59 protein-coding genes and 2 pseudogenes (2 of these 61 running past the window's edge) are annotated in these 57671 nt (G+C 40.0%); 11 read left to right on the plus strand and 50 right to left on the minus strand.

What is annotated here, in order from left to right; translation table 11 throughout:
• The 3 genes and pseudogenes from BK582_RS28285 to BK582_RS28010 form a co-directional block, all read right to left on the minus strand.
• Window positions 1-651: pseudogene (locus tag BK582_RS28285) on the minus strand (ThiF family adenylyltransferase) (its annotated part extends 99 nt beyond the left edge of the window); the annotation flags it as partial.
• 12 nt (window positions 652-663) lie between these two features.
• A complete protein-coding gene (locus BK582_RS04200) occupies window positions 664-1647 on the minus strand; it encodes a ubiquitin-conjugating enzyme family protein (RefSeq protein WP_078593128.1) in 984 nt (327 codons plus the stop codon).
• Window positions 1647-1775, minus strand: a complete 129-nt coding sequence (locus BK582_RS28010) for a hypothetical protein (protein WP_276328190.1) — start codon at window positions 1773-1775, stop codon at window positions 1647-1649. The genes BK582_RS04200 and BK582_RS28010 overlap by 1 nt, the downstream gene beginning before the upstream one ends.
• A 648-nt stretch (window positions 1776-2423) precedes the next feature.
• On the opposite strand from BK582_RS28010, the gene BK582_RS04205 reads away from it, so the two are divergent.
• Window positions 2424-3772, plus strand: a protein-coding gene (locus BK582_RS04205; protein ID WP_139368210.1) for an IS3 family transposase whose coding sequence is annotated in 2 segments (ribosomal slippage) — window positions 2424-2877 and window positions 2877-3772 — 1350 coding nt in all. Because the reading frame shifts where the segments join, the coding sequence is not laid out codon by codon here.
• Between the two features lie 286 nt (window positions 3773-4058).
• Here the strand turns inward: BK582_RS04205 and BK582_RS04210 are convergent.
• On the minus strand, window positions 4059-5465 hold the full coding sequence (locus BK582_RS04210) for a cell wall-binding repeat-containing protein (RefSeq protein ID WP_244895338.1): 1407 nt from the start codon (window positions 5463-5465) through the stop codon (window positions 4059-4061).
• Between the two features lie 21 nt (window positions 5466-5486).
• Window positions 5487-6488: a F510_1955 family glycosylhydrolase gene (locus BK582_RS04215; RefSeq protein WP_078593129.1), complete on the minus strand. Its 1002-nt coding sequence runs from the start codon at window positions 6486-6488 to the stop codon at window positions 5487-5489.
• Between the two features lie 246 nt (window positions 6489-6734).
• Here BK582_RS04215 and BK582_RS04220 point away from each other — a divergent pair, with 246 nt between their 5' ends.
• Window positions 6735-7853, plus strand: a complete 1119-nt coding sequence (locus BK582_RS04220; RefSeq protein ID WP_276328191.1) for an acyltransferase family protein — start codon at window positions 6735-6737, stop codon at window positions 7851-7853.
• Window positions 7854-7953: 100 nt separating this feature from the next.
• On the opposite strand, the gene lgt is transcribed toward BK582_RS04220, so the two are convergent.
• From lgt to BK582_RS04235, 3 genes are all read right to left on the minus strand, one after another.
• Window positions 7954-8808, minus strand: coding sequence for a prolipoprotein diacylglyceryl transferase (gene lgt, locus BK582_RS04225; RefSeq protein WP_078593130.1), 855 nt, complete (start codon window positions 8806-8808; stop codon window positions 7954-7956).
• A 213-nt stretch (window positions 8809-9021) separates the two neighbouring features.
• Window positions 9022-10449 (minus strand): sensor histidine kinase, encoded by a 1428-nt coding sequence (locus BK582_RS04230; protein ID WP_078593131.1) that lies wholly within the window; start codon window positions 10447-10449, stop codon window positions 9022-9024.
• A 229-nt stretch (window positions 10450-10678) separates the two neighbouring features.
• A complete protein-coding gene (locus BK582_RS04235) occupies window positions 10679-11383 on the minus strand; it encodes a C40 family peptidase (RefSeq protein WP_244895340.1) in 705 nt (234 codons plus the stop codon).
• Window positions 11384-12114: 731 nt separating this feature from the next.
• Between BK582_RS04235 and BK582_RS04240 the strand changes: the two genes are divergently transcribed.
• Entirely contained in the window at window positions 12115-13209 is a 1095-nt protein-coding gene (locus BK582_RS04240; RefSeq protein WP_078593132.1) for a metal ABC transporter solute-binding protein, Zn/Mn family, read from the plus strand.
• A gap of 270 nt (window positions 13210-13479) precedes the next feature.
• Here BK582_RS04240 and BK582_RS04245 read toward each other — a convergent pair.
• Window positions 13480-13635, minus strand: a pseudogene (locus tag BK582_RS04245) (heavy-metal-associated domain-containing protein); the annotation flags it as partial.
• A 272-nt stretch (window positions 13636-13907) separates the two neighbouring features.
• A complete protein-coding gene (locus tag BK582_RS04250) occupies window positions 13908-14192 on the minus strand; it encodes a metal-sensitive transcriptional regulator (RefSeq protein ID WP_078593133.1) in 285 nt (94 codons plus the stop codon).
• A gap of 415 nt (window positions 14193-14607) precedes the next feature.
• On the opposite strand from BK582_RS04250, the gene BK582_RS04255 reads away from it, so the two are divergent.
• Window positions 14608-16725: a copper-translocating P-type ATPase gene (locus BK582_RS04255; RefSeq protein WP_078593134.1), complete on the plus strand. Its 2118-nt coding sequence runs from the start codon at window positions 14608-14610 to the stop codon at window positions 16723-16725.
• Between the two features lie 162 nt (window positions 16726-16887).
• Complete coding sequence (locus BK582_RS04260) at window positions 16888-17073, plus strand: hypothetical protein (RefSeq protein WP_078593135.1); 186 nt, start codon at window positions 16888-16890, stop codon at window positions 17071-17073.
• 547 nt (window positions 17074-17620) lie between these two features.
• Here BK582_RS04260 and BK582_RS04265 read toward each other — a convergent pair.
• Window positions 17621-20092 (minus strand): heavy metal translocating P-type ATPase, encoded by a 2472-nt coding sequence (locus tag BK582_RS04265; RefSeq protein WP_078593136.1) that lies wholly within the window; start codon window positions 20090-20092, stop codon window positions 17621-17623.
• Between the two features lie 209 nt (window positions 20093-20301).
• Window positions 20302-21948, minus strand: coding sequence for a multicopper oxidase family protein (locus tag BK582_RS04270; RefSeq protein ID WP_078593137.1), 1647 nt, complete (start codon window positions 21946-21948; stop codon window positions 20302-20304).
• A 329-nt stretch (window positions 21949-22277) separates the two neighbouring features.
• On the opposite strand from BK582_RS04270, the gene BK582_RS04275 reads away from it, so the two are divergent.
• The gene (locus BK582_RS04275) at window positions 22278-23243 is read left to right on the plus strand and encodes a plastocyanin/azurin family copper-binding protein (RefSeq protein ID WP_078593138.1); all 966 of its coding nucleotides are present in this window, start codon (window positions 22278-22280) and stop codon (window positions 23241-23243) included.
• Between the two features lie 52 nt (window positions 23244-23295).
• Here BK582_RS04275 and BK582_RS04280 read toward each other — a convergent pair whose 3' ends face one another.
• The 13 genes from BK582_RS04280 to BK582_RS04340 all read right to left on the minus strand — a co-directional run bounded on the left by BK582_RS04280 (window position 23296) and on the right by BK582_RS04340 (window position 33308).
• On the minus strand, window positions 23296-23922 hold the full coding sequence (locus tag BK582_RS04280) for an NAD(P)/FAD-dependent oxidoreductase (protein WP_078593139.1): 627 nt from the start codon (window positions 23920-23922) through the stop codon (window positions 23296-23298).
• A gap of 269 nt (window positions 23923-24191) precedes the next feature.
• Window positions 24192-24350: a DUF2933 domain-containing protein gene (locus tag BK582_RS28290; RefSeq protein WP_078593140.1), complete on the minus strand. Its 159-nt coding sequence runs from the start codon at window positions 24348-24350 to the stop codon at window positions 24192-24194.
• Window positions 24351-24394: 44 nt separating this feature from the next.
• Entirely contained in the window at window positions 24395-24607 is a 213-nt protein-coding gene (locus BK582_RS04290) for a heavy-metal-associated domain-containing protein (RefSeq protein WP_078593141.1), read from the minus strand.
• A gap of 301 nt (window positions 24608-24908) precedes the next feature.
• The gene (locus BK582_RS04295) at window positions 24909-25883 is read right to left on the minus strand and encodes a C40 family peptidase (protein ID WP_078593142.1); all 975 of its coding nucleotides are present in this window, start codon (window positions 25881-25883) and stop codon (window positions 24909-24911) included.
• Between the two features lie 342 nt (window positions 25884-26225).
• Window positions 26226-27518 (minus strand): cytochrome b family protein, encoded by a 1293-nt coding sequence (locus tag BK582_RS04300; RefSeq protein ID WP_078597784.1) that lies wholly within the window; start codon window positions 27516-27518, stop codon window positions 26226-26228.
• A 120-nt stretch (window positions 27519-27638) separates the two neighbouring features.
• A complete protein-coding gene (locus BK582_RS26805; protein ID WP_078593143.1) occupies window positions 27639-28007 on the minus strand; it encodes an AbrB/MazE/SpoVT family DNA-binding domain-containing protein in 369 nt (122 codons plus the stop codon).
• A 347-nt stretch (window positions 28008-28354) separates the two neighbouring features.
• Window positions 28355-28741 (minus strand): cupredoxin domain-containing protein, encoded by a 387-nt coding sequence (locus tag BK582_RS04315; protein WP_078593145.1) that lies wholly within the window; start codon window positions 28739-28741, stop codon window positions 28355-28357.
• A gap of 176 nt (window positions 28742-28917) precedes the next feature.
• Entirely contained in the window at window positions 28918-29628 is a 711-nt protein-coding gene (locus BK582_RS04320; RefSeq protein WP_078593146.1) for a cytochrome c biogenesis CcdA family protein, read from the minus strand.
• An 11-nt stretch (window positions 29629-29639) separates the two neighbouring features.
• Entirely contained in the window at window positions 29640-30167 is a 528-nt protein-coding gene (gene resA, locus BK582_RS04325; protein WP_078593147.1) for a thiol-disulfide oxidoreductase ResA, read from the minus strand.
• A gap of 87 nt (window positions 30168-30254) precedes the next feature.
• Window positions 30255-30911 (minus strand): TVP38/TMEM64 family protein, encoded by a 657-nt coding sequence (locus tag BK582_RS04330; RefSeq protein ID WP_139368309.1) that lies wholly within the window; start codon window positions 30909-30911, stop codon window positions 30255-30257.
• Window positions 30912-30964: 53 nt separating this feature from the next.
• Window positions 30965-31141 (minus strand): hypothetical protein, encoded by a 177-nt coding sequence (locus BK582_RS26810; protein ID WP_169910841.1) that lies wholly within the window; start codon window positions 31139-31141, stop codon window positions 30965-30967.
• An 83-nt stretch (window positions 31142-31224) separates the two neighbouring features.
• Window positions 31225-31926 carry a response regulator transcription factor gene (locus BK582_RS04335; RefSeq protein WP_078593149.1) on the minus strand — a complete coding sequence of 234 codons (702 nt, stop codon included), beginning with the start codon at window positions 31924-31926 and terminating at the stop codon, window positions 31225-31227.
• Between the two features lie 155 nt (window positions 31927-32081).
• Window positions 32082-33308, minus strand: coding sequence for a YncE family protein (locus BK582_RS04340; protein ID WP_078593150.1), 1227 nt, complete (start codon window positions 33306-33308; stop codon window positions 32082-32084).
• A 332-nt stretch (window positions 33309-33640) separates the two neighbouring features.
• Here BK582_RS04340 and BK582_RS04345 point away from each other — a divergent pair, with 332 nt between their 5' ends.
• Window positions 33641-33973 carry a four-helix bundle copper-binding protein gene (locus BK582_RS04345; protein WP_078593151.1) on the plus strand — a complete coding sequence of 111 codons (333 nt, stop codon included), beginning with the start codon at window positions 33641-33643 and terminating at the stop codon, window positions 33971-33973.
• Between the two features lie 126 nt (window positions 33974-34099).
• Here the strand turns inward: BK582_RS04345 and BK582_RS04350 are convergent, their stop codons facing one another.
• Entirely contained in the window at window positions 34100-34714 is a 615-nt protein-coding gene (locus BK582_RS04350) for a DJ-1/PfpI family protein (RefSeq protein ID WP_078593152.1), read from the minus strand.
• A gap of 959 nt (window positions 34715-35673) precedes the next feature.
• On the opposite strand from BK582_RS04350, the gene BK582_RS04355 reads away from it, so the two are divergent.
• Complete coding sequence (locus tag BK582_RS04355; RefSeq protein ID WP_218190703.1) at window positions 35674-36171, plus strand: hypothetical protein; 498 nt, start codon at window positions 35674-35676, stop codon at window positions 36169-36171.
• 279 nt (window positions 36172-36450) lie between these two features.
• Here BK582_RS04355 and BK582_RS26815 read toward each other — a convergent pair whose 3' ends face one another.
• The 5 genes from BK582_RS26815 to BK582_RS04375 all read right to left on the minus strand — a co-directional run bounded on the left by BK582_RS26815 (window position 36451) and on the right by BK582_RS04375 (window position 42069).
• Entirely contained in the window at window positions 36451-36621 is a 171-nt protein-coding gene (locus BK582_RS26815; protein WP_169910844.1) for a hypothetical protein, read from the minus strand.
• Between the two features lie 1007 nt (window positions 36622-37628).
• Entirely contained in the window at window positions 37629-38741 is a 1113-nt protein-coding gene (locus BK582_RS04360) for an SAVED domain-containing protein (RefSeq protein ID WP_078593154.1), read from the minus strand.
• Complete coding sequence (locus tag BK582_RS04365) at window positions 38738-39214, minus strand: Mov34/MPN/PAD-1 family protein (RefSeq protein WP_276328192.1); 477 nt, start codon at window positions 39212-39214, stop codon at window positions 38738-38740. The genes BK582_RS04360 and BK582_RS04365 overlap by 4 nt, the downstream gene beginning before the upstream one ends.
• Window positions 39211-41022: a ThiF family adenylyltransferase gene (locus BK582_RS04370; RefSeq protein WP_078593155.1), complete on the minus strand. Its 1812-nt coding sequence runs from the start codon at window positions 41020-41022 to the stop codon at window positions 39211-39213. The genes BK582_RS04365 and BK582_RS04370 overlap by 4 nt, the downstream gene beginning before the upstream one ends.
• Window positions 41023-41031: 9 nt before the next feature.
• On the minus strand, window positions 41032-42069 hold the full coding sequence (locus tag BK582_RS04375) for a nucleotidyltransferase domain-containing protein (protein ID WP_078593156.1): 1038 nt from the start codon (window positions 42067-42069) through the stop codon (window positions 41032-41034).
• Between the two features lie 645 nt (window positions 42070-42714).
• Here BK582_RS04375 and BK582_RS04380 point away from each other — a divergent pair.
• Complete coding sequence (locus tag BK582_RS04380) at window positions 42715-43665, plus strand: endonuclease NucS domain-containing protein (protein WP_078593157.1); 951 nt, start codon at window positions 42715-42717, stop codon at window positions 43663-43665.
• Window positions 43666-44474: 809 nt separating this feature from the next.
• On the opposite strand, the gene BK582_RS04385 is transcribed toward BK582_RS04380, so the two are convergent.
• Window positions 44475-44765 carry a hypothetical protein gene (locus tag BK582_RS04385; RefSeq protein ID WP_078593158.1) on the minus strand — a complete coding sequence of 97 codons (291 nt, stop codon included), beginning with the start codon at window positions 44763-44765 and terminating at the stop codon, window positions 44475-44477.
• A 163-nt stretch (window positions 44766-44928) separates the two neighbouring features.
• On the opposite strand from BK582_RS04385, the gene BK582_RS04390 reads away from it, so the two are divergent.
• The gene (locus tag BK582_RS04390; protein WP_078593159.1) at window positions 44929-45444 is read left to right on the plus strand and encodes a helix-turn-helix domain-containing protein; all 516 of its coding nucleotides are present in this window, start codon (window positions 44929-44931) and stop codon (window positions 45442-45444) included.
• Window positions 45445-45496: 52 nt separating this feature from the next.
• Window positions 45497-46672 (plus strand): site-specific integrase, encoded by a 1176-nt coding sequence (locus BK582_RS04395; RefSeq protein WP_078593160.1) that lies wholly within the window; start codon window positions 45497-45499, stop codon window positions 46670-46672.
• 101 nt (window positions 46673-46773) lie between these two features.
• Here the strand turns inward: BK582_RS04395 and rpsI are convergent, their stop codons facing one another.
• From rpsI to rpmD, 18 genes are all read right to left on the minus strand, one after another.
• The gene (rpsI, locus tag BK582_RS04400; RefSeq protein ID WP_078593161.1) at window positions 46774-47166 is read right to left on the minus strand and encodes a 30S ribosomal protein S9; all 393 of its coding nucleotides are present in this window, start codon (window positions 47164-47166) and stop codon (window positions 46774-46776) included.
• A gap of 21 nt (window positions 47167-47187) precedes the next feature.
• A complete protein-coding gene (gene rplM / locus BK582_RS04405) occupies window positions 47188-47625 on the minus strand; it encodes a 50S ribosomal protein L13 (RefSeq protein ID WP_078593162.1) in 438 nt (145 codons plus the stop codon).
• A gap of 154 nt (window positions 47626-47779) precedes the next feature.
• On the minus strand, window positions 47780-48568 hold the full coding sequence (gene truA, locus BK582_RS04410; protein WP_078593163.1) for a tRNA pseudouridine(38-40) synthase TruA: 789 nt from the start codon (window positions 48566-48568) through the stop codon (window positions 47780-47782).
• 21 nt (window positions 48569-48589) lie between these two features.
• Complete coding sequence (locus BK582_RS04415) at window positions 48590-49393, minus strand: energy-coupling factor transporter transmembrane component T family protein (RefSeq protein ID WP_078593164.1); 804 nt, start codon at window positions 49391-49393, stop codon at window positions 48590-48592.
• A 7-nt stretch (window positions 49394-49400) separates the two neighbouring features.
• Window positions 49401-50264 (minus strand): energy-coupling factor transporter ATPase, encoded by an 864-nt coding sequence (locus tag BK582_RS04420; protein ID WP_078593165.1) that lies wholly within the window; start codon window positions 50262-50264, stop codon window positions 49401-49403.
• Complete coding sequence (locus BK582_RS04425) at window positions 50240-51088, minus strand: energy-coupling factor transporter ATPase (RefSeq protein WP_078593166.1); 849 nt, start codon at window positions 51086-51088, stop codon at window positions 50240-50242. Before BK582_RS04425 ends, BK582_RS04420 begins: the two co-directional genes overlap by 25 nt.
• A 148-nt stretch (window positions 51089-51236) precedes the next feature.
• Entirely contained in the window at window positions 51237-51599 is a 363-nt protein-coding gene (gene rplQ, locus BK582_RS04430) for a 50S ribosomal protein L17 (protein WP_078593167.1), read from the minus strand.
• A 69-nt stretch (window positions 51600-51668) separates the two neighbouring features.
• Window positions 51669-52613: a DNA-directed RNA polymerase subunit alpha gene (locus BK582_RS04435; RefSeq protein WP_078593168.1), complete on the minus strand. Its 945-nt coding sequence runs from the start codon at window positions 52611-52613 to the stop codon at window positions 51669-51671.
• A 172-nt stretch (window positions 52614-52785) separates the two neighbouring features.
• Entirely contained in the window at window positions 52786-53178 is a 393-nt protein-coding gene (gene rpsK, locus BK582_RS04440; RefSeq protein WP_078593169.1) for a 30S ribosomal protein S11, read from the minus strand.
• Between the two features lie 23 nt (window positions 53179-53201).
• Complete coding sequence (gene rpsM, locus BK582_RS04445) at window positions 53202-53567, minus strand: 30S ribosomal protein S13 (protein ID WP_078593170.1); 366 nt, start codon at window positions 53565-53567, stop codon at window positions 53202-53204.
• Window positions 53568-53586: 19 nt separating this feature from the next.
• Window positions 53587-53700 (minus strand): 50S ribosomal protein L36, encoded by a 114-nt coding sequence (gene rpmJ / locus BK582_RS04450; RefSeq protein WP_003322638.1) that lies wholly within the window; start codon window positions 53698-53700, stop codon window positions 53587-53589.
• 50 nt (window positions 53701-53750) lie between these two features.
• Window positions 53751-53969 carry a translation initiation factor IF-1 gene (gene infA / locus BK582_RS04455; protein ID WP_010896341.1) on the minus strand — a complete coding sequence of 73 codons (219 nt, stop codon included), beginning with the start codon at window positions 53967-53969 and terminating at the stop codon, window positions 53751-53753.
• Window positions 53970-53973: 4 nt separating this feature from the next.
• On the minus strand, window positions 53974-54276 hold the full coding sequence (locus BK582_RS04460; RefSeq protein ID WP_078593171.1) for a KOW domain-containing RNA-binding protein: 303 nt from the start codon (window positions 54274-54276) through the stop codon (window positions 53974-53976).
• 15 nt (window positions 54277-54291) lie between these two features.
• Entirely contained in the window at window positions 54292-55047 is a 756-nt protein-coding gene (gene map, locus BK582_RS04465) for a type I methionyl aminopeptidase (RefSeq protein WP_078593172.1), read from the minus strand.
• Entirely contained in the window at window positions 55044-55697 is a 654-nt protein-coding gene (locus BK582_RS04470) for an adenylate kinase (RefSeq protein WP_078593173.1), read from the minus strand. The genes map and BK582_RS04470 overlap by 4 nt, the downstream gene beginning before the upstream one ends.
• A gap of 64 nt (window positions 55698-55761) precedes the next feature.
• Window positions 55762-57054: a preprotein translocase subunit SecY gene (gene secY / locus BK582_RS04475; RefSeq protein WP_078593174.1), complete on the minus strand. Its 1293-nt coding sequence runs from the start codon at window positions 57052-57054 to the stop codon at window positions 55762-55764.
• Window positions 57054-57494 (minus strand): 50S ribosomal protein L15, encoded by a 441-nt coding sequence (rplO, locus tag BK582_RS04480; RefSeq protein ID WP_078593175.1) that lies wholly within the window; start codon window positions 57492-57494, stop codon window positions 57054-57056. Before rplO ends, secY begins: the two co-directional genes overlap by 1 nt.
• 29 nt (window positions 57495-57523) lie before the next feature.
• Window positions 57524-57671 carry the 3' portion of a 50S ribosomal protein L30 gene (gene rpmD, locus BK582_RS04485; RefSeq protein WP_078593176.1) on the minus strand. Its footprint extends 41 nt past the window's final position, so the window shows 148 of its 189 coding nt (coding positions 42-189); its start codon lies off the right edge, out of view; the stop codon is at window positions 57524-57526.

A 57671-nucleotide genomic window follows, 5' to 3' on the forward strand; every position in this document is an offset into this window, starting at 1 on the left:
GTCATTTTCAGTTTGTTCATAGGAATCTTTCTCTTCTGAAAGCAAAGTTTGAATACTTAATCGGGTTGTAAAATTAGCAATTATACCTGTATCTATACCACTACCAATAAATGCAGGTGTAGCACAACCGTCATCATATATTTCTTGGTTCTCATTAGGCTCAACTGACTGGAGTTCTTCATCATCACCAATATGTTCTAGGTGACAATAGTAGCAACCTGTTTCTCCTGGTACCACTCTAAAAGCTCTTCCACTCCAAGCACCTGGACCTACGAACGAATAGACAATTGGTATATTATAGTGATAAGCCATGTGGTTTAAATAGTATTCGGTATGATGGTTACCGACTGCACAAACAATTAAATCAAAATCTTTTAAGTGTTCTTGGACAATTTCCTCATCTACTCAATTTCCCCAATGTTCGTTAAAAGCTTGAACATTAGTATAAGGATTATGAGATTTTACTATTAGCTCAATTGATTGCTTCTTAGGCAGTCCCACATAGTGTATACTAGGTTCCTGTCTTATGACATTCCCGACACTTACTGAATCATTATCAATCAAAGTAAGCTTTCCCATACCAGCTTTGGCTAGATCAACAGCAACTGAAGAACCAATAGTTCCTAATCCTAGAACCAAAACATGTTGCTTACTTAAAGACTGCTAGCTTGGGCTTCTTTTAAACAGTTTATTTTGCGAAATCTCCTCCGACTTAAATACAACATAAGGAAAATGTAAAGGTCTTTTATTAGCAACCTTACTACTCTTTAAACCGACTACTAAGAATCGATTTTCATAATTTCCTTTTTGCTCAACTTCATCGTTATATTTAATCCCTAATAGTGCGCCGATCTCAACATTAGGGTTATTTCGTATTACTTTATCCTTAAGGTGTACAGAAGCCTGCTCACATTTTACTTTTACATTTTTATGTCCTTGTTGTTCCAACCACTCTACCAATTCATTCTGGTCTTCAAAATATGGTGGAGCAGTATCTACTTCAAAACATTTACCGCTATATTCACGAGTGTTTTGCTTTAAAAGATCTAACTCTCTCTCATTTAGAAGATCTGTTCTATTACAATGGATTCTAGTCAAAAGACCTTTGAAAAGGAACCTTTCATTTGATTCATCTGAAAGTTTTTGTATGTTAATAGTGAAGTTACCTTCTTTACCTTTCCAATCTGGTTGATAAACACTTTCTGGTGCTATTAATACACCTTTGTGTTTTACAGAAAAAAGTGAATATTGTTTTGGCTCAGGTCCATCAATCTCCTCTGAAGGGGAAAATGAATCCGTTAAAGTTTTCTCAATCCATACTTTTGCTCTCTCTAGAATATCAATCCCTGTTTTGTTTCTATTATCTTCCCAATCTACATATAAGCACAGCTTCCCGGCATTCGGTAGAATATGCTTCTTATTCCAAAAGTCCTTATCCTGACAAAAGCATTCAGGTGGGAAATAAGGGAACCCCTCCGGATATTCTATATCAAGTTTGTAGTCTTTATTGTTAACATTAACTACACCTGTAAAAACTACTCTTTTCTGGTTCTCTAGTATATCACTTTGCAAAGAAAAACCCTGATTATTCAGGGCTTCTCTCTCCCAATCAAACCTATCTTTTAACTCAATGTACCAAGGTTCCATTAGGCAAACTTCTTTTCATCCACTTTTGTTGGTTTATCTTTCCCTAAACCTGGTGGTGAAGGTGGTCCATCTGGTTTACCCTTAGGTGGTTGTCCATGTGGATGTTCTGGCTTATTATCTTTTGACATTACTACCACTCCTTATAATAGTATATAAATAATTTAGGTAACCTAAGACGACAAAAGAAAGTATGTTCGTATCTTCATTTTACCAGTTATTAGTTGTTTGTCAATTCGAAAAATACGATATTTTGTGTTATTTGTTACACTTGGCCAGATAGGCATACTATATACTGAAGTTAGTATACTTGACAAAATATAATTAGATTAAAAAAGAAAATACAACAGTTCCTATTGAAATTGTTATTTATTATGGGAGTAAGTTACTCTAAAATCTGCCCCGTTTATTGAAACCAATCACCTCTAAACAAAAAGCTACTTCTTTACTTTTGAAGTAATTTGTTGCGTAGTATAAGTCTACTACGTTGTAAAACAGATTAATCTAGCCTGTTGCATACTATTGAACAAATTATGGATATAGGTCTAATTAATTCAAAAATACTACATAATCCATAGTTACAAAATAACCGTATCGGATTGTATGGTATAGCAGAGTATCAGAGTATTTAACTTTATTGAGCGCATAAAAGTTAATGAAGAGAGTAGATTAAAATTTATAGTCTTCTCTTTTGAAATAAAATAAAAGCAGCAGGAACCCTTTGAAATGAACTGCACCCCAATTGTTAGACAAAAATAACGATTGGGGTGCATTTATTTATGACTAAATTTACAAATGATACGAAATTACTGCTCGTTCAAGGGTATAATTCGAAAATAATTTCCCAAAAAGAATATGCAAAACAGATAGGTGTAACCAGAGCACAATTCCAATATTGGTTGAAGTTATTTGAATTACATGGAGAAGACGGACTTAGAAATACCTATACAAACTGTTCTGTTAGATTTAAACTAGACGTACTAAACTACATGGTTCAAACCGGTGCCTCATTAATGGATACCGCAGCTCTCTTTAAACTCTCCAGTTTTACAATGGTGTATGATTGGCAGAAAAAGATGGAGGTTGGTGGTATAGAAGCCCTTGAACCGATTCAAAAGGGACGTCCATCTATGAAAAATAAATTTACTAAACAATCAAAGCAAGCACCAGCTGAAGGATCAGTTGAGGCATATGAAGCGCGTATAAAACAACTGGAAATGGAAAATGAGTATTTAAAAAAGTTGAATGCCTTAGTTCAAAAAAAGTCACCAAACAAGACAAAGCGCAAGTAGTCTATGAGTTAAGGCATAAATACCCGGTGAAAGCACTGGTGAAGCTCGCTGGTATTCCACGCAGCACATACTATGATTTAGTTAAGCGAATGAATCGTCCAGATCCGGATGGCGATTTGAAGGCTGAAATTAAAGCCATTTACGAAGAACATGAAGGTCGTTATGGTTACCGCCGCATTCGTGATGAGCTAGCGAATCGCGGGCAAAAAGTGAATCACAAAAAGGTTCAGCGTATCATGAAGGAACTTGGGCTAAAATGCCTGGTACGCCTGAAAAAATATAAATCATACAAAGGCACTGTAGGAAAAATAGCGCCGAATCATTTAGATCGTCAATTTACAGCAGATGCCCCAAATCAGAAGTGGGTAACGGATATAACAGAGTTTAAATTATTTGGTGAGAAGCTTTATTTATCTCCTGTCTTAGATTTATTTAACGGAGAAATTATTACATATACAATCGGCTCAAGACCAACATATTCACTTGTTTCGATGATGTTAGAGAAAGCTCTGGAGGGGCTACCAGAAGAGCATGAACTACTAATGCATTCAGACCAGGGTTGGCATTATCAGATGAAACAGTATTGTCATGCCCTCCAAGAAAGAGGGATTATACAAAGTATGTCTCGTAAAGGGAACTGTTACGATAATTCGGTGATGGAAAACTTCTTTGGAATCATGAAATCAGAATTTCTCTATTATAAGGAATTTGAAAGTATAGAGCATTTTAAGCTAGAACTGGAAAAATATATGAATTACTATAATACGAAACGGATGAAGGCAAAATTCAAAATGAGTCCGGTGCAATACCGGACTCATTTTGAGCAAGCAGCCTGACAAAATAACCGTGTCTAACTTTTAGGGGTCACTTCAAAACCTGCTGCTTCTTTTACAATTCTTTAACGCACTCCGCATGTGTCGAAATGATTGCAGGCACATAATTTATAACAAATATAGTGGCGCTTACTTAAAACAGAATTTATTTCCCCTATAATCAAAACAAAAGAATTAACATCTGTAGCTGCTGCTTAGTGGACAATTATATGACTAAAGGTTACTAGTGGCTATCTCTTTCTAGAGTTCTCAATACAGTTGCTAACGTTTGAATTAACTTAATTATCGTTTAATGCCCACCATGGTCATCGCCTGAGAGAGAAACAATTTCAAGTTTTTCATCAATAACCCCTTGTACCTGGAAGGTGATTGAGTCCGTACTTCCAAAGATATAACCATGATTGTATGGTCCTTCAGTTGGATTATCTTCATATGCTGGCTTTAATTGTGCTAAATAATCAAATACCGCCTGATTTAGTTCTCCTTCTTCCAACCAGATCATAGGAGAATGTTTTCCTAAATGTGCAAGCGGAGCACCAGGAAGTGCCAGTTCAGGGTTAGCCGTTGAAGCGAAAGTCAAGCCATGTCCAGGCTCATCAATTCCCCATCCAAAGCCTGTTTCTTCATCAAAATAATATGCAAAGGCAATAGAAAGTTCTGTTGGTGTATCGCCCCCTATACGGGTCACTGGTCCGTAATCAGCCAGCTCCTCTTCAATGTTTCCTGAAACTTCGTTTTCAGAGCCTACTATATAGATGTTAGCTCCTCCATTCCGCTTTCCCAAGGCTTCAATTGTTGCCTCAGGAATATCAGTTTCAGTTACATATAACAATGGCTCATCCATGTGGGAAATCCAATCTCCAGCCACTGATGTCATTAGCTGGGCATCGTCTGCGGAAGATCCTATAATTACACTTTGCGGAAGGTCCCCAGTAATATCTGCGTAATACTGGTCAACCATTGCAGCAAATTCTGCAGGGTTATCCGCTGTAATTTGTTCCACTTCAAAACCGGACAGCTTGTCCAGTTCATTTTCCGGAAGGTCATCCATAACCATCACTTGGGTGCCCTCGGAATTTCCTAATGGCTGAAGCCTTTCTATCTCTTGAAGAACATCTTCGGAGATGGAGCCATCTGTATAGAGGAGCGGGCCATCGTTCGGATGATGAACAAGCGTCAATGCTGCTAGGGAGTGCTGCCATGAATCAGCGGGACCAAGGATAACAGTTCCTGGTTGGTTTCCTTCGTGAGTTGCCGGCCAAATGGTCTGTGAAGCCAGAATTGAAAATGTAACTGGATCATCGTTATTGATTCTAGTAACATTTTTCGTATTTTCTATTTGAAGTCCGTCAAGAGCATTATCATTAAACGATTGAGGGCCTTCTGATGCTTCAGCCTCTATTTCCTCTCTTCCACCTGCTCCATGCCCTTCATGCTCCTCATTTACCTCGTTGTTATTATCGCCATGGTCACCATGACCGCCATGGTCGTTATTATCAATTTCATTATCATTATGCATATCGTTATTTTCTCCGTGCCCGGCATGCTCGTCGTCGTTATTCATTTCCACATTATTCATCTCGTTGTTATTGTTAGCGCCGTCATTTGTTGTTGTGTCGTTTGCATCATTATTACAAGCTGCAAGGAAAATACTTGAAGCCGCAAGTACTGATAAAATACTGGATTTCTTCATCATAATCATCCTCTCTTTGTTGTATTAAGCTGGTTCTCCATTCTCCACAATCAGTTGCCATGTCTTTCCCTGATCATCAGACCAGTATATAGAATCTGAAGCAGTACCTATCGCCAGAGTATCCGTATTGTTATGGTCAACTGCAATAGCCAGTACAGGTGCAGCCTCCTCAGGCAGCTCACCAACAACTTCCCATGTCTCACCGAAATCAGTGCTCTTCATTAACCCCTCTATTCGGCCTATTCCGTTAGCGAATAAGATTCCATCAGGCCCCTGGCTCACACTTGTCATAGTAAGTTCATTGTTAAATAAATTAAAATTTTCTCCGCCATCAAGAGACTCGTAAATTCCATTAGCCATACCTGCTAGTACTCGTTCAGAATCCTCAGGATCAGATATAATTGAATAAAGTTCATGAAACCGGTCATTTATGCCTTCTGCACTGACTTCCGACCAATCCTCTCCGCCATCTTGAGACTTAAACATTCTTCCACCATAGGCATCAAAACCGTAAAGGTATTCAGAGTCTCCCTCATTTGCATCCATTAGGTGAAAATCTACCTCACTATATAAGGCCCCTGTTTCCCATGTGCCGCCATGGTCTTCACTTTTCATAACTCCGAGTGGGTTTTCCAATTCAGAACCATGCCCCGGGTGCCCACTGCTCATGAAGATATTTTCAGCTGTGATGAGGAAACCCATAAAGTCATGCCGGTCTTCCTCCGTCCCCTGCCAATAAAACTCACCGCTGTTTAAGTCTGCATGCATCAGGCCGTAATGGGTTCCTACATATAAGATGCCTTCTTCCTCTCTATCAAAAGCCATATCATGGATATGTTCAATCTCCTCTACAGCCTCCCTGACCTGTTGTTCATTATCCTCATTCGGCTGTTCAGCTTCTTCACTAAGATCCCGCTCCGGTCCGTCCACAACTGCAGGAGGCTCTTCCTCACCTGTTGTACAGCCTGTGAGTATTATTAGAATAGCACTAAAAAATGCAAACATCTTCGCCTCTTTATTATCCAACTAGCAACTCTCCCTTTCACTTTTGTCTTTAAATTATGCATTAAAAATATGAAGAAAATTTGAAGAAAAATAAAATATTATCTCAAGTTCACCACGCCGTGGGCCTTTCTTAGGTTGAAATATTATTCCCCATATTAAATTGTTTAACAATATTCTATAACTTTGTAAAGAAAAGACCTCCACAAATAAATTGCTATTTAAGTTGCCTTCAAACTTTCTTCATAAAGTTTTGTTTAGATTAAAACGATGTATTATGAGAACCGAAAAAAGGAGCTGCCTTCAATTAGCAAAAAAATAATTTACGAAGCATACTGGCTGAGAGCAATAGCTTGTATGGCTGTAGTTATTACTCATGCTGTTAATACAACCCTCATTAATAATGATAGCTCTGACAGCCAATTTCAAGAATATTTATTAATAATGCTTAGATTTATGGCTTTTTTTGGAACACCTGCTTTTGTTTTTATATCAGAGTTATTAATTTCCCGCGCTTATCCAACAAAGATTCCACAAGGTTTTCTTATAAAGCGAGTTAAATACTTACTTTTTCCTTATGTGTTTATGGGAGCAGTATTTGCAGTTATAGAAAGTAATTCACAAAGGGAATTCTTTCAGAAAACTTTTTTCAATCTCCTTTTAGGGGGATATACCGGGTATTTCATTTTAATAATTTTTCAATTTTATATTCTGCATATTTTGTTTTCCCGTTTCTTGAAGACCTTGCCTGTAAAGCCTGTTATCTTTATTTCATTTATTATTAATTTGCTTTACTTAGCGTTATTTAATTTTACAGAGCCATTTCCTGGGGCGTTAGGGGAATATTTATGGGCAAGGGGGTACTGGATGCCATTTATTGGCTGGATATTTTACTTTATCTTAGGATATTACAGCGGCCTACATTTTGACCTTTTAAAAGAAAAAATCAAGCAGTACAGAGCTCTTATTTTTACTGTTCCCCCCTTGGCTCTGCTCCTGTTAATATTATTAGTCAGAGCAGATATAGTAACTGTAGTTTCCTCCAAAAGACTGGATATGCCCATTTATACTGCGGGAGTTATAATGGTCATTTTATATTTAACCTCAAAGTACAGAAAGACACCAGAGTTTATTTTGGTTATTAGTAAATATTCCTTCAATATTTATTTACTTCATAAAATCTTTCTGTTTTATCTTCCGCCTATTGAAGGAACAAGTCCTTTTATTTATTTTGTAATTTCTTTTCTGTCATCGCTTATGTTTTCAGTTTTACTAGCAAAATTATTATCTTTCTTTAAATTCAGCCATTACCTTATCGGTAAGCCGCTTCCCGATCCAAGAAGTATACAAGAAGATAAATTTAGCACTAAATTAAATGGAACAAACTGAAACAACACCTCCTGAAAATATTTTCAGGAGGTGTTGTGGTATAAACTAATCAGTTAATGTGGTTCTTTTCCCTCAAGCAGTTTTGTATAGTAAATTAATGTTAGCTGATCCTATGTTTCTTTTTCCGGTCACTCTGTATTTTAGTGTTATTTAAATACCGTTCTTCCGCCAATCCTGCTCTTCTCCTGTAAAAAAGTATGATTACTCCTCCGATTAGTGTAAGAATAGAAACTGCTTGAGCAGTCTTAACTACTCCAAATACAAGGAGGTAATCCGTCCGGATTCCTTCTATTATAAATCTTGCGATGGAATACCAGATAGCATACGAGATAAACATTTCCCCTCTTCGTAGGTTTGCCCTCCGAAGCAGCAATAGTATTGCAACTCCAAGCAGGTTCCATAAAGATTCATAAAGGAAAGTAGGATGGTGGTAAGCCCCATTTATATACATTTGATTTATAACTAAATCAGGTAGCATCAAACTTTCTAAAAAGCTTCGGGAAACTTCCCCTCCATATACTTCCTGATTCATAAAGTTGCCCCAACGTCCCACAGCCTGTCCCAAAAGAATGCTTGGTGCCGCTATATCTGCAATCTTCCAGAAAGACAGGTTTCTCTTTCTCGCAAAAACTAAAGCTGTTATTGCGCCTGCAATTAATCCTCCATGAATCGCAAGCCCGCCTTCCCAGATTGCAAATATTTTTGCAGGATTATCGGCAAAGTGCTCCCATCTGAAAAATACGTAATAGATTCGCGCACCAATAATGGAAATTGGCAGTGCAAAAAGTAATAAATCAGCAAAAGTGTCTTTAGGCAGCCCCCGCCTTTTCGCTTCCGAATTAGCTAATAAGTATCCAAGGAGCGCTCCGAGACCAATTAAAATACCATACCAATATACTGTCACAGGTCCTAACTCAAATGCAACCGGGTTCAGTGGCTGTATTGTATTCATCATCACTACACCTCATTTTTCCAGTACCAGTCTTTTCAGCTTCTAACCATTGGCACCTTGTATACCTTTATTATCTGTCACAGATATGAAGAAACCTTGAAGTTATTGCTCGCATATTTGACGAGTTTGTTAATAACGTTCTGCTGTCATGAAGTCATTTTATTAACATGAAAAAGTTAATACCATCTGGTTTCATAACTAACTCTAATTGGTCATTTATTCAACTGGGAGGTATAGAAAAAATTCCGCCCCTTCTCCTTTAACACTGTCAACTGAAACCGAGCCATCATGCAGTTCAACTATCTCTTTGACTATCGCTAATCCAAGTCCTGTAGCACTATTTTCATTTTGTTTTCTGGATTTATCCGCCTTATAGAATCTGTCCCAAATATTTAAAATGTCTTCTTCAGCAATACCTTCGCCAGTGTCCTTCAATGATAAAACAATATGGCCATGCTTTTTTGAAAGAGAAATATTGATTTCTCCATTTATTGGCGTATGACGAATAGCGTTTTCCATGAGATTCACCAAAGCCTGTTCCATTCTATTAGGATCAAATATAACCTTTAAGCCTTTGCATTCCCCAGAAATATTCAGACTATGTTTAATCAGTTTTTGTTCAAAAAGTAGAATTCTGCTTTGGTAAATATGTTTAAGCCAAGCATCAATTGGAATTAGTTCTTTTTCCAATACCATTTTCCCTTCATCCAGTTTTGTCAGTAAGAAAAGATCGCTTACTAACTTTTCCATCCTTCTCGCCTCATGATAGATTACATTTATATTTCTCTTCCATTCTTCATGGTTTATTTGTTCACTTTCCTTCATTACTGCAGAATAACCTTTGATATACGTAATTGGCGTACGAAGGTCATGAGAGATGTGGGAAATAAATTGCCTTCTTGAATCACGATACACTTTTAATTGACGTGTCATTGACTGAATACTGTCTGCCAAATGACTGACTTCATCTTTCCCGCTAACATTTAGTTTAATTTCAAAGTTACCTTCCGCAATCTTTTCTGTCATTTTACTAATTTCATTTAATGGACGTGAAACTTTCCTTGTCAAATATTTAGTTAAAATCAAACCGACCCCAACTGCAGCAATACTCATCAACAATAGTAATATTACAAGCTTGATCCTTGCTTGATTGATATCCCCCGTATCTTGGTCCAGAAAAATATATCCCCTTACTTCATCTGTTGCAGAATCGGATATTGGCATGATTGCCCAAACATGGGGAATGTGATGGACAATATAAGTATCTACATGATCGATAAATGGTTCGTTTTCCAAGCGCTCAATCGACTCTCTGTTTTCAATTAGCCAATCCGTTATTAAATTCCAGAGTTCCCCTGACACATTTGCTGATTGGCTGATAGCTGATAGATCACTGTCCAAAATAATAAAAACGCTATTTTTCCCTTCCTCAATTTCTTCTATGTAATCGATTGCTAAATCATCCGAGTGCTGCTCAATGAAATTAGCATGGGCTGCAGCCCTTACAGAAATCTCCCTCTCCACATGGTCCTGGTAGTGTGTTTTTGTAATCCAGTTTGCCCCGCTAATCAGAATAACAACAAGGGAGAGGAGAATCACCATTACTACCACAGTAATTTTTGTTGCAAGTTTTTTTTGCAGCATACGTTTCCTTCTTTCATTATTTACTCTTGAAAATGTATCGATCCACTGTTAAGTGTCAATTAGTATTAAATTGGTACTCATATATTTTATTATAATAAATTGAATTATTTATGAAGTTTTCAAAAACTTGTGTCCTGTTTTATATAATTTAGTATAAAAAATAAAATTCACAGAAGTATAAAAGCACTACGGTAAGAAAACCGTAGTGCTTCGTATATGTCAGTGACTATTATAATCTTTTAGCACCAATATAAGCATTGCTCCAGTAAGAACTGTTCATATCAGAGATAGTTACTCCTGTAGAAGCTCCGGAGTGGATGAACTGGTTGTTTCCAAGGTAGATACCTGCGTGGGAAGGACCAGTTCTTGTTTCAAAAAATACTATATCACCAGGTTGTGGGTTTGAAACTGAAGTCCCAGCACTCCACATTTGTGCTACTGTACGGGGGATGCTTTTACCATTTTGGGCGAATGAATACTGTATGAAGCCGCTGCAGTCAAAACCGCTTGGGGTCGTTCCTCCCCATACATAAGAGCTTCCTATTAAGCCTCTAGCTGTTGAAATAACAGCGCTGGAACTGCTGCTTGCTGTTGATGCTGAGCTGCTCGCTGTTTGTGTATTCCTTGTGGCTCTTGATGTTCCGTCAGAGCTGTTCGAGAGACCTAATGAACCAAGGGTTGCTGGTCCTGCTGTTCCATAAAAATTTCCCGCAGGGCTGGAGATGCTGTTTGCCAGCTGATATGCCTTAACTGCACCAAGTGTCTGTGGGCCAAAGATTCCATCCACTGCGATATTTTTACCATTCTCGTTTAATGATGATTGAAGTTGCCTTACGTCGTCTCCTCTGTCACCGATGTTTAAAGAAGCTTCTGATAAAGAAGGTACAGCGAAAAGTGCTCCTGCTAAAGTTATACTCATGATGAATTTTTTCATTTTTTCTCTCCCACTTTCTCATTTAAAATATTTATATATACTCTATGAAGTTTTGAAAATAAGCTTTGTTTTTTGCTGCATCTATGCTTGTCCCGCTTGCAGATTTAATATTACATGCAAACATGTATAAAAAAAACTCTTTTTTGAGATTGTCAATGAACTTAAAAGACTCTGTTACTATACTGAAATATTTTCCAATCATATTGGAATAGATTACCGTTTTAAAGTAACGAAGGTCCTGTAAAATAAAGACAAAATATGACTACATTTGCATCCTTTTTGCTTTTTTAAGTACACAGTAACAAAATTTGTGGGGAAACTGTGAAGTTTAGATAATCTAAACTACCTGGCAATCATGCAAAAGCCTTATTACTGAGAATTTCCATTGAAAATTAATATGGAATTAAGTTGGTTTCCGGGACTTTGAATCTTCTAGCCCTTTTGTTACCAGGAAAGGTGGAAATAATCCAGATATGAAACATTAGTATGTATAATTTAACCTGGTAGATATCATCGTGATAAAGCTTAGTCCACCCCGACATTCTAATCCTCAATGCTTTCTTTACTATAACTGTGCAGTTATCTCCTTCATAAGCGAGACCCACTCGGTTCCAGAAGATCTTCCCGTCTGAAAAACAAATTATAATGATTACTATTTACAAATCGTAATCATTACGATACACTACCTTTTATAATTATATATATTTTTCACTTGAAAGGTGGCATGGACATTGAAACACCCAATCTTACTTTTTACCTTGCTATTCACAACTTTTTTGTTAGTAGCATGTGGAGGAAATGAACCAGAAACAAGCGCAGATAATAACTCTTCCACAATTGGCTCTGAGGAAAACAACGCGCCTGAAAACTCACAACAAACAGATGAAGAAAGCATCCCCTTGCAGGTATACACAACACTTTATCCGTTAGAAGAATTCACGAGTCGGATTGGTGGTGATTTAGTTAATGTAGTAAACATTATCCCTCCTAATTCAGATGCTCATTCTTTTGAACCTACTGCCAATCAAATGATTGACATTGCTGAGTCTGATCTTTTTATTATTAATGGTGCTGGTTTTGAAGGATTTGCAGAACGTATTCAAGAAACTTTGGAGAACGAAAAAGCCAGAATGGTCACGGTTTCTGAAGGTATCCAATTAATTGATGCCGATGAAAATGATATACATGATGACCACGGAGAAAATAATCATAATGAGAATGACCATAACGAAGATCATCATAATGAGGATAATCATGCAAATAATGAAATTGCTGAGGATCTCCATAACGAAGACAAACATATTGATGGCGACCCCCATATATGGATTGATCCTATTCGTTCAATACAAATAGCTGAGAATATTAAAGAAGAATTGATCGACTTAATGCCAGAAGCTGAAGAAGAATTCACAGCTAATTTTAAATCTCTTAAAGATGACTTGGAGAGCCTTGATCAACAATTTAAAGATATGCGAGAAGAAGTGACTAAAGATGTCTTTGTTGTTTCTCATGCAGCCTATGGTTATTGGGAAGATCGTTATGAGATTCACCAGGTTGCAATTTCTGGTCTTTCTCCATCTAACGAACCCTCTATTAAACAAATTGAGGAGGTTATTAATTTTGTAGAAGAAAATGAAATTAATTTTATAGTATTCGAACAAAATATTCCTGCAAATATAGCGGAAACTGTACGCGAACAGGTGGGAGCAGATGCATTATGGCTCCATAACCTGGAGTCACTTACTAATGAGGAAATCGAGTCAGGTGAAGACTATTTCAGCCTGATGAAAAATAACATTAAAACTTTAAGAATAGCTTTGCAGTAAAATATCGGAGTATATTATAACCTTGATAGTATACTCTTTTTTATTAGAACAATAATCAACTTTTTTTAACATAAAAACTCTACGATGTCTGAACATTCCGTAAAGCTTTTTTCAAACTCTTTAAGATCGGATAACCTTATAACTTGGGCAGACAAGCTTTGCCTTTCCCTATCTCTATACCTTGCTAGGGTATTATTTAATTCAAAAAATCATCGTGCGTTATATGCACGATGATTTTAATCTTAGTGTTAAAACTTTTTTTAAGGTCCCTCAAGACTTCACTTCATATCCTTGCTTTTCAATCACTTCATTAATTTGGTTTAATGCAACCTGTTCAGAATCATATTCCACGATTACTTTTTCATTATCCAATTGTACTCTAACCGATTTTACTCCTTGTAGATTACCTAAACTCCCCTCAATTGTGTTAACACAATGTCAACAGGACATTCCTTTTACTGTAATCGATTCCTGTTTCATTAGTTATACCTCCCTCAAAATAATACCAGTTGGCGTATATTTATATTACCCTGTACCGTATTTCAAGGTTAACACTCGTGATTGCAGTCAGACAACTTTCGGGATAAGTTTTCTAATTCTGAAAAGTAAAGGTTATCTGCCGGTTTGTAAGTTCGTTTATGGTCAGCCTCCTACGTACCAAAAAAGAATAACAAACAACTGTGACCCTTCCAGTTATACTATTTAACCATTTTTTTCATAACATCCGTGAGCTCTTTAATAGCTACTTCCCCATCATTGTTTTTAATAGCATTTGCTACACAATGATGGGTATGGTCTTCCATAAGACCGATAGATACCTTGTTTACTGCAGCCTGTACAGCAGCAATCTGGTTTAGAATATCCACGCAATACCGGTCATCTTCGACCATTTTATGTATACCTCTTACCTGGCCTTCAATTCTCTTTAACCTGTTTAAGATTTGTTGCTTATTTGGCTGAACCGTGCTCCTGTTTTTTTCCATTTTTGCCCCCTCGTATATCGTTCCTTAAGAAGTTATTAATATCGTATCACATACAGTATTTTATTGGAATAAGGGGCAAAGCCTAATGCCTTAAGATATATAGAATAACTTCTTATCTTATCACTCTTTCCAAATAATCAGCATTTCGGTCTTTACTTTTTAATCTAAATCCGAATGCGGTTCCACCATTTACAGCTTGCCTTTGTATTTCTGAAAAATAATTGATACCATACATCGGCATAGTATAAAAGTATTTTATTTTCAGTACGATTTTTTGAGATATTCTAACAGTCTAAATAATTTAACAGGACTATTTTATATTTTTTTCAATTCCTGTTTATAATAATTAATACGAGGTAAATACCTATACAGGGTATTTTTGTATTTATGGAGTTAATATGTGGAGGTGCTATTTATGAGTAAGAAATTACGCGATAATCATAAACACAAAAATGAAGATATACATCAAGAAAAAAAATATAAGCCTAACCATCAAAGGTCGGGTGAGCATAACGAACATACTCACCATCACAATTATAATAATCATGAAGAACACGACCGACATGATAATCATGACCACCATGATAAGCACGGCGGCCACCACGGCCATATCAGCGACTTTAAAAAAAGGTTTTTTGTGTCACTCATTCTTATGGTTCCAATTTTATTACTCTCTCCTATGATTCAGGGTTTTCTGGGCGTTGACTGGAGATTTGACGGAGATATGTATCTGCTCTTCGGTATTTCAACAGTAGTATATATATACGGCGGGTGGCCATTTCTAACTGGAGTAGTTGACGAACTTAAAGCAAAAACTCCCGGAATGATGACATTAATTGCCTTAGCTATAACAGTGGCTTATGTATACAGCACGGCAGTTGTTTTCGGGGTAGACGGACACGAGATGTACTGGGAGTTATCCACTCTTATAGTGATCATGCTACTTGGCCACTGGATTGAAATGAAATCCATTATGGGAGCATCAAAAGCATTGGAAGAACTGGTAAAGTACATGCCTTCTGAAGCCCACCTTGTTCAGAATGATGGGAGCTTGAAAGATGTGCCGGTTTCTGATATTCAGGCAGGGCAGCATGTATTAGTCAAACCTGGTGAAAAAGTACCTGTGGATGGACAAATCATAAAAGGGAGTTCTGCAATCGATGAATCAAACCTTACCGGGGAGTCTATTCCTGTAAATAAAAATATTGATGATCAGGTGATCGGAGGCTCTGTTAATGGGGAAGGCTCTTTAACCGTTAAAGTTGAAAAAACCGGGGAAGAAAGCTATCTTTCTCAGGTTATTAATATGGTAAAAGAAGCACAGGAGTCAAAGTCCCGCACACAGAACCTCGCTAACCGGGCTGCTAAATTCCTGTTTTATGTAGCTTTACTGGCTGGTGGCACCACTTTGCTCATCTGGCTTTTGCTCGGGTTTAACGCAGACTTTGCCATTGAACGAATGGTCACCGTTATGGTTATTGCCTGTCCACATGCCCTAGGACTGGCTGCCCCCCTTGTAGTTTCTGTTTCTACTTCACTTTCTGCTCAAAAGGGGTTGCTTATAAGAAACCGTACAAATTTTGAAGAGGGAAGAAGAATAAATGCAGTAGTTTTTGATAAGACAGGAACGTTAACAAAGGGAGAGTTCGGGATAACGAACTTTGTAGTTGAGCGGGGAGAGGAAGAGGAAATTCTTCGCATGGCAGCTTCCTTAGAATCAGAATCAGAACATCCTATCGCAAGAGGAATAGTGGAAGCGGCTAAAAACAAAAATATCCCTGTAACCTCTCCGGAATCTTTTTCCTCAATGGCTGGAAAGGGGCTTAAAGGCAAAGTCGATGGTACTGATATTGAAATAGTCAGCCCTGGGTATATCCAGGAGAAGAATATTGACTATAATACAGATAAATATAAAGACCTTTCAAAACAAGGAAAGACAGTTGTATTTGTTTTGTTAGATGGGCAGCTTTCCGCGATGATAGCATTGGCAGACCAGGTAAGGGAAAATTCAAAAAGGGCCATTGCTGCTCTAAAAAGCAAAGGAATTGAATCAATAATGCTTACGGGGGACAATCAGCAAGTAGCAAATTGGGTAGCAGAACAGCTGGAACTGGACCAGGTATATGCGGAAGTCCTCCCCCACGAAAAGGCAGACAAAATTAAGGAAATACAAAAACAAGGGTTTCGAGTTGCTATGACAGGTGATGGAGTAAATGACGCCCCAGCTCTGGCAACTGCCGATTTAGGAATTGCAGTTGGAGCCGGAACGGATGTGGCTATTGAAACAGCGGATGCAATATTAGTTAAGAGTGATCCTGAAGATGTTGTCTCTCTCTTAGAGCTCTCAAAGGCCACATACAGAAAAATGGTACAAAATCTCTGGTGGGCTACTGGATACAATATAGTGGCTATTCCTTTGGCAGCCGGAGTACTCTATACAATGGGTGTACTCCTGACTCCTGCTGCTGGAGCTGTGTTGATGTCATTAAGTACGATTATTGTAGCGATTAACGCTAAACTTTTGAGGATTTAGCACTAAATGGCCAAAAGGACCCACCTGGTTCTTTTGGCCATTGTGTTTTGAAATAACCTCCTTCTGCCTGCTTTTAGTCACAATATCTTCAAACCATCTTCACGGTTTCCACAAACTCAAGAGATAAAATGAAAGTGAATAAAATATAAGGAGCTGATAGAAATGAAAAAACTTTTAGCAGGGTTGTTGTCTTTGACGCTTGTAGCAGGAATCGGAACAACAGTTGCAGCACACAGCGACAACTTTTCAAGTTTTCAGGAAATGCTCCCTTTTATGCAGAATATGCATCCTGATATGTCTGAAGAAGAATTGGAAACAATGTATAACAACTGCCACGGAAAAAACTGAAGCGATGATTTCAGCAGGTTGATGTACGAAGCAAGGACTGACCAGGATAGAGGCTGATGGGAGAGGTGTAGAGAACTGATTTCCAGAAGATAGCCTTATGGCTGTCTTCTTTGTCTTAGCTAGACATGAAATTGTTTCAATTACTTCCTTGTCAACCGTATAGCTTGTCAGTACACTTTGTCGTCAAGCTTCATAGATACTTCTAAAATGAACCTGCGAAAAATGTTACTGCTTATGCCTTGTTCATGAGAAATTATTTTATTCTCATTACCTCGGCTCTAGTAAGATAATTTTTCCAAATGAAAATGCTGTAATTTATAAATACACAGTAACAAAATCAAAAAAAATGAAATTAAGAGGACTCAACCAACAACAATGAGACCGGTCCTTAATTTTGTATGAAAATAATAGAGTCATTGAGTTTCATTCTCTCCCCAATATATTCCCCGTTATTCTAGCCCTCATTTCTTTCCTATACACTGTAGGCTCAGCAGTAAAAAGGAATGTTCAGCATCTGAACATTCCTTTAAAAAATCGCAGAGCAAAATTAAATTGTTTTAAATCTTCTTAAGCGCAGCGTATTTAATACTACCGACACAGAACTAAAGGCCATCGCTGCTCCGGCAAGCATCGGATTTAGCAGAATCCCGAAGAACGGGTAGAGCATGCCTGCTGCCACAGGAATCAACACAATATTGTAGCCAAACGCCCAGCCAAGGTTCTGCCAGAGCATCCTCATCGTTGATTTGGACAAGCGAAGTGCGGTAACCACACTCATAATATCGCCGCGCATTAACGTAATATTGGCGGTTTCCATCGCCACATCTGTCCCTGTTCCAATCGCAATACCAACGTCAGCCTGCGCCAGAGCCGGGGCATCGTTAATTCCGTCGCCAACCATCGCGACAATCTTTCCTTCTTCCTGAAGTTGTTTAATTTCATTCGCTTTATCTTCCGGCATTACTTCAGCTATAAAACGGTCGACACCGGTTTCCCTCGCAATCGCCGCCGCTGTTTTATAGTGGTCGCCAGTGAGCATTACAACCTCCAGCCCCATCTTCTTCATTTCCTTAATAGCTCTAACAGAGTCCTTCTTAACTGTATCGGCAACAGCGATTACCCCTGCACATTCGCCGTCTATGGCGATATACATCGGTGTTTTCCCATCATCAGCGAGCTGATCTGCCTGACGTACAGCTTCCAAAGTCTCAATGCCGTTTTCCTTCATCAGTTTCATGTTGCCAATCAATACTTCTTTATCCTCAACTATCGCTTTAATGCCCTGTCCTGTTACGGAATTAAATTCCCCTGGCTCGCTTAGTGAAAGGTTTCTGTCTTTTGCAGCCTGGACGATCGCTTCTCCAAGTGGATGCTCGGATACGGTTTCAACCGAAGCCGCTATTCTTAACAGTTCTTCTTCCTTCCAGCCGGACAGCACATTGACATCTGTCAGCTGCGGCTTTCCTTCTGTTATTGTCCCTGTTTTATCAAGGACCACAATATTTGTTTTGTGTGCTTTCTCAAGGCTTTCAGCATCTTTTATTAATACTCCGTTCTCCGCGCCTTTTTCCGTACCGACCATAATCGCTGTCGGTGTCGCCAGTCCTAAAGCACACGGGCAGGCGATGATCAGAACTGCGATAAAGGTGGTTAATGAAAAAATAAGAGCCGGGTCTGGTCCGATAAAGTACCATACTACTGCAGCGATTAAGGCAATTATTACTACTGCAGGAACAAAGTAAGCCGATATTACGTCCACGATTCTCTGAATCGGAGCTTTTGAGCCCTGTGCTTCGTTAACCATCCTGATAATCTGCGCTAAAGCTGTTTCTTTTCCTACCTTTGTTGCCTTAAAAGTAAAGCTTCCCGTTTTATTAATCGTAGATCCGATGACCTCATCGTCAGCGGTTTTTTCTACAGGTATAGACTCTCCGGTAAGCATTGATTCATCTACAGATGACTTTCCTTTAAGAACGACACCGTCTACCGGAATCCTTTCTCCAGGCCTTACAATAATTTCGTCGCCTTCTTTCACCTGGTCTATTGGAATATCCATTTCCGTATTGTCACGGACAACCCGCGCTGTTTTTGCCTGCAGGCTCATCAGCTTCTTAATTGCTCCGGATGTCTGGCCTTTCGCTTTCGCTTCAAAGTAGCGCCCTAAAAGAATAAGGGTAGTAATTACCGTCGTTACATCATAATACAGCTGGTACGGGAATCCCATCGTTGTCAGCGTTTCCGGAAACAATGTCAATGCCCCGCTGTATACCCATGCGGAAGTAGTACCCATTGCCACAAGGACGTTCATATCTGCTGATTTGTTTTTCAGGACTTTGTAGCTGCTCTTATAAAAGCGCCAGCCTGGTACGAGCTGCACGTACGAAGTGAGCAGAAGCAGGAAGTACGGGTTGGCAAGAAAATCCGGCACCCATTCTCCCCAGCCAGGCATCATATGGGGGATACTGCCAATCAGGACGATACTTGTCACAACCGCACTGAAAGTAAAGTCTTTTTTCAATTTTGCCGTTTCCTTTTCCTGTTCGTCTTCCTGTTCGTCTTCCTGGTCGTCCGGCCCGCTTTCTTCCATTATCGATGCATCGTAGCCAATCTTTTTTATCCTGTCTATAACCGCCTGAGGGTCAAGGGTGCTGTTTCCTTTCACCTGCGCCTGGTTTGCGGCTAAGTTTACGTTCACGCTTTCTGTCCCTTCCACTTTCTGAATTGCTTTTTCGACCCTATTCACACAGGAAGCACAAGTCATTCCTTTAACAGAAAAAAGATATTTATTCGCTGAATCATCATTCTGTACTTTCGCCTCGTAGCCGGTGTTGCTGATGGCCTCAACAATCTCATCCTTATTAGTGGCTGAAGGATCATACTCCACCTGTGCCTGGTTGGCCGCCAGGTTCACATTGACAGACCGTACGCCATCCACTTTTTCAATCCCTTTCTCTACCCTTCTTACGCAGGAAGCGCAGGTCATTCCCTTTACCGAAAAAATCTGTTTATTTGATTCCATCTTATACCCCTCCTTTTCGTGTCATTTATCAACTGAATATCTTTGTATTTACTGACTTCATTATACTATACCCCCACAGGGTATGTAAAATTAAATAGTGTATATTTCATGAACTTATAAAATCAGCATTTTTCTTCCTTGAAAAAGAGTGAAAGAAGACTGCCTGATTACAGGCAGCCGTTCGTATTATTCCAGTTTTCCGTTTTAGGTTATTCTGGTTTATTTGGAATATCAGGGTCTGGAGTGAAAAAAGGTTCATAATCTTTATACTTTATTTCAGCCACCATACCTCCGCTGGCATGGTGAAACTCGTGGCAGTGAAACAGCCAGTTCCCCGAATTTTCAGCTTTAAAGACAATTTCATACTCCTCTCCTGGTCGCACATTTAACGTATCTTTTACAATTGGAGAGCCTTCGACAGGATTGCCATCCTTTGCGGTCACAGTGAAAAATTCGCCATGTAAATGCATTGGGTGGTCATCATCCGTATCATTGGTGATGGTAAACTTTACGACATCCCCTTCTTCTACTTCATAAATTTCATGGTCCGGGAACTGCTTTCCGTTAATGGTAAATGTTTCTCCGCCGTCATCTGTCCCAAGAAGCATATCAAATTCCTTAGTTGGCTCGCCAATGTCCGTGTTAAGTTTTTCTCCATATACCGTAAAGTCAAAGAAGTTTGTGAAACTACCGCCAAGCTGTACTTCTTCCTCTTCATGTCCTTCATAAATTACCGGAATTACTGTATTAAGCCCTTCCTTATTTTCCTCAGCATATACTTCAATCCCCCACGCACCAGGGTTATCCATTTCAATTTCCACTTCGTAACGTTCTGCCGGCGCGATGCGGAATGCCATTTCACTTATCCATTCCGGTTCATTCACCGGCTGTCCATCGTAATGGGTAACTTTAAAAGAATGGCCTGGTATCTCTACAACTTGTGTAAACAGCCCTGCGTTCAAAAATCTTAATTTAACTTTATTTCCTTCTTCAACGTTGATTGCTTCAATCTCAGGTGAAGTTTTTCCATTAATAATCATCGTATCGTACATCAGGTTCATCATTTCTGTATGGCTTAAGTCGTCCATATCCATATCCCCGTGGTCCATGCCATTCATGTCTTCTTCGTTCATATTATCGTGATCCATATCTCCATGGTCTATACCATTCATGTCTTCTTCGTTGATATTATCGTGATCCATATCTCCATGGTCCATCCCATTCATGTCTTCTTCGTTCATATTACCGTGATCCATATTCCCATGGTCCATGTCATCCATATCCATCGAGGAAATTTCATGAATCACTATTGTTTCGTCTGTATCGTAGTTTTCCTCCTCTGCAGGCTCTACAATAAAGACTCCGTAAAGCCCTTCGCCAACCTGGGTCGCCCCATCCTGATGGGAATGATACCAGTATGTACCCGGTACATCTGCTTCATATTCATAAGTAAATTCCTCACCTGGCATAATAGCGTTTTGTGTGACCCCTGGCACCCCATCCATTTCATTGGGAACAGGGAAACCATGCAAGTGTATAGCAGTCGGTATATCAAGGGAGTTTTTAACATTTAATACTACTGTGTCCCCTTCACTGACTCTTATTTCCTCCCCTGGCAAAGTGCCGTTATAAGTCCAGGCATTTCTTACAAGGTCTTCATTATAGGACCACTCCGTTTCCTGAACTTCAAGATTGAAGACTTGTTCCGATCCTTCCATTTGTTCTTCCTGGTTATTATTATTCTCCTGATCCGGCTGATTTTCTCCGGCAGTCTCCTCCGCTGTTTCAGCTGAACATCCGGCTGTAAATAATCCTAAAGCCAATCCAGCAGTAATAAATGCTTTCTTTTTATTCATAACTATACCTCTCCTTATCTTAATAGTGGAAATCTAAGTACATTATGAACCCTGCTTATGAAGAAACAATGAAGTAACTATGGAGTTCAAAAAGTTGTAATATTTGGATGAAAGGTGATTTAGCAGACATGTAAGGATAATTTCCAAAGTCTCTGAAAAAGAGCAGCATCTTTTATTACCTTTTATCTGCTTTCTAATAAAGACACCAATACTCATTTTCTAAAGAAACATTTCACCCTTATCGTACAAGCTTATTGATTTTGTTAAAATCATTTAGTCATGGTCAGTCCTTCTTTTACATATTCTTGTTATAGAAAGGGGGGATAAATTTGACACTTTTTATTTTCGTTATTTCAATTATCCTGGGGGTGTTGGTTGCCGCTTCCTTTTTTATATCTTATTCTAATAGAAAAGTTATACCAGCAATGACTGGTATGATGGGGGCTATGATAATTGGTATGGGTGTTGGATTAACAACAGGGGTTCTGTTTGGAGTTCTTTATCAGAATGATTTAATGTTAGCTACTATTCTTTCTATGTTCATTGGGATGACCACAGGAATTTTTGCCGGCCTGCCGAAAGGGCCCTTAGCCATACTTGATGGACTATTAGCTGGGTTAATGGGTGGCATGATGGGTGCCATGCTTGGAGTTATGGTTTCAGGCGCTGAAGGAATTTTACTTGTCAAAGTTCTTCTCCTGATCACTGCCTGCTCCACTTTTATCATTTTAATCCTCTTACATAGTAATTCTTCTAAAGAACGGCCGGTTACTACCAGCTGGATGTTAAAGCCTGTACTAACCTTCTGCTTGTTTCTCTTAGTATTTATAGGTGTGGGTTTAATTGATGTTTCCAATGACGATAAAGGCATGGTCCTCGGAGGGGATTCTGGCCATAACGAACAAAGCCAGAATGATGAGGAGGATGGACACAGAGCTGGGAAACAAACAAATCATATTGTCAAGGTGGTTATCCCAGGGTTAAGTTATAATCCTGAAATCCTCGAAATAGATAAAGCCCAGTCTGTAGAGTTACAGCTTATTAACCACGATAATGTGGAACATGATTTAGAAGTACGTTATTTTCCTTTTAAATTGCTGAAGGAACCAGAGCATGTTAACGCTGAACATCACAACCCTGGTTTAGATAATAATTCACTACTACATCTCCACGCTCAGCCCCAAAGTACGGCTTCAATCAGCTTCATTCCTTTAAAAGAAGGGGTATACGAATTCTTTTGTACTCTTCCTGGCCACAGGGAAGCTGGCATGTCTGGTAAAATTAAAGTAAATTAATTTGATTGAATGAGAACAACCAGCCACCAGGCTGGTTGTTCCTTGTCTTGTATTATATTTCTAACTCTTGCTTAATCTTATCAAAGCCATACCTTGATACAAATTTCGCCATTCTTTCACGCTTTCTCCCATTCTTCCTGTACACTTCCAGTACATTATCCACCAGCTCATATAACTCCTCCGGTTCAAGGCCATCTTTTAAAAGGACGCCTGTTTGAGCGTCTTCTCCCACAGCTTTTCCTCCAATGTATAATTCATAATGTTCGTCCCTTTTAATAACTCCGATGTCATTTATTAATGGCTCACCGCAGGCGTTAGGACATCCGGTATACGCCGGACGCAGAGTAAAAGGGACTTCCTGTCCTGCGATTCTATCATTAAGTTCCTTCGCAACAGGCATTCCTTCAACTTCTGCTCCTTTACAGAAATTACACGTTCGCAGGCTTTTCACAACATTTCCGACCTTGTAGACTGAGAATCCGGCTTTTTTTATTTCTTCCACTGTATTTTCAACTTTCTCTTCTTCAACCTTTATAATCAGCTGCTGGAAAGTTGTTAATTCCACTTCCGTATCCTCTTTTAAATATGATCCGAGGGTTATCAGCTGTTGAGGAGTCAATTTAGCGCCAAATCCTATACCCCCGTTTACTGCTAATGGCACCATTTTTGGACTGTTCATATTCTCCCTCCAATTTCTTAGTATTTATTTGTTCTTCCGCTCATCTTACTATACCCCCGCTAGGTATTCAACACACGTCTGCTGCAACATTACTGAATAATTTAAAAAGAACTTTGCGAACTAAAGATAATTCGCAAGTTCTTTTTTCACCTATTGCAGCTTTTATTGAACGGGTTATTCTCACCAGCTATTTTGTGGAAATTAGCTGCTTTAACAGCAGGACTCTAAAACAGGATAATGGTATTATTTTAACAAGGAATCCACGGTATTTAATGCGAATGTCCTCGGTGCATAAACAAATGTAACAATGGGCAGATAAGTAATATCAATAATATCGGGCTTAAACTGCCGGCAATGACAAAGTACAATATTCCTACAACCAGGATTATACCTATGCAGTAAACTAAAAAACGTTTAGAGCCTCCCATGATAATCCCCCATTTTCTTTGTAATAAACTGGTGCTCAGCCTGTTTAGGGACTAACTATCTCATACCCCAGGTCTTTAATTTTTCTACTCAGTGTTTCCACGTGAATTACTCCCTCTTCATAGTCAACAGTTACCTCTTTACCAGCTAAATCAACGTTTGCCCTCATCACACCTTCAAGCTTCATTAATCCACCTTCTATTGAGGAAGCACAATGTCCACAGCTCATACCTTTAACCCTGATGTGAATCGTACTCATATTTATCTCACCTCTCGTCTTTTTCAGCTAACGTTCCTAATTTGAATATAGCAGCAATATCTGAAGAAAGTATGTAGGATGGCCGATCAGCGCAAAGTACACAGAATGTTAACAAATTAATAAAATCAATGAGTCAACTTCCAAATAATGGATTAAGTATAGGTTTGTATACGGCAAAGCGTGGTTTTGAATCAAACAAACGCACAATAAAAAGGAGGTGTTCCCCTCCTTTTTTAGTTATTTTTAAGTTGTCTGTTGTTAATCTTCATCTCGCGTCTGCAAATTAACTCCACATTTAAAATTAATATCTTTTAGCTCCAATATAACGGGGGCTCCAATAAGAATTATCCATTCTCGTAATGGTTACTCCCTGAGATGAGCTATTATGGATGAATGTTCCGTCTCCTAAATATATTCCAGCATGCGATGGACCTGCTTTATAGGTTTCAAAAAATACGACATCTCCTCTTTGTGGAGTCTGAACAGTAGTTCCTAACGGGTAATACTGACTGTGGGTTCTTGGAAGAGAAACCCCGTTTTGTCTGAATACATAGGTGATAAACCCGCTGCTGTCCATACCTGAAGGGGTGGTACCTCCCCATACGTACGGAGTACCGAGTAAATTTCTTGCATCTCTTATAAGCTTCTCAACATCATATGATCTGGATGAGGAAGCTTGTCCAGAAGAAATTGAAGTAGTTCGGCTTGATGTCTGAGCATTGCCGCCACTTCCTCTTAAGGCTCCGAATGTCTGCGGGCCTGCTATACCGTCTACAGAAATTCCGGCACTTCTTTGAAATGAACGTACTGCGTCAGCTGTAATGGAACCATAATACCCTGTTGATGTGTGGAAGGTAAAATGCCCTTTTTCTCTTAATGCTTCCTGAAGAGAAACAACATCATTTCCCCGGTCCCCGACTCTTAACGTTCGCGAAAAGTCACTTGCTGATGATGAATTCTGGCTGCTTGTTTGTACCTTTGACGTACTGCTGCCTGCCCCAAGCGCGCCTACTGTTTGTGGTCCCACAATACCATCAACGGTTATACCGGCACTCCGCTGGAACGATCGTACTGCATCTGCTGTGATGGAACCGAAAAATCCAGTGGAAGTATGAAAGGTGAAATGTCCTTTTTCCCGCAGTGCTTCCTGAAGTTCCACCACATCGCTGTGCCTCATCCCCTCCCGTAATGTCTGGTCTCCTAAAGCAGCATCAGTCACTTCAGGCAAAGCCAATAATGTACCCGCTAAAACAACACTCAAAACAGTTTTTTTCATTTTTAAACTCTCCCTCTTTATCTATTAATTTTTTATTACTTTCTCATATTAAAAGCATGCTTTTTCCTAGTGCTAACCTACTACTATTTTATAAGATTATTTCTGTGTAAACTCTATAGTAGTCAATTAGTTAATAAACGATAAAGTTTATGTAAATTTTGCAATTATATCGAAATATTTTTCTCCCTTGACATTGTTCGACAGTTACTCTTTTTTACTTCCTCTCTCTCTTTAGGGGAAATACATAAAGAAGTACAATGCATGAATAGAGGCTGCATTATACTTCCTTTAATTAGTGCATATGTTATTTTTTCAAGACATGCCATTTTATTCTGAAGCACATCAGCGTCCTCCGGAATCCAGTTCAGCTTCTGGAGGAATTTCAAACACTTTTTCTGAAATAGCTTCACCTTCACTGATAATAGTGACCTGCAGCTCTCCTTCGGGCAGCTGAATTTGATGCTCTCCTGGCCCATATTGCGCTGCCCAAACCCCTGGTCCGTTTGAAATTTCTAAAATTCCGATATCCTCAGGCGCTATATTTTCGATGGCGGACCAGACAATCTCAGAATTATCGTCAAGTTCCCCCACATACAAGGTCCGCTCGCTGTATCGGTATATCTCATCTAAAATCGTTTCACCATCCATCTCCATCATTTGGCGAAAGTAAGGTTCACTATCGAGATTATCGGCCCAAAAGTAGATATCCCGCCCATCAGAATGAAGAATCATCTCAAAGGATTCTGCAGAATCTTCGGGCACCACATGTTCCTGTTCAGCTGCAAAAGGAGGTTCTTTTAATGCTCTGCTGTCGAAATAGGCAACTATTCCCGTCAACAGAACCATAGGCATGATATACATGATAGCTGTAATGACTACAGCTGAATTCTTAAGGATACCTGCCTTTTGTTTCCGATTAATTCGTCGAAGTACAATTTTAGCGAAAGCCGCGGACTGTAGTAGGACAACAATAATACCCATCCAGAGAAAGACAAATAAGAACCATATTGGAGGGTACACCCTCCAGTCCGGAGGAGTAACCTGAAAGAAATAGAACAGATAAAGTACACCGCGAAGCATAACAATATAGAAAATCACATGAATAAGTGTCCCATGCAGCCATTTCCACGAGGAGGGACCGAGAATCTTTACAGCTCTGTCAAAGGAAGTTACAGCAAGCAGGGTGATCATCGGTGCCATCACCAGCCCCATCATATTCATAATACCGACTTCCGGCCTAAGCAGGACATAACTACCTGCCTCTTCAAAATATTCAAACCCGAACAGTGTCGCTATATCCCACCTCGCCCAGCGGTCCCAGATAGCATAGCCATGTCCAAAAGACAGAACAGCAAACCATATGCCTAGCTCTCTCCGCCATGACCTAAAACGCTTCACGGACTCCCAGAGAATAGCCATGGGAGATAGTATAAGTGCGAGAAATAAAAGAACAAAAGCGGCATGAGCCCAGGCACGCCAGAAGGGATGGTCAGCTCTCCAGTCAGGCCATAATGCAGGTTGAACCCCCCATGCTGAATAGGAAAGGTAAAACAAGTAGACCAAAAAAGCAGAAAATACTCCTACAATAAGATGGCGAAGTAAAGTTTTTCTTGTATTTTTATTCTCATGTGCCATTTTAACCTCCATTTAAGAAGCTTCCTTCCGATACTTGATTTCCCCTGGTTGGTCAACAACATAAAAAATGTAGACCCTTCTTATCTGCTGGAATTACAGAAACGTACATACATTACTCGGCTAATTACCATAATCGTCTTCTTTTCTCAGAAAAAAAGCATTCTTGCAGGTCATCTGATATACAGTGAAACTGTCTCCTTTTTTAATCTGTAAGTTTTTTCTTAATTCAGCTGGTATAATAATTCTGTTTTTTTGACCGATAATAACTTTGTTGTCAACCGAATCTTCAAGAGCTGCAGGTTTACTAATTATTAATCCTCTTCCCTCCTCAGAAAAACCAACATTAACTAAGTCACCTACAGAAAGACCGCATTCCTGTCTTATTTTTTTCGGCAAAGTCATCGTAAAATTCCGGGAAACGATACATTTTATTTCCAGGCCAATTAGTTTATTAATTTGAACAGAAATGCTATATTTGGCTTTTTGCACTGCTTTTTCCTCCTTAACATACTTTAGTACAGGAATAATAAGGTTTAACTTAAGATTTATAAGAATTTAAATACTAAAAACACCATTCCAGCAATGAAAAGTAAATAAAACGGTAATACGTATTTTGGGTTCATATCCTTCTCTCCCATTTCTCTGACAGATTTATAAATAATTATATTTTCATTTAACCCGTCAAATTTCTTCCAGGTTCCAAGTACGAATTTCACTATACAGGCAACATATGATAAAAGTATGAAGTTTCTCACTTTAAAAAACTTAGCATGCGTAATTAAGCCAATAAAAAAGGAACAATGCTCCAAACTTAAGCACTGTTCCTTCTATTCTTCTTATTCCACGATCAAAGTTGCTACCATATCATCGTGGCCCTCACCACACGGTATATTACAATAAATCGTGTACTCCCCAGGTTCAAGGGATGCAGTAGCAGACCCGTCACCTTCGATTTCTATATCAGTTCCCTCTACGGCTATTCCATGGTATCCTTCTTCGTTGCTAAGATTTATTGTAACTTCGCCAGCCGATACCACATAAGTGTCCTGATCAAAATCCCAGTTATCCGCTTTCAGATCCACTGTCTCTGATACGGAGTTAGCTTCACTATTACCTGCATTGCCTGTTTGAATATCTGTTGAATTTATATCTTCTTCTCCCCCACAAGCAGCAAGCAGTAATACTAAACCCATGGAAATGATAGTAATAATCCTTTTCTTCATTAATAAAACCTCCATAATAATATTTTTTAAATCATTTGATTAAATGAAAGGCCTGAATAGTTTCTACCACCTTCTTTCCAGCCCCACCTAACCCATATTATAATTACGCCAATAATTGAAATTGTGAAGAATAGAGTTTGTTCAAAAAGTGTTCAAATTTAGTTTTATGAGAAGCATTAAAATCCCATAAACCCGTCAAAAACATTATTTACAAGGAAGGAAGTAATAAGTGTCAGCAGATCGAAATACAGCATTACACCAAAAATAACCATTATAATTCCGCCTGATTTCATGACAACGTTCATATATTTTTTTATCCAATTCAATTTTCCTATGAAAAAGGCCATTAAAAAAAAGGGGATAGAGAATCCTATACTAAAAACTCCCATGTATACCATCCCAGAACCGGGATTACTAAGACTGAGAGAAATTACTGAGGCAAGTATCGGACCAATACAAGGAGTCCACCCCGCTGCAAATGCCAGTCCAATAGCATAAGAACCCAGAAAACCACCTGGCCTTTTTGAAAACTGATACTGACGGGTCTTCATCAAAAATCCTGGTTTAAACCACCCTGCTATAAAAAGTCCAAATAATATAATAAAAATCGCCCCGAGCTGCCTGATAAGATCACTGTACCTTATAAAAAACTGCCCCAAAAAGGACGTAGACATGCCCAGAGCAATAAAAATAGTGGAAAAGCCTAAAATAAAAATAAACGTATGAATCATTGCGCTTGGTGATGCCTTATATCTCTTATTCTTTAGTTCCTCCTGCGACAACCCTGTTATGTAGGAGATGAAAGCAGGATATAAAGGAATGTTACAGGGAGAGACAAAGGACAAAACGCCTGCTCCAAATGCAAAAAATATAGTTAAGTTATCCATTTAATTCTCCTTTAAAACGAATCAGGAACTAACATTTCAAGGGCCTCCAGAACCTGTTCTTCTGTTTTTCCACCTACTGTCCTCTCAATAACTGCTCCATTCTCATTAATCAGCAAAGTATACGGCAGCGCAGTGACACCGTACGCATTACCTACAAGAAGACCTCGGTCTATAGCAGTAGTATATGGTACAGGGCGCCGTTCAAGGAAACGCTCTACCTGAATTGTAGCCTCGTCCACATTCACACCTACTATTTCCACGCCCTTTTCTTTATAGTCCTGATAATGTTCGACTAAATATTCCATCTTATCCCGGCAGAAACTGCAGTAAGTTGCCCAGAACGTTAAGTAAATACCTTTTCCCCGCATTTCTTCCAAATGGACAATATTCCCATTCATATCCTCCAGAATAAAGTCAGGTGCGACATCCCCTTTATCTACAAGACCTCGCTCTTCGGAAATGCTGGAAAATATTGTATAACCAATGACAAGAGCCATTATACTGAGGATGGCTGTTCTGTAAATTAATCTTTTCCTCATATCTTTCCCTCCATGTTTGCTGAAAGGGTTATGTACCCATTTTAAAAGCTATCATTATATTATTTAAGTTTTCTACTCTTTCGTTCGTTACTTCTTCTCTTCCCTTCCCTGTAAGTTGGACTTTCTCTTTTTTATATTTACTATAAAAACAGCCAATAGAAATAGAGAAATAAATATATAAAGAGTGTATTGATGTTGCAGAGCAATCACTCCTGCCGAAAATAATGAAAGGATAAACACGAATACTGTGTTCCCAATAAAGGTTGCAAAAATGTAATCTCTAGCACTTATTTTGCTTAACCCGCTGCCTATATTAACAATGCTTGCCGGCATAAATGGAAAAAGCCTAAGAAAAAGGACTACCTTAAATCCGTTTTTTTCAACCTTACGTTTAAACTCCAGATGATTGTATTTTTCAGCCCAGTTTTGAAAACCGTACCTTGCCAGGTAAAATACCAGAACCGATCCTAAAAAGTTACCTGTTAAACTCCATAGATAGCCATAAGAAAAGCCAAACAACCAAATATTAAACATAGTAAGCAGCAGGAATGGAGTTAAAGAAAAAATATTCTGCATGAGCATAAAAACAAAGGTGATAACTAATATTGTACCTCTCTGATTGCCCATTTCCTCTGCCAAGGAAGCCCAATCTCCGGTTTTAAAGTATCCAATCCATTCTTGCTGTGTTACAAGTCCTAACGCTATAAACAAAATAACTGCTGCCAAAATAAGTAGCTTCAACATTGCTCTCCTTTTCAAACCTTGATTACCCCTCTGAAGTACACTAGATGTTAAAGTCACTTAATTTCATCGTCCTTACGCTTTTCTCTTCCTTCGAGCTTTTTGTTCTCCCTTTTTAAAAGGCTGACAAGAACCTGAGCTGCAATGAAGATAAATAACATTAATGTAAAGGTGTAAATGTACCCTCCATCTTCCCAGCTCGGAAGATGTACTATAGATTCTGCAACACTCATAAAACCATCCCTTCGATAGAACCCTTCAGATGAAGTTATAATTTGGTATATGGATAACTTATAAAAAGTTCCATTCGGCCGCTTTATGTGTCTGAGTCGGGGATTTTATAGCCAATTCCCCAGACAGTTTCAATTACTGGCTTGTTATAATTCATGCTCTTTAGCTTTTCCCGTATATTCTTCACATGGGTATCGACTGTTCTATTATCACCTTCGTAGGCAAGACCCCACTCCAGTTCCAGAAGATCTTCCCGGCTAAACACTCTCCCCGGATTGTTCGCAAGCCGGTAAAAGATTTGAAATTCTTTTTTTGTTAGTGGTAGTACCTTGTTCTCATATATCACTCGATAACTATCCGGCTGAAAATGCAGATCCATCACTGTAAACCCTTCCTTCTCTGCAGTATTCCATTTGTTCCTTGATCTGCGAAGCACAGCCTCTACCCTTGCCAATAGCTCCTTTGGCTCAAATGGTTTAACGATATAATCATCTGCACCTAACTTAAGACCCTCCACTACTCTGTCTGAGTCCCCAAGTGCGGTTAATAGTATAACAGGAATATGTTTCTCCAAATTTAATCTTAAAGTTTTCAACAGTTCAAATCCGTCTTTGACCGGCATCATAATATCCAGGATGACTAACTGGTAATCAAACTGCTTTATCTTTTCCAGTGCTTCCTCCCCATTACTGGCTTCATCTATCTGATAATGGCTTGGTCTCAGACATATTGACAGCAGCTTTCTCATTTCCTTCTCATCATCCACAATCAAAATTTGTTCACCCATAGAACCAAACCTCCCGAATGTGTCTATCAGTTCCTTTTATATTATATAGTAAACCAAACAAGTGAATTTTTTATGAAGATTAATTTTTTACAAGCTCACCCGCTCAAAAAGCTAAAAAATTATTCCCTCACTATGCGGTGAGGGAATTTTACCACTTAATTTATTGAAATTCCATTTGGGTACTTTCCTACGTTTATACGCTCTTCTTCTTCAAGTGTCTCGAGGTTAACTACCGAGATAGTTTCCTCAAACATATTTGTTACAAATGCATAGAGGCTGTCTTCGGAAACCACTACTCCATGGGCACCTTTGCCAAGTTGCAGCTCCTTCACCACTTCCATCTCTTCCAAGCTAATAATTGAAATGGTGTCAGATGGGTTTTCTTCACTGCCCTGATTAGCGACAATTACATATTTATTATCGTAAGTGGCATACATTTGTACAGGACCAGTACCTACATCAATTGTCTTCACAAGCTCCTGGCTCGCTGTATCAATAACTGCAAGCTGATCAGCAAGATGTAATCCAGCAAATGCATATTTACCGTCATGGGAAAAACCTGTCTGTACTGCTCCATCTCCTACATGCAACCTCTTTACTTCAGTTTTTTCCTCAAGGTCTATAATACTTACATCGCCACTCTGCATGTTTGCAACATAAACTGAACTCTGATCCGGAGAAACTCGGAGACCATGTGGATAGTTCCCAACCTCTATTATAGTAGCTTCCTCGGTAGCACGGTCTACAATAGTTACAGTGTCTTCACCTGAATTGGAGAAAACTACAGTATTCCCGTCCTCTGTGATTGATACGTGTGCAGGATGGCTCCCTGCAGGATACTCCGCTACCTTTTCCAAAGTGTTAATGTCATAGGCTGTAACGAGTTCACCATTTCCTTCGTCTTCATTTGATCCATAGGCATGATTATTTTCATTATCTTCATTATTTCCATGACTGTGACCGTCTTCGTCGTCATCATCACCATGACCATGAGGTGGGTTGATCGTTACCCATATTAATCCTGTTCCTTTATTAACCTCCACATTATGTGCCTGCCCATCCAGTTCGATCAATTCCTGTCTGCCATCCGGATAATAAATTACCGATAAAGTTTCGTCCTTTTCATTCGCTACAGCAATGATGTATTCTTCTTCGTTACCATTGTTTACGGCTGTTTCTTCTGATTCCTCTTCATCCCCATTTGCCCCATCGCCATTTTCTTCGTTTGCACCATTTACATTTGTTTCATTTGTCTCATTTCCCTCTAGAACTTCATTAGAATTACTCTCCGTCTCCGCTGAATTGGCTTCTCCACTGCATGCCGACAACAAGAGAGCTCCGGCAAGGATACTGGTTAAAAACAAAGTAGATTTTCTTTTCATGATGATAAAGTCCTCCTTAAGTTTTATAAGTTTATATTAAAGGAGCACACATTAACTTAGAGTGAGGTATATCACCATACAAAATTATATTTCTTTCCTGTTCAAACTATTGTCTCTCTTTCTTCACACATTCTTTATAACTACCTGGGAGGAGCGTGACGTATTATAGCCTCGAATATTGAAATTTGTATGAAGTTCAGTTTTCTCTTTAACAACAAATTATTAACAGAAGATTAAACCTTTCGAAGTTTTCCTTAAGCCTCCGAAAGGCTGTTTAACATTTTTTTAAAGTGGAAAATGTTTATTAGAAACCTGAAAAGGAGGAATAATATATGCCACATGAAAAGTACCAATCATTAATCGAAACCTTACATGAATGTATGGAAGCGTGCAACCACTGTTATGATGCTTGTTTAAAGGAAGAAAATGTGAAGATGCTGGCAGAGTGTATCCGCCTTAACAGAGAATGTGCAGATATTTGCTCATACTTAGAACAGGCTTTAGGGAGAGGCACACCATTTGCTTCTCAACTGGCTTCTGTATGCGCCGAGATCTGTGAAGCATGTGGAGAAGAATGCAAAAAACATGACCACCATGAACACTGCCAGAAATGTGCAGAAGCATGCTTTAAGTGTGCGGAAGAATGCCGAAAACTTGCTGCATAATGTACTAAAAGACGGCCAGCCTCTTGAGTTGAAGGTTTGGCCGTCTTTTTAAATGCTACTTAATCATTTGCATTACTAAAATGAAAGGATCACACTGAGCAGAGATGCTTAAAGGCGGAATATAATTTAATCTAATTCAATTGTATGAGCAGTTCGTTTAGCTGTCTCTTCGTCAAATAATTTGCTAACAACATGTAAGGCCATCTGAATTCCTGCGGATATACCTGCTGAAGTAATAACATTTCCTTCATCCACATACTTAACTCCTCTAATAACTTCTACTTCTGGGAAACTTCTCTCTAACAGATTTAAGGCTACCCGATTTGTAGTCGCTTTTTTCCCGTTAAGAATTCCCGCTTGGGCTAAGAAAAATGCTCCAGTACATACAGATGCTACTATCTTATCCTTATAGTTCTCAATCCAAGATATTATTTCTTTATTACTCCCTACTAACTTTAATGCTTTTAATGGACCTCCAGGAACAATAATAATGTCAAATTTCGGTGCATTGAAAAAACTGTAATCAGGCTTTACTTGCAGACCGTTATGTACTGTTATTTGCTTCCCATCTTGAGAAACTGTATTTACCATAAACGGTTTATCCTCTAAATTGCTAGAGAAGAGTTTTTTTACATCGTTATTACTATAAGTAGTTAAGTTAAAAACTTCATAGGGGCCAGCAAAATCTAAAGCATCAACACAATCAAATAGCAGTATACCTACATGATATTTCCTGAGCATTTTATTAACCTCCTTTTAAATATACACCCCCCTAGGGTATAAAAAGCAAGCGATTATATATTTGTTATCAAAGTCCCCGTTTTTTTAGTCACATATTCAGTTTATTCCATCAATCAATTTTTAACATAAATAACCAAATCATTTTTATTCTTTTTAAATACACACGGTAAATGACCATAAATTCACAAGGATAGAAACGGTTATTTCCAACCGATGGAATAGGGGAGTGAATCACTATAAATTTTACGACTTTTTAGTAGCAAAGGATTAATATAGCAATAAAAGACCTATGTGATTTCCTGTCTGAAAATCCATGCGTTTTCCTTTGTGATTTGATTGTTTGCACCTTGGAGTAAACCCATACCAATACTCACGGTATGGGTTTTTTTTTTGGCATCAGATACGTAGATCATGCTGACAACAGAAGCATCCCATGCATAACTCGTTCCGCACGGCATGTCACACGGTATGCGTACAGCATGACGCATAATTTGCTTATTTTATGGACCATGCGGTGAATACCGGGGTGGTTTTACGGGATGACACACGGTATGCGTACACGGTGCGACATCTCGTACTGAATTTATACGTACGGAGTACCGCACCAGATGGTGATGCGTATGGGATGACATATACCGTACGTATCTCATGCCATATCTCGTACGCATTTGATGATTAACAGGGTGTGCGTATGGTATGCGGTATTGTGTGCGTATCTGGTGCGAGATGCGGTGCAGGATGTTCGGATGGTTATACGGTGCGGTATGTCATGCGTATCTTGTTTTGCATGACGTGCGTATGAAATACGCATCGCATGTTAGTGCATATAACGTACGGAAATTATCGGTAATTGATGTCGCACCGGATGTGATACGGCGTACGGCACGGTATGCGTTTCGGGTTGCATCCGCAACCGGTTAACAATTCGAGATCAAAATTCGTAAATAAAAGGAGCGATTATGATGGCAGATTACAAATATAAAGGATTAACCGCATATATCAAACAAAACGAGGCGAATGCCGATCGATTTATGGTGCTCAGAAACGCCGTAGAAAGCCTTCAGAGCAGCGTGGAGGAGCGTTCTGTAGATATGAGTGCTTATGGAAGCATTGTCGGCTCAGAGGCTTACAAGCACCTTTATGACAACGATTCTATGACATTCGCAGAGGACTTCGAACTCCCGAATGAAACGCCACCGGAGTACGCCCGCGCAGTGGTAGAGCGGGTGACGGTAAAAGGCGTTATGCTTCACCGCGTGTACATCCCGGCGGTGTCAAAACGCGAAGAAAGCGCTCATGATTTTATCTATAACGCTCTGCGTCCAGTGCTTTTAGAGCTATTCGGCGAAGACCTGATTCACATGGTGATGAAAGAATCTGTGGAGTACGAGAACTTCAAAGACGGAAAAGAAACGATTTTAGTCTCTGTGGAGGACCGCGAGGCGGTTACCGCCTAAAATCACGGAACCGACAGCCTTTTCAGGGCCGTCGGTTCTTTTTTTTATGACACCAGAGTGGATCTCTCTTTGGAACTACCAGACCGTCTCTCCCGACCCGTAAACCCTGGAACCAAGCGCTTTAGAGCGGGTCCCGCGTCGGTCGGTGGTCCTTCTCGACTCTCTCGCTGCGCTCGTATAACCGCTCCCTCCTTCCCCCTCTAAATCGCTTAAAAGCCCTTCTTACAAACAGCGTGGGTCCCGCCTGACCTACGGTGGTTCTTCCTGACTTTTTCCACTTCACACTTCGTGTGTACAAACCCTCTTTTTTGTCATACAACCGCCTCGGTCAGCCCCCGCTGTTTGACGAATGTCTCTTTCTTGCTTTCTCTTTTTCTGACGTTTCGCTCCGATGACTCTCCGCTTCTCTATCACCTTTTTGACAGCTTCCCCTACCTCCTTTTCTGGCAACTCCCCGCTCTCCCTGATCGAATACCTGGCCGTCCTCCCGGCTCGATTATCAGCTCGTAGACACGCCCCATATGCCGCTCTGATCCGCCTCTATCGGAGTGCCTTCCGGGGCGGAATACGCGCCGGAATCCGCTGACGGACTCGTCATACGCCAATCTCGTCAGATGGAGCTTGACGGATTTTGCGATTCCCATAACGGCGCGGTTTACCGGCGCTTGAATCCGTGACGGATTTTACTATGGTGTCTCGCGCATGGGGCGTATCTGTTGGCGCGCCTGGTTTGTTGGAGGGTGTGGTATTTGCGGCGTGGTATCGGTACGGGTAGGGGAAAGAGCATAAGGGGGACGTATGACAAGCCTCGCTTCGCTCATTTGTCAGTCAGCATAGCTGACCGTCCCCCTTACTGCGAACAGGAACGCTTGCGCCTCCCTGTTCTTGGTCCTACGGACTGCTCATTCGAAAGCTCCTGTTCGTCGCTTTCTATTGGAAGACATTCTCCTTCACTCCCACGGCGATCATTCGTGATCCCCAAGTCCGTTCCGGTAGAAACCCCTATTGAACGAACCGTGTGTACAAAACAAAGCTCACCGCTTCGTTCGTACATACACTAAAGAATTATCGGACGTACACCTTTCTTAAATACCTGACCGATGAGGGAGGACTTGCTCCATAATAGACTGACTATCCTTTGAATTATCACCTTATTTTTTCATAACGGGTTCACTTGTGAGGTGCAAAATGCAATAACACAGACCAAATCACAAGGTAAATCACATAATATTTGTTTATGATTCACAGTATAATTCACATTTAAAGGCTTAGAGGAGAATCTCCTCAAAGCCTATTTCTTTATATTGCTTATTCAATTAAAGCCCCAAAATCTTGAAAGACTCAGTTTCAAGATAATTTAACAAGATACAGAATTCCACTGTTGAATTATTTTTATGAAAAAGAATAGATACTGTAACATAATCTAATGTAGCTTCTTAGATTTCTTTTAAAACCCATTAAATAGTGATGGCGCTATGATATTTTTTTTCATCCCTAATTTTGTACTCATACAAATGAATCACTGGTAGCATATTTTGATTAATGCAGCGGCCAAGTTCCACAGCCAATCCTGCAGGACCAAAATAGAACAAGTGAATTTCTGAATACTGATTTTCACCTTGTAATCTGTATACCTCTTTTCGGAAGGCACTTTTCAGAACTTCAACATCATTCTTGTATAAAACAGCATTTAATTCCGGCTTGTCAATTTTGATATCCAAGCTTTGGAATGAACCATCAACCGCATCTTTTATATCCTGTTCATGAATATTCCCGCTCACTTGTACGGTGACTACCAACTTATCATGAACGTATTCCGATATCTTTACTTCTGGAAGCCCGACATTTTTATCAAGGTTCGCATTTTCATGACACCACATTTGTGTGTCCCTATCAAATTGATGAACGACAGCAGCAGTTGTATCGGAAATCAGACTTCCCAAATGAATTAATAACGGAATCGGAGACAGTGGGAAAACAAAAAGGTAGGTACCCTCATTTTCTCTCTTTGAATTCACCACTTTACGGAAGAAATCCTCATTATCATTCTTCGCAGTTTTCCAACCCTCTTCTGTGAAATCAGTAAATTCCTCTTGCAAAGAAACCGCGTCTAACAATAAACAGTTCGTCTCCTTTGATAAAAGGATGGAATCGACGGGCATTGGGTTTTTTCGTTTATGAACCACCACGATAGCCTTATTTTTCTTAGAAAGCTGTTCTCTCACCCAGCTTTCATGTTCTTCTTTCATATAAAACAAATCAGTAGGAGGGTACGCTTTAATATTGGTGTCAATGGTATGGTGACACTGACTACACATAAGCATAATGTTATTAAGAGAATCAATATTTTCATCAGTAATGTCAAATTCTTCAGCAAATTCTCGTCTCGGTCCGCCCTGCTTCCCTTTTCCCTTTGCCTTCCCAATAATATGAGCTCTCTCTCCTATATTTACTTTTGCATCAACATCATCCAAAATTAAGGCCGTCTTACACTTGGCACACATTCCACCTGAACTTACCCATAAAGATCGGTCTTCTGCCGTGGATAATTTAAAAGGGTCCCTGCTCATTTATTCCACACCTCTAACTTATTTATTTTTACATTTCTCCGATTACCCACCCACGCTCCGATAGATTCAGTACCGATAATGAAGAAAAAAAGAAGTGATGATTCACACTGTGTCTTTCTCAACACTTTCTTCCACTCCCTTCTATCGTGGAAAGAAGGGGAAGGATGTTTCTCTGGATGAGTGTGCCATTCTCCCAAATAATTAAAGGTGCCATCACTTTCTTCCCAAATTTCATCAACTAGGTCCTGATGGGTTTCCAGGTGCTTTTTAAAGAAACACCTTTTTCGTATGTCTTTTTCCGTTGGTTCAGTTATTAAATCAATGATAATGTCATCAGAGTCTTCTATGAACCGTCCCATTAAAACTCCTCCCGCTTCTGTAGCAGTGCTTTCTAGTTGACGATACACACGGAACCTCTCTATAACCTCATCGTTTATCTTTAATTTAGAGGTTGGACCTAAGATGAAAATCATGGTGTTTCACCCGCCTGACATATTGCACAATTTACATTCTTATATAGGTAACGAGTATCAAACAGTCTGTCAGAAGAAAATTCATACCTCTGACTTAAGTGATATCCTTGGCTGAGGAGTTCCGAGGAATCACCCTTCCAAGACATAAGCGGGTTGTCTGTTTCTTCTCCTGTCAAAACCCGTAAAGCCAATCTGGTCGCCATAACGGCTGTCTGAAGGGCATCTATTGAACCATAGGGAGTGAATACAGATTGACACCCTGCTAACGATTTGCGGAAATTCTGACCAGGAGCTGCAAATGACGCCTGGTTTGCAACTAATCGTTTTGGGTCATCAGGTCGAGAGAATAAACACTGAAAGCAGCCCTTTGTTCCTTTTTTGGTTGATAAGGTATGCCCACCTATACCAAGGGGGTCCAGCCATGTGAAAATGATAGGTGGCGCGCCGTCCATTTGACGTATCACTTCATTTAAGTATAGCTCTTCCGTCGGGGAACCGAGAGCGATGATAATTAAGTCAGATTCAAGCAACAGTTGAGGTTCTTCATTGAAGATTTCCAAAATATCCGAGGTTTCATATTCAACCTCGATAAACGGAAATTTATTCTTCATAGCTCTTTTTATCGCCTCTGTCTTAGGAAAATGATAATATCTATCGGTACCTTTAAAATAAAGATCACTTATTCCTAATTCATGCCGATAAACGTTATCGATATCTAGGGTGTCTTTGTCTACCAAAGTAAACCTGCCAACCCCCGCTCGTGCTAATTCAAAGCATATCCTGCTTCCTAATGAGCCTAGCCCAACGACCGTCACTCTCTTACCTGAGATTCTGTTATGCCCCTGGGTTCTATTTAGTAAGTAGCCCTTATCATGTCGTTTGATCTCCAATGGAGTCATTTCAAATACCGCTTGTTTTTTTCTCAAAGGGTGGAGAAAAGGAAAATGCTTTCCTTTTCCCTGTTGAGCACGGAAATCAAAAAGCTTTAACCCTATAAGAGCTCTTTGCTCTTTTAGAATAGGGATTCCAAGTACGATATACTCTTCATCCCCCTTTTGTATTAATTTCTTCTTCAAATATTGCTTGAGCCTTCTCTTGGTTGAAGCCGTAATATTGTTGTTGATAAGCTTTCGATAGTCCTTGATATCCCACTTCTCCCAAAATGCAGGTGGTCTCAAGGAAGATGACTTTCTTAAAGGGATATATATTCCTTTGCTCTCTTTAAACTCATCTAACACTCTGCTGCTATATAAATTGTTCATATATTGAACTGTATTTTCATTGATTCTATCTAATAAAATTGACTTTTTTCGCTTCTCATCGTGATAAACCACTATATTTTTAAAACGCTCTTCTGGAGTAATAATAGCATCCACACGGCATATCCCTTCTTGCCTTGACCAAAGCGCTTCAAACTCAACCAAGAAGTCCTCTGAGTTCAACTTAAGAACGCCCTCTTCCAGCGTTCTTTTTGCACGTTGAAAGGATTCATGTATAATCCCCCTCGGATTGTTCCTATCGAGCAGTACCCCTTCATCATGCGAATAGCAGATAAATCCATCTGGCTCTATATGAGGAATAAATCCAGCTTCTTGACGATTCTTCAAGAAATACATTGGCTTTTTCAACGGAAAGTGAGAAGGAAGAGCAAGCTGAATCGTAATTTGCTCTTCCGACACACTAATCTTCCCCTCGAATGCATAGATAAACTGACTCCGTTCACTTTTTACTTGGTGTACATCTACTGCCTGAACTTCGGTAAAAAGCTCGCCTAAATCCAGATTTTCAATAGTAAAAACATCCGACATAAACACACCTCATGCAGAAGAATTGTCTACCATGATGGCTGGTCCTCTCTGCTGAGCAGATTCCTTTTTGGTCGGAACAGGGAAGTCTTGTCCGAACACTTTTTGTAAAATTTCGCATGCCTTTACTGGGTCGGCTTCATCTCTTGCCTCTTTCAAACTATCACGCAAGGATTCCAGTTTTAACTTGAAATTTTTCATTTGGCTGCCTGTCATCTTCTCATAAATATCATTATATGGAGGGGTAGGTAGATTTACCTCTAACCGATCTTCCCATTCACCGTCATCGTTAATCCTACAACTAAAAGAGTTAATCATATTTTGAACAAACGATTCCAATGCGTCCAAGTCATCGTATATTTTTGTAAATGCGTTATAAGAAAAATGCGGATAAAAATGAGTCAAGCCTGCTACCGTTAACCCTATCCCTGAAGGTCGGTTCACGACACTCTTAAACTTTAAATCTTTCCATCGCTTTAAATATCGGATAACCCTTCTGAATTGCTTGCGGTCTTCTGAATCAGTAAGGTTTTCTTTAATGGTTCTCACCAACTCTTTTGGGTCAGAATGCTCCCAGGTCCTGTTATCACTTCCGCTGCCGAGCTTCCCTTTGGCCAGATAAGTTTGACCATCAATATTTTCGTTTGAATAGATGGTAAAGTCTACATGGTAATTGCGGTCGTCCTCATCATCTTCACCTTCGAACTTTACAGTCACACAAGGATACTTCATCTCGGTGTTTTCATAATCATCCTTCAAAGCATTATATACAAGCTTCTTTGTTGTAACTGGATTTGGATAATCTACTGTTGAGATGTTAAACAATAGGCCGACATCGATATCATAGTCACCATCCTCAAATGGCTTAACTCCAGTGTGCATCGTATAGCTACCTTGATGAAAAATATCATACTTGCCTTCTTCAAAGTCGATGTTTTCTTTTAAGACATCAAGCAACTCCTCACGTTTTTCTCTCAAGACTTTGTTATCATCGATTTCTAACTTGATTGCATCATGAAAACTAAGGAAATAAGATTGCAGGTTCCCCATCCCTTTGTACCTCCTAATAAAAATTTTTATAGTCTGATGCTTTTGCTTTGGTGTAGGCTTTCCAAAAAGCTAAGTGAGAAGAGAAATTCATCTAGATAAAAAAGCACTAACGCATACATTCGTGTTGTTGAGATATTAACATTATACCTTTATACTATGAAACTTCTTTACGATTACAAAGTCGTTAAAGTTTCAATATTATGTTAATTCATTTTAATTATAAGTAATTTTTCACGAAAATGTAGTAGTAGCCCCCCTATCCTTCCTACATATTATCTTGCAACTGAGTCTTCAACTATCCTGCCCGTGAATTGAATAGCGGCAATTATTATCCTTATTTTAATATTTTTCATTCGATCTTCGTTAATCCCCCGGAAAAAACAAACGTCAATCGCATTAAATTCACATGCCCTACAATAATTATTTCCACCCTTAATAATTGGGGTGTGATTTCGTATTAAGATTTAACGACCAAAATGTGTTCGACACCTGATATATCCACACTTATAGTACTGTGAATTTCAATGTGAAATACAATCGTTTTACTTAGGCATTTTCTTGTTTGCATCTCTGAATTAACCCGTTATTCTTTTTCTTAATGGATTTTTTCTGTTTATTTGGAAAATATATTGATGAGGTGATTAGATGGAATTCAATTTAGAGATTTTAAAACAATCATATGGTGTTTTTAAAGTGGATTACCGACAAGACCAAGGAAAAAGGTATTTCGTATACGGGTATCAGCATGATGAGGAAGAATGGGATTTTGATAATGGAGACCTTTTAATGGTACTTGATGAAAAGGAGCAAATAAATGAGCTGAAAAGAAACTTTACAATTTTCTATAACAATGAATGGCTTTGTAAAACCTGTTTTAAACATAAAAAAGTAGAAAGATTAAAAGTAGAAAAAATAAAACATTGGGGATGGACAGCTTGGGAAGGGTTACCAAGTAATTTGATGAAGAAATTGCAAAATAAGATTCTTGTTGGAATACCTGAGTTTTCTTGGAAAAATGTTAAGAGGCTTGATGATCATAATTCAAATTGTTTTATTGATTTTAACATTTGTACTGAATGCATGAGTGAGGATGAATATGATAGTAAGTTTTCGGATATTATCAAACAGCTTGAGCTTTGGGAGCTTGAATTGGCTACTGAGGCCATTTTAGAAGGTAACGAAAAAGTGCTAGAAGGCTATATTGCACACAACATTGAAATAGTCGAAACCGATATGAAATTGATTGATACGCAAGTAAAGGTGAAAGAAGGCGTAATTGATATATTGGCTGAAGATAAAAATGGTACCACCTGTATTATTGAATTAAAGGTTAGAACGAATGATAAAAATTTAATTTGGCAGTCTGCGTATTATCAATCAGAAATAGAAGAAGACGTAAGAGTGATTACTATAGCACCTTCTTATGAGGACGTAATTAGTAAAGCATTACTGAACGTTAAAAATATTGAGATGAAAATATTTAATCGGGATGACAAAGGACTACTTCAGATTGAAAATTTTGAGCCAAACCAAACAGTAAAACTATCCGACAAACTAAGACTATTAGCTAATGAAGAGAAAGATAAAGCAATTTAACCTTTCAAGTTTTTTAGTTATAACATCACTCTAGCTTCGTTCGTTTAATAAAGCATATTATCTTATATTTATTGATGTTTTTTTGTTCCTGCTTTGTTCCTTTTTGGGGTCAAAATGTTCCTTTTTCGGCCTAAATGTTCCTATTTTGCGGTCATTTTTGCATGCGTGCAAGTATTATTTAATATGTAAGCGGTTTCAGTTTTGCATCGTAATTATGCCGTTTTTGCATGCATGCAAGTAATTTAGACTGATTTGTTCCTTTTTTCCTTCAAATGTCCCTGCGATGTCCCTGGAGTCACAGGCAAAAAAGGAACAGCTAAATCCTTTCGTATCAAGGGGTCACGCAATTATGTTCCTTTGTTCCTCTTTTTTTTAATGAAAGACTATATAAAAAAAATATAATATATACGTATGTTACGCATATAAAGTTTTCTCGAAAAAACCAGGAACGGAGGAACATTTTCGAGTTCGAGGTATGTCTAAAAGGGAAAAGCTTCCTCAAACGACCGCGACTTTGTTCTGTGACTGAGTTAAAATTTAATATAAAAATCTAATGACTTCGGAAAGCTTTAAGTTGCAGTTGAATATCACTAGGCTCCCTTCCCAAAATTTTTAGCGGGATTTCATCAATAGAAAAAAGCCGATTATCTTCCAACAATTTGGAAGATAATCGGCTATTTCTTCTGTTATGTCTAATTGTGACCGAACAAATGCTGTTGTACTTAGTTCTTCATTTATCCTTCGATACATTAGCCTCATTCAGCCATAGTTTCCTTGTTTACGTATCGCCTGCCAGCGATTTACTTATTTTATATCAGGTTTTCAATTTTTTTATATTTACTCACGAATTTAATAACATCCTCACGATCGACAAGCACCTTACCTTCTAACTCAATAATTGGTAAGCCAAGTTTTTCCAATTTTTGCAAATGCCCAAAAGAAATGCCAATAAACTCACAACATTGCTTTTTCGTCATAAACCTCCCCGCTCCACTTTCTTTTTTAGCAGCTTCAAAAGCTTCTTTGCTGAGTTCATAAAATAACTCATAATAATTACTCTTAAACTCATCTGAGACTTGCAATGGTATAAAACCCTTCATTAGCTTCGTCCTCCCCCTTTGTTTACTTAGTAAGTATATTATCACTCACTTAATTGTAAATTATTTCCATATTAATTTCAACTTTTAGTTAGAAAAAACTTTACTTAGTAAAGTAAACATGTGATAATAATGTTAATTAAACTAAAAAAAGGAGGGGATTCTATTGGATGCTAAAGAATTCGGGACCAAACTCAAAGAGATTCGGAAAAAGAAAAAATTAACTTTACTCGACTTAAAAGAACGAACGGGCTACTCTGATTCTTATTTATCTCAAATAGAAAACGGTTATAAAGATTTACCTAAACCCGCCTTACTAAGAAAGCTTGCTATAGGGTTAGACATTTCACCTGTTTATCTAATGAAATTAGCCGGCTACTCTGAGTCTTATATTGATGTTGAGAATGGTCTTGTTATATATGAGGGGAATGAGCCGGTTAAGGATGAAAAATTCCTAAATAAAACAAGAACTATAGATGTCAACCTTCCATGTATTGAAGAAGTGAAAACAGAAAACAGAGAGCAATCTATTAGAGAATTATCCGATGACGAATTAAGAAGAAGATTATTTGACCTTCATGATCTTCTTAGTATGAAGATTGACTTGTACTATAAGAACGAATCTTTAACAGACGAAAAACGTAAAAAAGTTAGAACCATACTTGAATTAATTTTTGAATAAGCATTTCCCTTTCCTGTATATAGCCTGCCAGCGTATTGGAAAGGAGACTATTATGGCAAACATTAAAAAGTACACAAAGAATGACGGTACCACCGCTTATATGTTTAATGCGTATCTCGGTAAGGATCCCCGTACTGGAAAAAAGAAACGAACGACACGACGGGGCTTCAAAACAAAAAAAGAAGCAAAAGTTGCACTATCTAAATTATTGGTGGAAGTCGATGAACACGGGCTCCGGCAAAATGAACAGATTACCTTTCAGGAAGTTTTTGAGGAATGGTTTAAGCAGCATCGTAGAGAAGTAAAACCTACTACAGTGTATGCGCTGGAGAGTAAATTCCGCAGGATTCTCCCGTTCTTCGGTCCTTACAAAATGAAAAACATATCCCGCTCGCATTGTCAAAAAGCTATCAACGCATGGGCCCAGGAGCTTAAAACTTTCAAGGATTATAAGATACAAGCAAACCAGGTCTTCCGATATGCCATGAAAATGGACATTATTAAGCGCAATCCGATGGATTATGTTACGCTGCCGAAACTAAAACATGAGATGGAATATAATGCGGAGCTGGAAGAAAAAAAGTATTACTACACGCGAGAAGAGCTCAGGAGCTTCCTAGAGGCGATTAAGGAGGACGACATGGGTTACACCATGTTTCGGCTACTCGCCTTCACAGGAGCACGTAAGGGGGAACTGTACGCCCTCCATTGGTCAGACGTGGACTTCCACCATAAGACGATCAGCTTGAAAAAGACTTTGATTCACACGAGTGGCAAAAAGCAGCTCCAGACATCCAAAACAAGGGCATCTCGGCGTGTGGTTAGCGTAGACGATGAAACTCTGGCGATCTTAAAGAAATGGCGTAGCAAGCAAATACAGCGCTATCTGACGTTAGAACTTTCCTCTTCTTTTCAATCTGATGATAAGCAGCCCGTCTTTACGGCCTTTAATCAGTTGAAACATGATATGGATTATTGCCGACTGGCTTACTTGAATGAAAAGTTGGAGGGAATATATAAAAAGAATCCAGAGCTCCCGAAAATTAATGTTCACGCCTTTAGGCATACACATGCCAGTTTGTTGTTTGCAGCTGGTGCTTCCATCAAAGATGTACAAGCTCGGCTTGGCCATACAGATATTCAAACCACAATGGATATCTATACTCATGTGACCGATGAGGCGAAGGAGAAAACAGCGGAGATGTTCCAGAAGTACATGACATTTTAGCGCGGGGTATTCAAGGGGTATTCAATTCCAAATCTGGACATGAAAAAGCCCTCCCTGCTCCATAAGAGCAAAGAGGGCAAACCCTTGGTATATAAGGTTTATTAACGCTTCGAGAACTGAGGTGCACGACGAGCAGCTTTAAGACCGTATTTCTTACGCTCTTTCATACGAGCGTCACGAGTCAGGAAGCCTGCTTTCTTAAGAGATCCACGGTACTCAGGATCTGCGCCAAGAAGTGCACGAGCAACTCCATGACGGATAGCTCCCGCTTGTCCTGTGTATCCTCCGCCGCTTACATTTACTAATACATCGTAGCTGCCTTCAGTTTGAGTTTCCACTAATGGCTGCTTAACAATTAACTTTAAAGTTTCAAGGTCAAAGTAGTCGTTGATGTCACGGTTGTTGATCACGATGCGTCCGTCACCTGGTACGAGACGTACACGTGCAACAGAGTTCTTACGACGACCTGTTCCATAATATTGAACCTGTGCCAAGAAAATTCCCTCCTTCTATAATTAACCGCGCAGTTCGTATGCTTCCGGCTTTTGTGCTTGATGTGGGTGCTCACTGCCTGCATAAACGTGAAGCTTCATGCCTTGCTTGCGTCCTAAAGAATTCTTTGGAAGCATTCCTTTGATCGCTAACTCAAGCATTCTTTCAGGCTTCTTGTCAAGCATCTCCTGAGCTGTAGTAGTCTTAAGACCACCATTGTACTGACTGTGGCGATAGTACTTCTTGTCAGCTAATTTGTTACCTGTTAAATGAATTTTCTCCGCATTGATAATGATTACGTGGTCTCCAGTATCGATATGCGGTGTATATGTTGGCTTGTTCTTTCCGCGAAGGATGCTCGCTACCTCACTTGAAAGGCGACCGAGAGTTTGTCCTTCAGCGTCAACAACATACCACTTACGCTCAACTTCGCTTGGCTTTGCCATATATGTTGTACGCATTATTTTCCCTCCTAAACATGCTTTGCTTTATCATTTTAATCTGAGTCAAACCGTCATAGATTCCGTACCCGGGGCTAGTGGGCTTAGAATACCATATAACATCATATAACATATAAAGAGCCATGTCAATAGAATGTTACACCAGGATTCGTTGTCATTGAAATTTTTTTTGTACTTCAGCTACCCGCTTTTCTAATGAGCTTTTTTCATAGAAGACTTCTGCCAGATACAGACCGTGACCCGGGACAGTCGGGCCGGCAAGCAGCCTGTCTTTCCCCTTAATTATTCCGCTGACTGCTTCAGGGTCGGTCTTACCCCTGCCAGCGTTTATAAGTGTTCCTGTTAAAATTCTTACCATTTGGTAAAGGAAACCGCTCCCTATATACCGAAAAACAAACTCCTGCCCTTCCTGCTCAACAGTCGCGGAAAAAATCGTCCTTACCTTATCCTCTACAGAAGTTTTCGGAGAAGAAAAGCTCGTAAAGTCATGCGTCCCTTCCAGCTGAAGGGCGGCTGTCCGCATCGATTCTGGATCAAGCCTCCCGGGAAGGTGATAGATATAGTTTCTTTGAAAGACATTTTTTACTTCAGAAGTATTAACACGGTAGTAGTATTCCTTGCCTGCTGTGTTATAGCGGGCGTGAAAGCTGTCCTCCATGTATTCTGCAGATTTTACAATAATGTCTTCAGGCATCAGGCTGTTCAGGGCTCTGGGCCACTTATCTTCCGGTAGAGAAAGCGGGGTGTCGAAGTGCACTGTCTGGCCGATACTGTGCACACCTGCATCTGTTCTGCCAGAGCCTGTGACGTTCCAGTAATCCTTTTTATGAAGCTTTCCCAGCGCTTTTCCCATTTCACCCTGTACCGTCCTTGCTGAAGGCTGTACCTGATAACCGGAAAAATGAGTACCGTCATAGGAAACTATTGCTTTAACCCGTCTCACTTTTCTCCACCCCGCTCCCGCTTAAATAAACAATCTTGTATACACTCCAAATGCTCCGTATACAGCAAATAAAGTAACAGCTGCTGTATCTATTGGCTTCCATTGCAAAATCCGGAACTTCGTCCTTCCATGGCCACCTGCATAGCCTCTCGCTTCCATAGCGACTGCCAGATCCTCCGCCCTTTTAAAAGACTGTACAAATAGAGGGATAAGGACAGGTACAAACGCTTTAATTCTCCTCCAGAGGGACCCATGTGTAAAGTTTGCTCCTCTGGCCATCTGCGCTTTTATAATTTTGGCTGTTTCTTCAAGCAATGTTGGAATAAACCGCAATGCAATTGCCATCATAAAAGCAAGCTCGTGGGTCGGGACTCCCAGTTTACCGAATGGCTTCATTAACTTTTCAAGGCCATCAGTAAGGTCCACCGGAGTAGTCGTAAGAGTAATTAAAGAGGCCATAATAACGATTATTAGAAGCCTTAGAGCAATGAAGGCTCCTTCTGTGACACCCCCGGTATATATAGTGAAAAGAGGTGTTTCCAGTAAAGGCGGTCCTTCTCTTGTTACAAACAAATGGAGTATAAATGTAAAAGATATAATAAGGGCTATAATTCGAATTCCTTTTAAATAAAACCGGAATGGAATTCCTGCCGCAATAAAAGTCAAGACAGTCAGGCTGATGGCCAGTATGAAAAATGCAGGATGTCTGCTGACAAATAAAAATACTATAAATAATAACAGACAGAGAAGCTTTGCACGGGGGTCCATCTTATGTATTAAAGATTTCCCCGGGATGTACTGCCCTATAATTACATTATCCAGCATCTTATACTTAATCCTTTCCCAGAAATGAAACTATCTCGTTTACCGTATCCTGGAGCCTGAATCTTTCTATGGTAATTTCTCTGCCGCTTTTTGCACCCAGCTTTGAAAGAAAACGCATGGATTCCGGAACGCTGAGGCCCAGTTTCATAAGTTCTTCCTGTCTGGAAAAAACGTCTCCAGGTGTGCCGTAAAATTGAAGTCTCCCTGAATCCATTACCAGTATTTGATCACTGTACGCAGCAGCATCCTCCATATTATGGGTAACTAAAATAACAGAGCGCTGTTTGTCTGAATGAAACCATTCATTAAACATCTTCATTATATCTTCTTGACCCTGAGGGTCCAGGCCTGCAGTTGGTTCATCAAGTATTAAAACCTGAGGTTCGAGAGCGAGCACTCCTGCGATTGCTGCTCTTCTCATCTGCCCGCCGCTTAATTCAAAAGGTGACCTTTCGAATAAATTTTCCCCAATGCCTGTGACAGCAAGCTGCTCTCTTGCTGTTTTTTCAGCCTCTGCAGCAGTCATTCCGTAGTTTTCCGGCCCGAAAGCCACATCTCTTAAGATGGTCTCCTCAAACAGCTGATGCTCCGGATACTGGAAAACCATACCTGCTTTCCTGCGAAGCTCATACAATTCCCTCTGTTTCGTATGCTTAGTAATCGTAAAGTCTCCAACTGTGAGAGAACCTTCCACCGGTTTCAGGAGCCCGTTAATGAGCTGGACAAAAGTTGATTTGCCTGAACCTGTCCTGCCGATTACAGAGGTAAAAGTATGCGGCGGAAGAGTAACATTTACATTGCTTATTGCGGCTTTTTCAAAAGGGGTGCCTGGCATATATACGTGGCTTACATTGTTTGCTTTAATCTGCATAAATGATTCACCAGCTCTTCCTCGGTAGTTACCTCTTCCGGTATATCAACTTCCTTTTCCCGGAGGGACGCAATTAGCTCTATGATAAACGGCTTTTTGAGGCTGGCTTCCTTAAGCAAATCTTCCTGCCGAAAAATTTGCGCAGGAGTGCCATCCCCAATAATTTCACCTTCCCTCATTACTACAATCCTGTCTGCGAGTGCAGCTTCATTTAAGTCATGAGTTATAGTAAGAATCGTCATATTTTCAGAGTCTCTTAATTTCTGAACCTGATCGATAACTTCAGCTCTCCCAGAAGGATCCAGCATGGAAGTGGCTTCATCCAGTATAAGCAGCTCAGGCTTCATGGCAACAGCACCAGCAATAGCCGCCCGCTGCTTCTGTCCCCCGGACAAACGATGAGGCTCACGTTTTTCCAAACCTGTAAGGCCAAGCTTATCAATACTTTCCTGTACCCTTATTACCATCTCTTCATAGGGAACACCGGCGTTTTCCAGCCCAAATGCTACGTCATCTTCTACCGTTGGAGCTACCATTTGATTATCCGGATTTTGAAATACCATAGCTGCTTTTCGGCGTATTTCCTGCCGGCAGCCTTCTGTTTTCGTATTCAGCCCCCCGATAATCACTGCTCCTTCTGCATCCGGTATAAGTAAAGCATTGAGAAACCTGGCTAGAGTGGATTTGCCTGACCCATTATGGCCAGTTACAGCCACCCACTGCCCATAAGGCACATGCAGATTCACATTTTTTAAAGCCAGTTCTTCTGAATGACGGTACCGGAAAGATAAATGATTGATTTCAATAATATTATTTCCCATCATATGCACCGCCCTTAATTACACTTAGAACAAGTCAGACAGGACCGTTACAGCATACAAAAAAAGGGCATAGAATCGGAATCTGAAACAGACCCGTTATCCCGCCCTTTAATGAAGCCGGCTTAATCCCAAGCCTGGCCTTTGCTGATTGTTATACAAGCTCAATGATCGCCATTTCTGCACCATCACCACGACGTGGTCCAAGCTTAAGAACGCGAGTGTAGCCACCCTGACGGTCTTCATAGCGTGGGGCGATATCGTCAAACAATTTCTGGATTGCGTTCTGACCTGTCTCTTCGTCCGCCACCTCATTACGAATAAATGCTGCAGCTTGACGACGAGCATGCAAGTCACCACGTTTGCCAAGAGTAATCATTTGTTCAACTACTGAGCGAAGCTCCTTCGCCTTAGGTACAGTTGTTTCAATACGCTCATTGATGATTAAATCCGTAGCCAAGTCGCGGAAAAGTGCTTTACGGGCACTGCTGTCACGACCTAATTTTCTGTATCCCATGTTAGTCCCTCCTTATCAAACCAATTTCTCCACATTTCTAATTGAAATGATGCAGGGGAAAAATAAAAATTATTCTTCCTTACGAAGTCCCAGGCCTAATTCGCCCAGCTTTTCTTGAACCTCTTCAAGAGATTTTCTTCCGAGGTTACGCACCTTCATCATATCTTCTTCTGATTTATGAGTTAATTCCTGTACTGTATTAATACCTGCACGTTTCAGGCAATTATAAGAACGTACAGATAAATCCAGCTCTTCGATCGTCATTTCAAGCACTTTTTCTTTTTGGTCTTCTTCTTTCTCGACCATAATTTCGGCGTGCTGCGCCTGATCAGTTAAGCCTACAAAAATATTCAGATGCTCAGTAAAAATTTTGGCTCCAAGAGACACAGCCTCTTCCGGCCGAATACTGCCATCAGTCCACACATCGAGAGTCAGTTTATCAAAGTTCGTAATCTGTCCTACACGAGTATTTTCCACTTGATAGTTTACACGGGAAACAGGCGTGTAAATAGAGTCTACCGGGATTACTCCGATAGGCAGATCATCTGATTTATTGCCTTCAGCAGGAACATAACCTCTGCCCCGGTTTGCTGTAACTTTCATGTGGAAGTGTGCACCTTTGGAGAGCGTGGCAATATGGAGGTCAGGGTTTAAAACCTCCACATCACTGTCATGCATGAAATCTGCAGCAGTGACGATACCCTCTCCCTGCGCTTCTATTTCCAAAGTTTTTTCTTCGTCTGAATAGATCTTTAGTGCAAGCTTTTTTAAATTGAGAATAATAGAAGTTACATCCTCTACTACTCCCTCAATTGTAGAAAATTCGTGGAGTACTCCATCAAACTGAACACTCGTTACTGCAGCTCCTGGAAGAGATGAGAGCAGGATACGGCGGAGAGAGTTTCCTAACGTGGTCCCGTAACCTCGTTCTAATGGTTCTATAACGAATTTTCCATATGATGCATCATCGCTGATATCGACCGTTTCAATTTTTGGCTTTTCTATTTCGATCATTAAACAAACCCTCCTTCAAAACGTCGAAACCCCGGTTGAATTGTTTTTTCTTCAACCGGAATCCCTCATTGGGCACATCCCGACCTGTCACTATACCGTCAATACTATCTGAAGAGCTTCTCGCTCTTAACCATTATTGACAAGGGTATGCTCTTCCATACCTCTGATGCGACTATACTCTACGACGTTTTGGCGGACGGCAGCCGTTATGCGGAACTGGAGTGACATCTTTAATCATGTTTACTTCCAGACCTGTTGCCTGAAGTGAACGGATCGCTGCTTCACGACCAGCACCAGGACCCTTAACTGAAACTTCCACAACTTTCATTCCGTGCTCCATTGCAGCTTTAGCAGCAGTTTCTGCAGCTGTCTGAGCAGCAAACGGAGTGGATTTACGAGATCCTTTAAAGCCTAAAGCTCCTGCACTTGCCCAGGATACAGCGTTCCCACGAGTATCTGTAATCGTAACAATTGTATTGTTGAATGTGGAACGAATGTGCGCAATGCCGGACTCAATATTTTTACGTTGACGACGCTTTGAACGAGTCGTTTTCGCTTTAGCCATAATCGAACATTACCTCCTTTACTTTACTTCTTCTTATTTGCTACAGTACGACGTGGACCTTTTCTCGTACGTGCGTTATTCTTCGTTTTCTGCCCTCTTACAGGCAAGCCGCGGCGATGGCGGATCCCACGGTAAGAACCAATTTCAATTAAACGCTTGATGTTAAGTGAAACCTCACGGCGAAGGTCACCTTCTACTTTATATGAGTCGATAACTTCACGAATCTTACCTAACTCATCTTCTGTTAAATCACGTACGCGAGTTTCTTCAGAAACACCAGCTTTTGCAAGAATTTCTTTCGCTCTGGAAGTTCCGATTCCAAATACGTAAGTTAATGAAACGACAACTCGTTTATCACGAGGAATGTCGACACCGGATATACGTGCCATAAATTACACCTCCTGTGGATTACCCTTGTTTTTGTTTGTGTTTAGGGTTTTCGCAGATTACCATAACGGTACCTTTTCGGCGAATAACCTTACATTTTTCGCAAATTGGCTTGACTGATGGTCTTACCTTCATGCTTTCTACCTCCTTAGAGTTACGGAGTGACACTTGTATTTTGTCAGTCTTTATTTATAGCGGTACGTAATTCGACCACGAGTTAAATCGTACGGAGACAATTCTACAGTAACTTTGTCGCCAGGCAGAATCCGGATAAAGTGCATACGGATCTTTCCGGAGACATGTGCCAAAATTTTATGTCCATTTTCAAGCTCAACTCTGAACATTGCATTAGGAAGCGGCTCAATCACCGTTCCTTCTACTTCGATTACATCTTCTTTGGCCATGAATTTACTCTCCTTCCTTCAGTAAATTATCGTCTATATATGTCGAAATTGCAAATCGCAACTTAGCATTGGTTACACGACCCGTTTCAATAATGCTATTTTTCACTTCAGGAGCCACAATGCCCATCCGCTCAATGTGCAGGATGTTCTTCTTTTTAGCACGGTCCACTTTCCGTTTATCCCCGTCAGCGATCCGTACAAAACGATTATCCAGCACTTCTATTACACAAGCGAATTGACCATTGTCCCTTCCATTCAAAATTCTCACAAGCTCACCAAGCTGTGGAATCGATTCAGGATCTTTCAATTTAGTGACCACCTTTTATTCTTTATCGGTTTTTGTCAGTATTTCATATCCTGTCTCATTAATAGCAATGGTGTGTTCGAAATGGGCACACATTTTCCCATCGGTTGTTACCACAGTCCAGTTATCTCTTAGTGTACGAACGTGTCGTCTGCCTGCATTCACCATCGGCTCTATCGCTAGAACCATACCTGGTTTAAGCCTTGGGCCTTTGCCAGGCGGGCCAAAGTGAGGGATCTGTGGGTCTTCATGGAGATCTTGCCCTACCCCATGTCCAACATATTCCCTTACCACCGAAAAACCATTCTCTTCTACATGAGTCTGTATCGCATGCGAAATATTAGAAAGGCGTTCCCCTGGTTTAGCTTCAGCAAGACCTTTATACAACGACTCTTCCGTCACCTCCAGCAGCCTGCGGTTCTCCTCAGTAATGCTTCCTACTGGATAGGTCCATGCTGAGTCTCCATGGTATCCGCTGTACTTGGCACCTATATCAATACTGATAATGTCGCCTTCGCGGAGTACCCGGTCTCCTGGAATTCCGTGTACCAATTCTTCATTTACTGAAGCACAGATGCTGCCAGTAAATCCATTATAGCCTTTAAAAGATGGAATCGCATCATGTTGCCTGATAAATTTTTCAGCTATATTGTCAAGCTCCTTCGTAGTAATACCAGGCTGAATGTGTTTATGAAGTTCCCGGTGAGTAAGGGCAACAATTTCACCTGCAACACGCATCAGTTCAATCTCTCTTGGTGTTTTGCTGATAATCATTGATTGCTCCCTTTTAGTATCCCGTCGATATCTTCAAACACTTCATTGATATCCTTATTGCCATTCAGGCTGCGAAGGTAGCCTTTATCTTCATAAAAGTCGACTAATGGCTGTGTCTGCTCCATGTTAACTTCCAGGCGTTTTCCGACTGTTTCAGGCTTGTCGTCTTCACGCTGGATAAGATCACTTCCATCTTTGTCGCATTTACCAGCTACTTTCGGAGGATTATACAGTTCATGATAAGTCGCTCCACAGTCAGGACAAATCCATCGTCCGGTAAGGCGCTTAAATAAATCCTCTTTCGGTACCTCTACATAAAGTACGTGGTCCAGCTGGCGGCCAAGATCAGCAAGTATATCTTCCAGAGCGGAAGCCTGTGCTGTTGTTCTTGGAAAGCCGTCAAGTAAAAAGCCGTTTTCGCAGTCATCTTTACTCAACCGTTCACGTACAATACCAATTGTTACTTCGTCAGGCACAAGATTACCTTCATCCATAAAAGCTTTCGCTCTTAAACCAAGCTCAGTGCCATTTTTAATAGCAGCCCGGAACATATCTCCTGTAGATATGTGAGGTATCCCGTACTTTGCTACGATCTTCTCTGCCTGGGTTCCTTTTCCCGCTCCCGGTAGTCCCATAAGGATTAAATTCATCTCTCTATCCCTCCACCGTTTCTTTATCGTGACTGAAAGTAAGGGAGGAGCACTCCCTTGCCTTTTATTTAATAAACCCTTTGTAGGATCGTTGGATTAATTGGCTTTCAATCTGTTTCATCGTGTCTAAAGCTACCCCTACAACAATGAGTAATCCCGTTCCGCCGATCTGTATGCCTGGTGGCAGACCTGCTACTTCTGTGAAGAAGACCGGGAGAATCGACACTATTGCCAGGAATAAAGCTCCGACAAACGTCAAACGATAAAGGATTCGAGTGATGTAAACCTGAGTCGTTTGACCAGGACGAATACCAGGAATGTAACCACCTTGTTTTTTAAGGTTGTCAGCCATCTGCTCCGGATTAACCTGAACAAATGTGTAGAAGTACGTGAAACCAATGATTAAAGCTGCGTACAGTACAAGCCCAAGCGGGTTTGTATAATCAAAAGTTCTCGTAACCCATCCGGCAATCGTATTATCATCTCCTATTAATCCAGCCACTGTTGGCGGAAAAATGAAGAGTGACATTGCGAAGATTACTGGAATTACCCCAGCTGAGTTAACTTTTAACGGCAAGTGGGTGGATTGCCCGCCTTGCGGTTTCCCGGCAACCAGTCGTTTAGCATACTGAACAGGTATTTTGCGTAGTGCCTGCTGAACAAAGATAACTCCCACAGTTATAGCTAGAATTGCGAGAAGTAATAGAACGATCACTACTATATTTATAAATAAAGCATCTCCTGCATCCTGAATCTGCGTTAAATACAACTGGTTAACGCCATTCGGAATAGCTGCGGCGATCCCGGCAAAGATCAGAATGGATATACCATTACCTACACCTTTAGCGGTAATCTGTTCACCGAGCCACATTAAAAATGCAGTTCCTGCGGTTAAAGTCAGTGCGATCATCAAATATGTCGGTACACTCGGATTTGGTACAAGTCCTGGGAAAATGTTATTGAAACCAATAGACATAGCCAGAGCCTGTAAAAATGCAATGCCAATCGTACCGTATCTTGTTACCTGGGCAAGTTTACGCCGTCCTGCTTCACCCTGTTTTGCCCACTCGGCAAATTTAGGCACAACATCCATTCGAAGCAGCTGCACGATGATGGATGCTGTGATATACGGCATGATTCCCGTTGCAAAAATAGAAAAGTTTTCTAAAGCTCCTCCGCCAAAGGTATTAAGAAATCCAAAGGCGTTCATTTCTCCTGCGAAATCCAAAATATCAGCATTTACCCCTGGAGCAGGGATATGTGCACCGATGCGGAATACAATAAGCATTGCAAGGGTAAAGAGAACCTTAGTTCTTAAATCCCCAATCCGCATAATATTCGAGATGGTTCGAAACATTAAACCACCTCAGTCGTTCCGCCGGCAGCTTCAATAGCTTCTTTAGCAGAAGCAGAAAATTTATGAGCTTTAACTGTTAACTTACGCTCAAGAGTTCCTTCACCAAGGATCTTGATTCCGTCTTTCTCGTTACTCACGATACCTGACTCGATTAAACGCTCAGGTGTTACTTCTACACCGTCTTCAAAACGATTCAACGTTTCAAGGTTCACGATTGCATACTCTTTACGGGTAGGGTTCTTGAATCCGCGCTTAGGTAAGCGGCGGAAAATTGGCATTTGGCCGCCTTCGAATCCTGGACGTACTCCGCCGCCTGAGCGAGCGTTTTGTCCCTTATGTCCACGACCAGCTGTTTTACCGTTCCCAGTTGCAATACCGCGCCCTTTACGTTTGCGCTCTCTGCGTGATCCTTCTGCGGGTTTTAATTCGTGAAGTTTCATGTTGGCACCTCCTCAACTGTTTATATCAATTAAGCTTCAATTTCTTTGACACTGACGAGATGAGAAACTTTGTTTACCATTCCGCGTATAGCTGCATTGTCCTCTTGAACGACAGTGTGATTCACTTTACGAAGACCAAGAGTCTTCACAGTAACGCGCTGATCTTCCGGACGACCG

The sequence above is a fragment of the Evansella clarkii genome, from assembly GCF_002019695.1.
Lineage (GTDB): Bacteria > Bacillota > Bacilli > Bacillales > Salisediminibacteriaceae > Evansella > Evansella clarkii.

Bases quoted from the DNA above. Each gene is read 5' to 3' on its own strand.
- BK582_RS04350 (WP_078593152.1), bottom strand. From the start codon at position 34,714: ATGCTCAGGAAATATCATGTAGGTATACTGCTATTTGATTGTGTTGAT.
- BK582_RS04435 (WP_078593168.1), bottom strand. From the start codon at position 52,613: ATGATCGAAATAGAAAAGCCAAAAATTGAAACGGTCGATATCAGCGAT.
- BK582_RS04295 (WP_078593142.1), bottom strand. From the start codon at position 25,883: ATGAAAAAAACTGTTTTGAGTGTTGTTTTAGCGGGTACATTATTGGCT.
- BK582_RS28290 (WP_078593140.1), bottom strand. From the start codon at position 24,350: ATGGGAGGCTCTAAACGTTTTTTAGTTTACTGCATAGGTATAATCCTG.
- BK582_RS04250 (WP_078593133.1), bottom strand. From the start codon at position 14,192: ATGGAAAAAAACAGGAGCACGGTTCAGCCAAATAAGCAACAAATCTTA.
- BK582_RS04210 (WP_244895338.1), bottom strand. From the start codon at position 5,465: ATGATGAAGAAATCCAGTATTTTATCAGTACTTGCGGCTTCAAGTATT.
- BK582_RS04220 (WP_276328191.1), top strand. From the start codon at position 6,735: ATGTATTATGAGAACCGAAAAAAGGAGCTGCCTTCAATTAGCAAAAAA.
- rpsM (WP_078593170.1), bottom strand. From the start codon at position 53,567: ATGGCACGTATATCCGGTGTCGACATTCCTCGTGATAAACGAGTTGTC.
- BK582_RS04415 (WP_078593164.1), bottom strand. From the start codon at position 49,393: ATGCTGGATAATGTAATTATAGGGCAGTACATCCCGGGGAAATCTTTA.
- resA (WP_078593147.1), bottom strand. From the start codon at position 30,167: ATGAGGAAAAGATTAATTTACAGAACAGCCATCCTCAGTATAATGGCT.
- BK582_RS28010 (WP_276328190.1), bottom strand. From the start codon at position 1,775: ATGTCAAAAGATAATAAGCCAGAACATCCACATGGACAACCACCTAAG.
- BK582_RS04365 (WP_276328192.1), bottom strand. From the start codon at position 39,214: ATGATTTTCATCTTAGGTCCAACCTCTAAATTAAAGATAAACGATGAG.
- BK582_RS04370 (WP_078593155.1), bottom strand. From the start codon at position 41,022: ATGTCGGATGTTTTTACTATTGAAAATCTGGATTTAGGCGAGCTTTTT.
- BK582_RS04380 (WP_078593157.1), top strand. From the start codon at position 42,715: ATGGAATTCAATTTAGAGATTTTAAAACAATCATATGGTGTTTTTAAA.
- rpmJ (WP_003322638.1), bottom strand. From the start codon at position 53,700: ATGAAGGTAAGACCATCAGTCAAGCCAATTTGCGAAAAATGTAAGGTT.
- BK582_RS04235 (WP_244895340.1), bottom strand. From the start codon at position 11,383: ATGAAAAAATTCATCATGAGTATAACTTTAGCAGGAGCACTTTTCGCT.
- rplO (WP_078593175.1), bottom strand. From the start codon at position 57,494: ATGAAACTTCACGAATTAAAACCCGCAGAAGGATCACGCAGAGAGCGC.
- BK582_RS04315 (WP_078593145.1), bottom strand. From the start codon at position 28,741: ATGAAGAAAAGGATTATTACTATCATTTCCATGGGTTTAGTATTACTG.
- BK582_RS04290 (WP_078593141.1), bottom strand. From the start codon at position 24,607: ATGAGTACGATTCACATCAGGGTTAAAGGTATGAGCTGTGGACATTGT.
- BK582_RS04345 (WP_078593151.1), top strand. From the start codon at position 33,641: ATGCCACATGAAAAGTACCAATCATTAATCGAAACCTTACATGAATGT.
- rpsK (WP_078593169.1), bottom strand. From the start codon at position 53,178: ATGGCTAAAGCGAAAACGACTCGTTCAAAGCGTCGTCAACGTAAAAAT.
- BK582_RS04340 (WP_078593150.1), bottom strand. From the start codon at position 33,308: ATGAAAAGAAAATCTACTTTGTTTTTAACCAGTATCCTTGCCGGAGCT.
- BK582_RS26810 (WP_169910841.1), bottom strand. From the start codon at position 31,141: ATGAGTGTTGCAGAATCTATAGTACATCTTCCGAGCTGGGAAGATGGA.
- BK582_RS04265 (WP_078593136.1), bottom strand. From the start codon at position 20,092: ATGGAATCAAATAAACAGATTTTTTCGGTAAAGGGAATGACCTGCGCT.
- BK582_RS04395 (WP_078593160.1), top strand. From the start codon at position 45,497: ATGGCAAACATTAAAAAGTACACAAAGAATGACGGTACCACCGCTTAT.
- rplQ (WP_078593167.1), bottom strand. From the start codon at position 51,599: ATGGGATACAGAAAATTAGGTCGTGACAGCAGTGCCCGTAAAGCACTT.
- BK582_RS04230 (WP_078593131.1), bottom strand. From the start codon at position 10,449: ATGCTGCAAAAAAAACTTGCAACAAAAATTACTGTGGTAGTAATGGTG.
- BK582_RS04300 (WP_078597784.1), bottom strand. From the start codon at position 27,518: ATGGCACATGAGAATAAAAATACAAGAAAAACTTTACTTCGCCATCTT.
- BK582_RS04470 (WP_078593173.1), bottom strand. From the start codon at position 55,697: ATGAATTTAATCCTTATGGGACTACCGGGAGCGGGAAAAGGAACCCAG.
- BK582_RS04280 (WP_078593139.1), bottom strand. From the start codon at position 23,922: ATGAACAGTCCAAAAATGGTGCCATTAGCAGTAAACGGGGGTATAGGA.
- BK582_RS04425 (WP_078593166.1), bottom strand. From the start codon at position 51,088: ATGATGGGAAATAATATTATTGAAATCAATCATTTATCTTTCCGGTAC.
- map (WP_078593172.1), bottom strand. From the start codon at position 55,047: ATGATTATCAGCAAAACACCAAGAGAGATTGAACTGATGCGTGTTGCA.
- lgt (WP_078593130.1), bottom strand. From the start codon at position 8,808: ATGATGAATACAATACAGCCACTGAACCCGGTTGCATTTGAGTTAGGA.
- infA (WP_010896341.1), bottom strand. From the start codon at position 53,969: ATGGCCAAAGAAGATGTAATCGAAGTAGAAGGAACGGTGATTGAGCCG.
- secY (WP_078593174.1), bottom strand. From the start codon at position 57,054: ATGTTTCGAACCATCTCGAATATTATGCGGATTGGGGATTTAAGAACT.
- BK582_RS04420 (WP_078593165.1), bottom strand. From the start codon at position 50,264: ATGCAGATTAAAGCAAACAATGTAAGCCACGTATATATGCCAGGCACC.
- BK582_RS04375 (WP_078593156.1), bottom strand. From the start codon at position 42,069: ATGGGGAACCTGCAATCTTATTTCCTTAGTTTTCATGATGCAATCAAG.
- BK582_RS04320 (WP_078593146.1), bottom strand. From the start codon at position 29,628: ATGGATAACTTAACTATATTTTTTGCATTTGGAGCAGGCGTTTTGTCC.
- BK582_RS04200 (WP_078593128.1), bottom strand. From the start codon at position 1,647: ATGGAACCTTGGTACATTGAGTTAAAAGATAGGTTTGATTGGGAGAGA.
- BK582_RS04385 (WP_078593158.1), bottom strand. From the start codon at position 44,765: ATGAAGGGTTTTATACCATTGCAAGTCTCAGATGAGTTTAAGAGTAAT.
- rplM (WP_078593162.1), bottom strand. From the start codon at position 47,625: ATGCGTACAACATATATGGCAAAGCCAAGCGAAGTTGAGCGTAAGTGG.
- BK582_RS04255 (WP_078593134.1), top strand. From the start codon at position 14,608: ATGAGTAAGAAATTACGCGATAATCATAAACACAAAAATGAAGATATA.
- BK582_RS04355 (WP_218190703.1), top strand. From the start codon at position 35,674: ATGATGGCAGATTACAAATATAAAGGATTAACCGCATATATCAAACAA.
- BK582_RS04335 (WP_078593149.1), bottom strand. From the start codon at position 31,926: ATGGGTGAACAAATTTTGATTGTGGATGATGAGAAGGAAATGAGAAAG.
- BK582_RS04260 (WP_078593135.1), top strand. From the start codon at position 16,888: ATGAAAAAACTTTTAGCAGGGTTGTTGTCTTTGACGCTTGTAGCAGGA.
- BK582_RS04360 (WP_078593154.1), bottom strand. From the start codon at position 38,741: ATGAGCAGGGACCCTTTTAAATTATCCACGGCAGAAGACCGATCTTTA.
- BK582_RS04270 (WP_078593137.1), bottom strand. From the start codon at position 21,948: ATGAATAAAAAGAAAGCATTTATTACTGCTGGATTGGCTTTAGGATTA.
- BK582_RS04330 (WP_139368309.1), bottom strand. From the start codon at position 30,911: ATGTTGAAGCTACTTATTTTGGCAGCAGTTATTTTGTTTATAGCGTTA.